General features: G+C 52.2%; 44 protein-coding genes, 1 tRNA gene and 1 riboswitch. Of the genes, 30 read left to right on the top strand and 15 right to left on the bottom strand.

Annotated elements, in window-relative coordinates:
• Nucleotides 1–239 precede the first annotated feature (239 nt).
• The 11 genes from PBA01S_RS13975 (at nucleotide 240) to PBA01S_RS13925 (ending at nucleotide 11035) form a co-directional block, all read left to right on the top strand.
• Complete coding sequence (locus PBA01S_RS13975; RefSeq protein WP_164744161.1) at nucleotides 240–1070, top strand: RNA polymerase sigma factor; 831 nt, start codon at nucleotides 240–242, stop codon at nucleotides 1068–1070.
• A 19-nt stretch (nucleotides 1071–1089) separates the two neighbouring features.
• Nucleotides 1090–1686, top strand: coding sequence for an ATP-dependent Clp endopeptidase proteolytic subunit ClpP (gene clpP / locus PBA01S_RS13970; protein WP_028539076.1), 597 nt, complete (start codon nucleotides 1090–1092; stop codon nucleotides 1684–1686).
• Nucleotides 1687–2174: 488 nt separating this feature from the next.
• Nucleotides 2175–3635, top strand: coding sequence for an IMP dehydrogenase (gene guaB / locus PBA01S_RS13965; RefSeq protein WP_016314648.1), 1461 nt, complete (start codon nucleotides 2175–2177; stop codon nucleotides 3633–3635).
• Nucleotides 3636–3781: 146 nt separating this feature from the next.
• Nucleotides 3782–5194 (top strand): D-alanyl-D-alanine carboxypeptidase family protein, encoded by a 1413-nt coding sequence (locus PBA01S_RS13960; protein ID WP_016314647.1) that lies wholly within the window; start codon nucleotides 3782–3784, stop codon nucleotides 5192–5194.
• An 87-nt stretch (nucleotides 5195–5281) separates the two neighbouring features.
• Nucleotides 5282–6163, top strand: coding sequence for a pyridoxal 5'-phosphate synthase lyase subunit PdxS (pdxS, locus tag PBA01S_RS13955; protein ID WP_009226788.1), 882 nt, complete (start codon nucleotides 5282–5284; stop codon nucleotides 6161–6163).
• A 136-nt stretch (nucleotides 6164–6299) separates the two neighbouring features.
• On the top strand, nucleotides 6300–6878 hold the full coding sequence (pdxT, locus tag PBA01S_RS13950; protein ID WP_016314646.1) for a pyridoxal 5'-phosphate synthase glutaminase subunit PdxT: 579 nt from the start codon (nucleotides 6300–6302) through the stop codon (nucleotides 6876–6878).
• A gap of 142 nt (nucleotides 6879–7020) precedes the next feature.
• Complete coding sequence (gene serS / locus PBA01S_RS13945; protein WP_127576208.1) at nucleotides 7021–8307, top strand: serine--tRNA ligase; 1287 nt, start codon at nucleotides 7021–7023, stop codon at nucleotides 8305–8307.
• Nucleotides 8308–8368: 61 nt separating this feature from the next.
• Nucleotides 8369–8457: transfer RNA gene (locus PBA01S_RS13940), tRNA-Ser, on the top strand.
• A 110-nt stretch (nucleotides 8458–8567) separates the two neighbouring features.
• Nucleotides 8568–8723 carry a hypothetical protein gene (locus PBA01S_RS13935; RefSeq protein WP_016314644.1) on the top strand — a complete coding sequence of 52 codons (156 nt, stop codon included), beginning with the start codon at nucleotides 8568–8570 and terminating at the stop codon, nucleotides 8721–8723.
• Between the two features lie 310 nt (nucleotides 8724–9033).
• Complete coding sequence (locus PBA01S_RS13930) at nucleotides 9034–9849, top strand: YitT family protein (RefSeq protein WP_232228338.1); 816 nt, start codon at nucleotides 9034–9036, stop codon at nucleotides 9847–9849.
• Nucleotides 9850–9958: 109 nt separating this feature from the next.
• Nucleotides 9959–11035 (top strand): hypothetical protein, encoded by a 1077-nt coding sequence (locus PBA01S_RS13925; protein WP_127576207.1) that lies wholly within the window; start codon nucleotides 9959–9961, stop codon nucleotides 11033–11035.
• Between the two features lie 97 nt (nucleotides 11036–11132).
• On the opposite strand, the gene tadA is transcribed toward PBA01S_RS13925, so the two are convergent.
• Nucleotides 11133–11630: a tRNA adenosine(34) deaminase TadA gene (gene tadA, locus PBA01S_RS13920; protein ID WP_009226794.1), complete on the bottom strand. Its 498-nt coding sequence runs from the start codon at nucleotides 11628–11630 to the stop codon at nucleotides 11133–11135.
• A 352-nt stretch (nucleotides 11631–11982) separates the two neighbouring features.
• Between tadA and PBA01S_RS13915 the strand changes: the two genes are divergently transcribed.
• On the top strand, nucleotides 11983–13881 hold the full coding sequence (locus tag PBA01S_RS13915; RefSeq protein ID WP_028539081.1) for an ATP-binding protein: 1899 nt from the start codon (nucleotides 11983–11985) through the stop codon (nucleotides 13879–13881).
• A 41-nt stretch (nucleotides 13882–13922) separates the two neighbouring features.
• Complete coding sequence (gene rluF / locus PBA01S_RS13910; protein WP_085170396.1) at nucleotides 13923–14627, top strand: 23S rRNA pseudouridine(2604) synthase RluF; 705 nt, start codon at nucleotides 13923–13925, stop codon at nucleotides 14625–14627.
• A gap of 64 nt (nucleotides 14628–14691) precedes the next feature.
• Here the strand turns inward: rluF and motB are convergent, their stop codons facing one another.
• Together motB and motA are read right to left on the bottom strand one after the other, a co-directional pair.
• Entirely contained in the window at nucleotides 14692–15504 is an 813-nt protein-coding gene (gene motB / locus PBA01S_RS13905; protein ID WP_371859532.1) for a flagellar motor protein MotB, read from the bottom strand.
• A complete protein-coding gene (motA, locus tag PBA01S_RS13900) occupies nucleotides 15485–16288 on the bottom strand; it encodes a flagellar motor stator protein MotA (RefSeq protein ID WP_016314637.1) in 804 nt (267 codons plus the stop codon). Before motA ends, motB begins: the two co-directional genes overlap by 20 nt.
• Before the next feature lie 187 nt (nucleotides 16289–16475).
• Here motA and PBA01S_RS13895 point away from each other — a divergent pair, with 187 nt between their 5' ends.
• Nucleotides 16476–16769, top strand: coding sequence for a hypothetical protein (locus PBA01S_RS13895; RefSeq protein WP_028539084.1), 294 nt, complete (start codon nucleotides 16476–16478; stop codon nucleotides 16767–16769).
• A gap of 169 nt (nucleotides 16770–16938) precedes the next feature.
• Nucleotides 16939–17238, top strand: coding sequence for a 4a-hydroxytetrahydrobiopterin dehydratase (locus tag PBA01S_RS13890; protein WP_016314635.1), 300 nt, complete (start codon nucleotides 16939–16941; stop codon nucleotides 17236–17238).
• 87 nt (nucleotides 17239–17325) lie between these two features.
• Here the strand turns inward: PBA01S_RS13890 and PBA01S_RS13885 are convergent, their stop codons facing one another.
• The 6 genes from PBA01S_RS13885 to PBA01S_RS13860 all read right to left on the bottom strand — a co-directional run bounded on the left by PBA01S_RS13885 (nucleotide 17326) and on the right by PBA01S_RS13860 (nucleotide 23487).
• Nucleotides 17326–17685: a c-type cytochrome gene (locus PBA01S_RS13885; protein ID WP_016314634.1), complete on the bottom strand. Its 360-nt coding sequence runs from the start codon at nucleotides 17683–17685 to the stop codon at nucleotides 17326–17328.
• 164 nt (nucleotides 17686–17849) lie between these two features.
• Nucleotides 17850–18347, bottom strand: coding sequence for a GNAT family N-acetyltransferase (locus tag PBA01S_RS13880; protein ID WP_028539085.1), 498 nt, complete (start codon nucleotides 18345–18347; stop codon nucleotides 17850–17852).
• A gap of 280 nt (nucleotides 18348–18627) precedes the next feature.
• A complete protein-coding gene (locus tag PBA01S_RS13875) occupies nucleotides 18628–19119 on the bottom strand; it encodes a C40 family peptidase (RefSeq protein ID WP_028539086.1) in 492 nt (163 codons plus the stop codon).
• A 649-nt stretch (nucleotides 19120–19768) separates the two neighbouring features.
• Complete coding sequence (locus PBA01S_RS13870; protein ID WP_085279348.1) at nucleotides 19769–20260, bottom strand: C40 family peptidase; 492 nt, start codon at nucleotides 20258–20260, stop codon at nucleotides 19769–19771.
• 4 nt (nucleotides 20261–20264) lie between these two features.
• Nucleotides 20265–20401: riboswitch (cyclic di-AMP (ydaO/yuaA leader) on the bottom strand.
• A 220-nt stretch (nucleotides 20402–20621) separates the two neighbouring features.
• Nucleotides 20622–21452: a hypothetical protein gene (locus PBA01S_RS13865; RefSeq protein WP_127576205.1), complete on the bottom strand. Its 831-nt coding sequence runs from the start codon at nucleotides 21450–21452 to the stop codon at nucleotides 20622–20624.
• A 34-nt stretch (nucleotides 21453–21486) separates the two neighbouring features.
• Complete coding sequence (locus tag PBA01S_RS13860) at nucleotides 21487–23487, bottom strand: M1 family metallopeptidase (protein WP_085170391.1); 2001 nt, start codon at nucleotides 23485–23487, stop codon at nucleotides 21487–21489.
• A gap of 187 nt (nucleotides 23488–23674) precedes the next feature.
• On the opposite strand from PBA01S_RS13860, the gene PBA01S_RS13855 reads away from it, so the two are divergent.
• Nucleotides 23675–24187, top strand: a complete 513-nt coding sequence (locus tag PBA01S_RS13855) for a YwhD family protein (RefSeq protein ID WP_085170403.1) — start codon at nucleotides 23675–23677, stop codon at nucleotides 24185–24187.
• Between the two features lie 77 nt (nucleotides 24188–24264).
• On the opposite strand, the gene PBA01S_RS13850 is transcribed toward PBA01S_RS13855, so the two are convergent.
• From PBA01S_RS13850 to PBA01S_RS13835, 4 genes are all read right to left on the bottom strand, one after another.
• Nucleotides 24265–26610, bottom strand: a complete 2346-nt coding sequence (locus PBA01S_RS13850) for a heavy metal translocating P-type ATPase (protein ID WP_255315362.1) — start codon at nucleotides 26608–26610, stop codon at nucleotides 24265–24267.
• Nucleotides 26607–26981: an ArsR/SmtB family transcription factor gene (locus PBA01S_RS13845; RefSeq protein ID WP_085170389.1), complete on the bottom strand. Its 375-nt coding sequence runs from the start codon at nucleotides 26979–26981 to the stop codon at nucleotides 26607–26609. The genes PBA01S_RS13850 and PBA01S_RS13845 overlap by 4 nt, the downstream gene beginning before the upstream one ends.
• Before the next feature lie 473 nt (nucleotides 26982–27454).
• Complete coding sequence (locus PBA01S_RS13840; RefSeq protein WP_127576204.1) at nucleotides 27455–28153, bottom strand: DNA-3-methyladenine glycosylase; 699 nt, start codon at nucleotides 28151–28153, stop codon at nucleotides 27455–27457.
• A 117-nt stretch (nucleotides 28154–28270) separates the two neighbouring features.
• The gene (locus tag PBA01S_RS13835; protein ID WP_127576203.1) at nucleotides 28271–30346 is read right to left on the bottom strand and encodes a transglycosylase domain-containing protein; all 2076 of its coding nucleotides are present in this window, start codon (nucleotides 30344–30346) and stop codon (nucleotides 28271–28273) included.
• Between the two features lie 214 nt (nucleotides 30347–30560).
• On the opposite strand from PBA01S_RS13835, the gene speE reads away from it, so the two are divergent.
• The 4 genes from speE to argS all read left to right on the top strand — a co-directional run bounded on the left by speE (nucleotide 30561) and on the right by argS (nucleotide 34721).
• Nucleotides 30561–31388, top strand: a complete 828-nt coding sequence (speE, locus tag PBA01S_RS13830; RefSeq protein ID WP_028539094.1) for a polyamine aminopropyltransferase — start codon at nucleotides 30561–30563, stop codon at nucleotides 31386–31388.
• A 134-nt stretch (nucleotides 31389–31522) separates the two neighbouring features.
• Nucleotides 31523–32467, top strand: coding sequence for a hypothetical protein (locus tag PBA01S_RS13825; protein ID WP_255315360.1), 945 nt, complete (start codon nucleotides 31523–31525; stop codon nucleotides 32465–32467).
• Between the two features lie 154 nt (nucleotides 32468–32621).
• Nucleotides 32622–33041, top strand: coding sequence for a YwiB family protein (locus tag PBA01S_RS13820; RefSeq protein WP_085170385.1), 420 nt, complete (start codon nucleotides 32622–32624; stop codon nucleotides 33039–33041).
• The gene (gene argS, locus PBA01S_RS13815; protein WP_028539097.1) at nucleotides 33042–34721 is read left to right on the top strand and encodes an arginine--tRNA ligase; all 1680 of its coding nucleotides are present in this window, start codon (nucleotides 33042–33044) and stop codon (nucleotides 34719–34721) included.
• A 272-nt stretch (nucleotides 34722–34993) separates the two neighbouring features.
• Here argS and PBA01S_RS13810 read toward each other — a convergent pair whose 3' ends face one another.
• The gene (locus PBA01S_RS13810) at nucleotides 34994–36145 is read right to left on the bottom strand and encodes a S8 family peptidase (protein ID WP_085170384.1); all 1152 of its coding nucleotides are present in this window, start codon (nucleotides 36143–36145) and stop codon (nucleotides 34994–34996) included.
• A 426-nt stretch (nucleotides 36146–36571) separates the two neighbouring features.
• Between PBA01S_RS13810 and rpoE the strand changes: the two genes are divergently transcribed.
• The 3 genes from rpoE (at nucleotide 36572) to PBA01S_RS13795 (ending at nucleotide 39617) form a co-directional block, all read left to right on the top strand.
• Nucleotides 36572–37138, top strand: a complete 567-nt coding sequence (gene rpoE / locus PBA01S_RS13805; protein WP_127576201.1) for a DNA-directed RNA polymerase subunit delta — start codon at nucleotides 36572–36574, stop codon at nucleotides 37136–37138.
• A gap of 341 nt (nucleotides 37139–37479) precedes the next feature.
• Nucleotides 37480–39081, top strand: a complete 1602-nt coding sequence (gene pyrG, locus PBA01S_RS13800; RefSeq protein WP_028539099.1) for a CTP synthase — start codon at nucleotides 37480–37482, stop codon at nucleotides 39079–39081.
• Between the two features lie 131 nt (nucleotides 39082–39212).
• Nucleotides 39213–39617 carry a response regulator gene (locus PBA01S_RS13795; protein WP_036626312.1) on the top strand — a complete coding sequence of 135 codons (405 nt, stop codon included), beginning with the start codon at nucleotides 39213–39215 and terminating at the stop codon, nucleotides 39615–39617.
• Nucleotides 39618–39722: 105 nt separating this feature from the next.
• Here the strand turns inward: PBA01S_RS13795 and PBA01S_RS13790 are convergent, their stop codons facing one another.
• Nucleotides 39723–40349 carry a TetR/AcrR family transcriptional regulator gene (locus tag PBA01S_RS13790; protein ID WP_028539101.1) on the bottom strand — a complete coding sequence of 209 codons (627 nt, stop codon included), beginning with the start codon at nucleotides 40347–40349 and terminating at the stop codon, nucleotides 39723–39725.
• 234 nt (nucleotides 40350–40583) lie between these two features.
• Between PBA01S_RS13790 and PBA01S_RS13785 the strand changes: the two genes are divergently transcribed.
• The 7 genes from PBA01S_RS13785 (at nucleotide 40584) to PBA01S_RS13755 (ending at nucleotide 51416) form a co-directional block, all read left to right on the top strand.
• On the top strand, nucleotides 40584–44978 hold the full coding sequence (locus PBA01S_RS13785; RefSeq protein ID WP_127576200.1) for an immunoglobulin-like domain-containing protein: 4395 nt from the start codon (nucleotides 40584–40586) through the stop codon (nucleotides 44976–44978).
• Between the two features lie 237 nt (nucleotides 44979–45215).
• The gene (gene fba / locus PBA01S_RS13780) at nucleotides 45216–46070 is read left to right on the top strand and encodes a class II fructose-1,6-bisphosphate aldolase (RefSeq protein WP_009226822.1); all 855 of its coding nucleotides are present in this window, start codon (nucleotides 45216–45218) and stop codon (nucleotides 46068–46070) included.
• A gap of 199 nt (nucleotides 46071–46269) precedes the next feature.
• Nucleotides 46270–47526 (top strand): UDP-N-acetylglucosamine 1-carboxyvinyltransferase, encoded by a 1257-nt coding sequence (gene murA, locus PBA01S_RS13775; RefSeq protein WP_028539102.1) that lies wholly within the window; start codon nucleotides 46270–46272, stop codon nucleotides 47524–47526.
• 113 nt (nucleotides 47527–47639) lie between these two features.
• On the top strand, nucleotides 47640–49001 hold the full coding sequence (gene rho / locus PBA01S_RS13770; protein WP_085170381.1) for a transcription termination factor Rho: 1362 nt from the start codon (nucleotides 47640–47642) through the stop codon (nucleotides 48999–49001).
• 59 nt (nucleotides 49002–49060) lie between these two features.
• A complete protein-coding gene (locus PBA01S_RS13765) occupies nucleotides 49061–50329 on the top strand; it encodes a radical SAM family protein (RefSeq protein ID WP_127576199.1) in 1269 nt (422 codons plus the stop codon).
• Between the two features lie 101 nt (nucleotides 50330–50430).
• Entirely contained in the window at nucleotides 50431–50628 is a 198-nt protein-coding gene (gene rpmE, locus PBA01S_RS13760) for a 50S ribosomal protein L31 (RefSeq protein ID WP_016314610.1), read from the top strand.
• A 113-nt stretch (nucleotides 50629–50741) separates the two neighbouring features.
• Nucleotides 50742–51416 carry a PDDEXK family nuclease gene (locus PBA01S_RS13755; protein WP_127576198.1) on the top strand — a complete coding sequence of 225 codons (675 nt, stop codon included), beginning with the start codon at nucleotides 50742–50744 and terminating at the stop codon, nucleotides 51414–51416.
• Nucleotides 51417–51494 lie beyond the last annotated feature (78 nt).

Raw genomic sequence — 51494 nt, 5'->3', positions numbered from 1 at the left:
TTCCCAAATAACATTTTTGCAGGAATCGTATCAAAGGGCACACGCGTTGGATCCGAAAATGCTATGATATATAAAAATTCTGATCCTACCGCGTATCGTTCCTTCCGAAAAATACGTTTATACCGTTGAGTAAGCATTCAGCTTATTCCGGGTTGGTCGAAGGCTGGTTTGTAGGACATAACACAAGATGGCTCTTCGAAGAGAGTGCGATCTTACATTACAGAGGGAGGTGGGTTCCGGTGCCAATAGCAGCTAGAGAGCGAAATCCGCGGAGACCTGTGTCTGCACCGTCCCGTTCTGGAGAGGGCAACTTTCATTCATGGGTCCAATTGTATGGTAGCGAACTGCGTAACTACTGCCGTTCTATCACCGGTTCCGTGTGGGAAGGGGACGATTTGGCGCAGGATACGTGGCTCAAGATATGGTCGGCGACGCAAGGGAAAGGGGAAAACGTACAACTCACACGAACCTATCTCTACCGTGCAGCCCAACATGCTTGGATCGACTGCAATCGCAAAAGGAAGCTTCCGGCCGAATCGCTCCCCCTGGACGAATATCTGCAAGCGCCGGAACCAACCGATCCCGCTGCAGTGTGGGCTGCGATGGAGACGTTGGTCACCGAGCTTTCGCCTCTTCAGCGCACCACGCTGTTGATGATTGATATTTTAAAATATACAGCTGGCGAAACAGCGCAGTTGATCGGGTCGACTGAAGGGGCCGTCAAAGCATCTTTGCACAGAGCGCGGGTCCGACTGCGGAATGCAGTGGAGGGTTCCAGCCGAGCAGTTACAGCGCCCCGGCAGGATAAGGTTCAGTTCATGGAGGAGGACTTCTTACCAGGATCGTTAAGCGACGACGTACTGGTTCTTGCCTACATGGATGCGATTCGCCGAGAAGACGCCGCTGCGCTGGCGATGCTGTATAACGACGCGCGGCCTCAGGATGTGGTTCCGGTAGTCACGCTTCAATCGTACCGTCGCAGCTCTTTACGGAGCAAGGCAGTAGACACTTCTGCGGCCGTTCCGGTGCACAACCATCTGATGTTGATGTCTTACGGTCTTGCCGCCTGATTTTGAAGGAGGGTAAGCCATGAGTTCAGTTATTCCTTACGTCATTGAGCAAACTGCTCGGGGAGAGCGGTCATATGACATTTATTCACGTTTGCTGAAGGATCGGATTGTGTTCCTTGGTTCGGCGATTGATGATCAGGTAGCGAATAGTATAATGGCGCAAATGCTGTTTCTGGCAGCGGAAGATCCAGAGAAAGATATTTACTTCTACATCAACAGTCCAGGCGGTTCGACATCAGCGGGCTTCGCGATCTACGATACGATGCAGTATGTAAAACCTGATGTGCAGACGATCTGCTCCGGGATGGCAGCCTCTTTTGCTGCGATTCTGTTAATGGCCGGGGCCAAAGGCAAACGCTTCGCACTTCCGAACAGCGAAATTATGATTCACCAACCGCATGGTGGTGCCCAAGGGCAGGCCAGCGACATTGCGATCAGTGCCAATCGGATATTGCGAACCCGGTCTGTGCTGAATACCATTGCTGCGGATTGCACTGGTCAACCCTTGGAGCGGATTGAAAAAGACATGGACCGCGATTATTTCATGAGTGCAGACGAAGCGCGCGAGTACGGGATCATCGATCAGGTGATTACGCACAATAAGCGCGTTAGCTGATTGAAGTGCATACCAAGGAAAATCCAAGGACGGCAGAAGGCGCACAGCCCTCTCCGTCCTCTTTCTTTTTGCAGAATCAAACGAAGGGGATTGGGGCAGGATTAGCATCAGGATCCCTGCAAATTCTTAGTCAATGTACGCGTAATAAAGACACTCGTATCCGCTGGGAAGCCGCCTGTTTTTTTGCTTAAGCTTGTCCTTGACAGCCTAGAGGGGCTTTGCTAAGATGGGAACAATATATTTTCGTAAGCGGCTATACGGTCTTGATATATAGGGTTGTGTCTTCATAGGAATGACAGCGGTAGTCGTTTTTTTTAAGATATCAGAAAGTATAAACTGCGGGGGATTGGCATCCTGATATCGCAAGAAAAACATCCGCTAAACGCGGTCTGTCTACTTTGAATGTACGTCGATAGACGTTTTTCTTATACCCGGATTTCAGGAATGAAGCCCAACAAATCAACAAATTCGAAGGAGGATTCATCACGGTGTGGGAAAGTAAATTTGACAAGGAAGGCTTAACGTTTGACGATGTGCTTCTGATTCCCCGTAAATCGGAGGTATTGCCTAAAGAGGTGGATGTGTCCACTCGGCTTAGCGACAAGGTGAAGCTGAACATCCCATTGATCAGTGCGGGCATGGACACAGTCACAGAAGCGGCGTTGGCGATTGCCATCGCACGGGAAGGCGGCATTGGGATCATCCACAAAAATATGCCGGTCGAACAACAAGCTGAAGAGGTCGATCGGGTGAAACGCTCCGAGAGCGGCGTAATCACCAATCCTTTCTCGCTGACTCCAGATCATCTCGTATCCGACGCAGAGCAGGTTATGGCCAAGTTCCGTATTTCCGGCGTACCGATTGTAAATGAGGAGCAGAAGCTGGTGGGGATTTTGACCAACCGCGACCTGCGTTTTGTTCATGATTACAATATCAAAATCAGCGACGTCATGACGAGAGACAACCTGATTACCGCTCCGGTAGGAACCTCGTTGCAAGAAGCTGAAATTATTTTGCAGAAGCATAAAATCGAGAAGCTTCCGCTCGTTGACGAGAATAATATCCTGAAAGGCCTTATCACAATCAAAGATATTGAAAAAGCAATCCAATTCCCGAACGCCGCCAAGGATGCCCAAGGGCGCTTGCTTGTAGGCGCAGCGGTGGGGATCTCCAAGGATACGTTTGAACGGACGGAGGCTTTGGTGAAAGCCGGCGTTGACGTCATTACGGTGGATTCGGCGCATGGACACCACATTAACATTATTGATGCAGTGGCCGAGCTTCGCAGACGGTATCCGGATTTGACGATTATCGCAGGTAACGTAGCGACAGGTGAAGGAACGAGAGCTTTGATTGAAGCGGGAGCTTCCGTCGTGAAAGTAGGGATTGGACCGGGTTCGATCTGTACCACCCGCGTCGTTGCCGGGATCGGTGTACCGCAAATTACAGCGGTTTATGATTGTGCGACAGTTGCCCGTGAATACGGGATTCCGATCATCGCGGACGGCGGTATCAAATATTCTGGCGAAATCACCAAAGCAATCGCGGCTGGTGCGCATGCGGTCATGTTGGGCAGCTTGTTTGCCGGAACGGAAGAAAGCCCTGGGGACTCGGAAATCTATCAAGGGCGTCGGTATAAGGTATACAGAGGCATGGGCTCGATGGGGGCCATGAAGCAAGGTAGTAAGGACCGCTACTTCCAGGACGATGACAAGAAGCTCGTGCCGGAAGGGATTGAAGGTCGCGTAGCGTATAAGGGACCGCTCTCGGATACGATCCACCAACTTATTGGTGGTCTGCGTTCCGGGATGGGATATTGCGGCACGAAGACGCTCGACGAGCTGCGCAACGATACGCAATTTGTCCGCATTACGGGTGCCGGCCTGCGCGAAAGCCATCCGCATGACGTGCAAATCACCAAAGAAGCGCCTAACTACTCGATTCAATAAACTGATAAATTTTGATAGAAATGGGCTGACCATTTTATTCCATCACTGGCAGGGCGTTTTCCGCCCTGCTTGTCTTTTTTTACAGATACCCCTGTGATAGAATAGATAAAGCAAAATGAAAGAATATGAGGGGAGCTTTAAGGGCATTGAAACTCAAACAACCACAACGCAAATCGACAACTAAACGGCATGTCTTGCGCAAAAGCGTTGCTTCTGTGCTGCTGGTGAATGCGCTAGTATTCTCTCTTGCGCCGGCGATGGCGCTGGCAGAAGGGGAACAGACGGAATCTACTAATGCCGGAACAACATCAACCGAAACGACGACAGTGCAAACAACGGCTACCTCAATTCCTTCCGTGGAGTCTTTAGATTTGGAAGTCAGCGCTGCGATCTTGCTCGAGCCTGTCTCTGGCCAAATCTTATTGAACGTTAATGGGGAACAACCGCTGCCTCCGGCCAGCATGACCAAGATGATGACCGAATATATCGTAGCGGAACTTGTGAAACAAGGAAAGTTTAGCTGGGATGACGTAGTGACAGTACAGAAAAATGCAGCCCAAACAATCGGTTCACGGATTTTTCTGGCCGAAGGGGATCAACATACTGTAGAAGAACTCTATACGGCGATGGCGATTGCCTCCGCCAATGATGCGACGGTGGCTCTGGCGGAATACGTAGCCGGCTCCGAACAGGCTTTCGTGAAAATGATGAACGATGAAGCGAAGCGAATGGGGATGAAGACCGCTCACTTTGCCAACTCAACTGGTTTGGATATTGCAGATATGCCAGCGGAATTCCGGCCAACCGATGGGAAAGAGACCGTAATGTCCGCGCTGGATGCTGCGATTTTGGCCAAATATATTGTTACGGATCATCCGGACTTTGCTCGCTTTACCACAATTCAAAGCAAGAAGTTCCGTGAACGCGATGCCGCGCCGATGGTGAACTTGAACTGGATGCTGGAAGCGAATAAGAACGTCACGAATTTTAAACAATTTGCTTACGAGGGTCTGGACGGTTTGAAGACGGGACACACCTCCAATGCCGGAAACTGCTTCACAGGTACCGCGGTGCGTAACGGCATGCGTCTCATCAGCGTCGTTATGGGGACCGCCTCGGACAAAGCTCGCTTTGTGGAAACGCGGAAAGTCTTAGACTACGGGTTCAACAACTTTGAAACGAAGCAAATTGTACCGCCGAAGACGACAGTGACTGGAACCGAAACCGTGACGGTGAAGAAAGCGAAACATACGGAAGTTCCGGTGGTAACCGATCAAGCGGTTAGCTTCGTTGTGCCGAAAGGTGCAGATACCAACGCGGTTCAAGCTAAAGTGACACTGGCTGATGAAGGCACTCTGACAGCGCCGCTGAAGCAAGGAACGAAGGTTGGGACGGTAACTTATACATTTAAAGCGCCGGGTATGGACCAAACGCTGGAGAAGACGGTCAATCTGATCACAGCCGAGGATGCGGAGAAAGCCGGCTGGTTTACCTTGGTGATGCGTGCAATTGGCGATTTCTTCAGCGATCTGTTTAACGGGATCAAAAATCTTTTCTAAGGTCCATTCAAATCCGAGTAAACGGGTTGTGTATTTAAGTCGTATCTTGTAAAATATTTAGTTAGATTATTATCGGGAGGATTGGACATGGAAACAGGAACATCGCGTGTTAAAAGAGGTATGGCTGAGATGCAAAAAGGTGGCGTCATTATGGACGTCATGAATGCGGAACAAGCCAAAATTGCCGAAGCGGCCGGGGCTACCGCCGTTATGGCGCTGGAGCGTGTGCCTTCCGATATCCGGGCGGCTGGCGGCGTTGCCCGCATGGCGGATCCAACGATTATTGAGGAAGTCATGAAGGTTGTCTCCATCCCGGTTATGGCCAAAGCACGTATTGGTCATTACGTGGAAGCGAAAGTTCTGGAATCGCTTGGGGTAGACTATTTGGACGAGAGTGAAGTACTGACCCCGGCGGATGAAGTGTTCCATATCGATAAACGGGATTTCACGGTGCCGTTCGTGTGCGGCGCGAAGGATCTGGGTGAAGCGTTGCGCCGGATCAGCGAAGGTGCATCGATGATTCGGACGAAAGGCGAACCAGGAACGGGGAACATCGTTGAAGCGGTCCGCCATATGCGTCTGATCAACAGCCAAATCCGTAAAGTACAAAACATGTCGAAGGATGAACTGTACGCAGAAGCGAAGAACCTCGGCGTTTCTTACGATCTGCTGCTCGAAGTTCATGAGAAGGGTAAATTGCCAGTCGTTAACTTCGCGGCAGGCGGGGTAGCGACGCCGGCGGATGCTGCCCTGATGATGCATTTGGGTGCAGACGGGGTGTTCGTGGGATCCGGTATTTTCAAATCGGATAATCCAGAGAAATTTGCCCGGGCGATCGTTGAAGCGACGACGCACTACACGGATTACAAACTGATTGCTGAAGTATCCAAGAACTTGGGTACACCGATGAAAGGCATTGAAATTTCCAAATTGGCCGCTGCCGAGCGGATGTCGGATCGCGGCTGGTAATCCAGATCGCGGAATAACCGCTGGAATCAAAGGCAAGTCTTTCACCCCGGCTGTCCCTTGGGATGGTCGGGGTACATCTTAGTAAACTGGGGTTTTGCCTGAATGTTCGAAGCCCTCTAGAGAAAGAAGGTTTGTCATGAGAGTAGGGGTGTTGGCGCTGCAAGGCGCAGTTGCGGAGCATATCCGCAGCCTGGAGAAGACCGGAGTTGAAGGCGTAACCGTAAAGCATGTCGAGCAGCTTGCTGACTTGGATGGATTGATTATCCCTGGCGGCGAGAGCACGACGATCGGCAAGCTCATGCGGAAATACGGCTTTATTGAAGCTATTCGCGATTTTTCTGGACAAGGGAAACCGATCTTTGGGACCTGTGCAGGATTGATCGTCATGGCGAAGGAGATCGAGGGCGGCGAGGAGCCTCATCTCGCTCTGATGGATATTAAAGTATCGCGTAATGCGTTTGGACGTCAGCGTGAAAGCTTCGAGACCGACCTTGACGTGAAGGGACTTGAGGCACCGTTGCGGGCCGTATTTATTCGTGCTCCGCTGATTACGGCAGTTGGAGACGGAGTCGAGGTGTTGTCGACCTACAAGGACGAGATCGTGACCGCACGACAAGGGCACTTGCTCGTATCGTCGTTTCACCCGGAACTGACCGACGACTTCTCGCTACATACGTATTTTGTGGAGATGATCAAGCAAGCCAAGCAGCCGTAAGCAGGCCTTGACTCCTTTGCGGGTTGAGGTTTTGTCTGTTTTACCGGCGTTTTGAAATTCCGTTATACAGCCTTTCCGTCCGCGGGTCTCCCCAGATGAAGGTCGGCAGGTCTGTGCGGGATCATTCTAGGAGGGACTACTCATGTTAGATGTGAAAATCTTACGTAATGACTATGCGCGTGTTGAGGAAGCGCTGAAAAATCGGGGAAAATCGTTGGAGCTGATCTCCGGTTTTGCCCCGCTGGATGAGAAACGCCGGGAGCTGCTTCAAGAGAGCGAAGCGCTTAAGAACCGTCGGAACACGGTGTCAGCAGAAGTGGCCAAGCGTAAGAAAAATAAAGAGGACGCCGACGAGCTGATCGTGGAGATGCGCGAGGTCGGGGATCGCATCAAGGAACTGGACGAAGAGGTACGGACACTGGAAGCCCAAATTGACCAGCTGATGCTCTCGATTCCCAACATTCCGCACGAAAGTGTACCGGTGGGGGCTTCTGAAGAAGATAACGTTGAAGTCCGCCGCTGGAGCGAACCGCGTAAATTTGATTTTACACCGAAGGCGCATTGGGATATTGCCGCTGACCTCGGCATCCTTGACTTCGAGGCTGCCGCTAAGGTAACCGGCTCGCGGTTTACGTTTTACAAAGGGCTGGGAGCCCGTCTTGAGCGTGCGCTCATCAACTTTATGATGGATCTGCACAGCAACGAGCACGGCTATGAGGAAATGCTTCCACCATACATCGTGAACCAAGACAGCTTGTACGGTACAGGACAACTTCCGAAGTTCGAAGAGGATTTGTTCAAGCTCACCGGCGGCAACGACTACTATCTGATCCCAACCGCTGAGGTGCCGGTAACCAACTATCATCGTGACGAAATTTTAAATGCGGAAGATTTGCCGCGTTATTATGTGGCATATAGCTCCTGCTTCCGTTCGGAAGCCGGTGCAGCGGGCCGCGATACCCGTGGTTTGATTCGTCAGCACCAGTTCAATAAGGTGGAAATGATCAAGATTGTGCATCCGGACACTTCCTATGACGAACTGGAGAAAATGACGGAGAACGCGGAACGCGTGCTGCAGCTGTTGGGCCTGCCTTACCGTGTACTTGCCTTGTGTACGGGGGATATGGGCTTTACGGCGGCCAAAACCTATGACCTAGAGGTATGGCTCCCGGAAAGCGGCGTCTATCGCGAAATCTCCTCTTGCTCGAACGTGGAGGACTTCCAAGCTCGCCGGGCCAACATTCGCTTCCGTCCGGAGCCGAAGGCGAAGCCGGAGTTCGTGCATACGCTGAATGGTTCAGGGCTGGCTGTCGGTCGGACCGTCGCGGCCATTCTTGAGAATTACCAACAAGAGGACGGCAGTGTAGTTATTCCAGAAGTTCTGCGTCCGTATATGGGCAATTTACAGAAGATTACCAAGCGGAATTAACTTGCACGCTTGCGGACGATATGGTAGAATCTGATTTGTTACGCGAATCGGATTTTTCCTTGGAGAGGTACCGAAGCGGTCATAACGGGGCGGTCTTGAAAACCGTTAGGGTGCAAGCCCACGTGGGTTCGAATCCCACCCTCTCCGCCATACATATTGCACATTTAGAGAGCAGAGATGCTCTCTTTTTTCGTGTATAAGGCCAGCCGTTTTTTCGCAAATTAACCTTGTTGATTAAATCAAGGGAGGCTTTATCTGTTATGACGAAACCGCAGACCTATCAAACCTCTGGATCTGACAACATCCAAGACCAGGATCATCGGCGTGATAAGGGGAAAAGAGGCCCAGAACCGTTATCCGGGTCCAAAAAGGTGAAAATGCGTAAACAAGATGGTCATTACAATCCGGAAGGGTAAGCCTAATCCATTGAAAACATTCGCTGTTCCGCAGCCCCAGCTTCTGCTGGGGCTTTTGTATTGAAGGGACTTATGAATTAGAACAAGACAACAAGACAAGAAAATGTCATAATAAAGGTAAGGGTATGTCCTTTAAAGGGGAGCATGAATACTAGAGAAAGCCTGGTGAGAGGGAAGAATTGAGCAAACCAACTTGAAAGGATCGTGATGCCATTTGAACGCAGTTAATCCAAACCATCTGATTCCACCGAATGCAACCCAAGTACGCCAACATAAACAGCGGACGCTGAAAAGTACTTTATTCAGATCGATGTTTATTGTCATTGGAGCGGTGATCGTCTCTGTTGCACTGGAGCTGTTCTTGGTACCAAATAAAATTACGGACGGCGGGATAACCGGTATTTCCGTAATGACCTCTTATTTATCGGGACTCCCGCTTGGGGTATTCCTCTTCCTTTTCAACCTCCCGTTTCTAATTGTCGGTTATAAACAAATCGGCAAGACTTTTGCAATATCCACCCTTTTGGGCATTACTGTTATGTCGGCCGGTACAACACTGCTGCACCATGCTGAACCGTTTGTAACGGATACCTTGCTGGCTTTCGTGTTTGGCGGTATTTTGTTAGGGTTAGGTACCGGTTTAGTCATCCGCTTTGGAGGCTCCTTGGATGGTACCGAAATTGTAGCCATTCTGATTTCGCGCAGAACTCCGTTTTCGGTTGGCGAGATCATTATGTTTTTTAACTTCTTTATTTTGCTTAGCGCAGGCTTTGTGTTTGGCTGGGAGCGCGCCTTATTTTCGTTGTTAGCTTATTATATTGCCTACAAATCGATTGATATCGTGGTAGATGGCTTAAACGAGTCGAAATCGGTATGGATCATCAGCGATCAAATCGATGAGATCGGAGATGCTATTCTAAGCCGTTTGGGCCGCGGCGTTACGTACTTAACTGGAGAAGGCGGTTTTTCCGGGGATCCGAAGAAAGTTATCTTCTGTGTAATTACCCGCTTGGAAGAAGCTAAGCTGAAGGAAATCGTTAATCATTACGATGAAAATGCATTTTTGGCAGTCGGAAACATTCATGACGTCAAAGGCGGACGTTTCAAGAAAAAGGCGATCCATTAATTTGGAGAAATGAATTCCGTCCTATTGGCGTATGGTTTATGATATGTGAGAAGTGTTCAGAAAAAGGAATGCTTTAGAATGAGGTTAGGGCAGGAGAGAGGAGACTGTAATGTCTAGGAAATGGTTCACGTCGATGATGCTGGTGATGCTGTCTGTCGTGCTGGTATTGTCCGGCTGCAGCAGTAAGAAAGAACCGAAGGAAGCCTTGAGCAGCGCAGCGATGAAGGCGCTGGAGATGGATTCCTACGTGGTGGAGAATCAAATTAAGATCTTGGATTTCTCCGTAGAAGGGACAGAAGAGGCAGAGTCTGCAGAAGTAGGCGCGGTGTTTTCCATGCTCAAGAACGCAGAGATCAACATCAAGCAAATTTACCAGAAGGAACCGATGCAAACGGAGGCAACGCTGGAAGTCAAACTGACAGGGGATATGACAACCACCATTACTATCCCGTTGGTGATGACAGCCGAGAAGCTGTATGTGAAAATCCCAAGCATTCCGTTCTTGCCATTGCCGGAGTCAGTGACAGGGAAATTCCTGGTACTGGACTTGAAAGAGCTGGCAGAGCAAGCGGGCGAGGAATTTAATCCGGATCTATTCAACCCGGAGAAGAGTCAGAAGCTGAGTATGGAATTGATGGGGGCATTATTTGCCGAATATGAGTCGGGGGCTTACTTCAGCAACATCGATCCTAAGGAGGCATCGCTACCGGAGGGCCTCAAGGCGAAGCAAGTTGTGCAGTTTGCCATTACGAATGACAATGTAAAAGAAGCGGTGACCATTCTGGTAAACCAGGCATTGCCGAAGATGCTGGATATCCTGGCGAAAGAAGAATACCGTTCGATGCTGCAGCTGACGCCGGAGGAAATCGAGCAGGCGAAGCAGGAGCTGCAGGAAGGCAACCAGGATGAATTGGGCGAGGCGCTGGATGAGATGAAGAATCATCTGCAAATCAACAAGTTCACTGTGGATACCGCCATCGACGAGAACAATTACCCAGCGTACTACAATGTTCAGGTGGACGTCGCCGTGAACGATCCGGATATGCAGACGAACGTTAAGGCAGCGGTGCAAATGACCAGCCACTTTACCCAAATCAACGAGAAGCCAGCCTTTGAAATTGGCATCCCGACAGACACGTTGACTTTGGAACAGCTGCAAGAGGAAATGAGCCAGTTTGGCTATTAGGCGTTAGGACTTATCCAACAGTTTATACTTACACTCGAAAAAAACCTCCAGTCCCATGTTTCTTAAGGGGCTGGAGGTTTTAATGTTTTATGAGAAGTTATTTCTTGCGAAGCCGGCGGAAGAACTCGGTTAACAGCGAGGCGCATTCCTCTTGAAGTATGCCAGAGGTAATATCGGTGCGGTGGTTAAACCGCGGCTCCTGCAGCAGGTTCATCAGCGTGCCGGCACATCCTGCCTTTGGGTCCGGTGCTCCGTAGATCACATGGGGGACACGACACTGTACGATCGCTCCGGCGCACATGGGGCAAGGCTCTAGCGTGACATAGAGTCGACAGTGGAGAAGCCGCCAGGCACCCAGCCGCTCGCTCGCTTCGCGGATGGCAATCATCTCGGCATGGGCGGTTCCATCGAGCGAGCTTTCCCGCAGGTTGTGGCCGCGTCCAACGATTTCGTCGCCTCGGACGATCACCGCACCGATGGGGACTTCGCCGATGGCTTCTGCTTTTCGAGCTTCCCGAATTGCCTCGGCCATCCAATATTCATGGGGATAAGTTGAGGCAGGAGGTTCGGGGATCAAAGGGGATGAAGAAGGCATAGATCAAATCAACTCCTTAATGAACGTAACCATTCGTTTTGTCCAACGAACAGGCATTCGTTGTTAACATGTTGTGAATAACATTGTGTATAACTGCAAGAATATCCCCATTTTTATACACATATTATCCAGAACATTGTGAGTATGTTGATAATTTGTGGATAACTCAACAGAACATCACGTCTCATAGATAAGACTCAAGAACTGGCTTTGTAGGCATTTCTACATATTGTAAGGATACGATCTGGGAAATTCAACGTCTTTGCAAAACATGTCGTAAAAGGTATGATGTATGTAGAAATTGTGAATCCCATAAATATCCATAAATTAGTTCCAGAGGTGGGATAAACACTTGACTATAAAAACCAAGCTCGCTTTGATTATATCTTGTTTTGCGCTGATTATCCTCTCTCTGAATATCGTTTTAAGTTATTTTACGGTACGGGACAATCTGCGCAGGGACAGCGAAGCGAACATGATGCTGACCGCGAATCAAATTGCTATTGCTGTCGAACAAAGTCGTTCGTTGTATAATTATGTCAAGCTCACGTTGGGCGGAAAAATGAGCAGCGACATGACGGATGCGATCCTGATCATGACCAGCCCGGATCGTATTGCGCAAAAATCGATGAGTACGAACCGCAGTCTGTTGGAGATTACAGGAATTGACCCGAATCATTTTGATGAGAACCATCGGCTGTTCGGTACCTATAACTATAAAAATGATGAAGGCTTGAGACAATCGGTCGCAGAGGCCATTTCGCAAAATCGCAGCCTGGTAGTGGATACTCGGATTAACGGCGAACGTGTGCTGGAGTGCTATGTTCCCATTTCGAATTACAGGGAGAATCCTTACGTCATTCGTGTTGTGTCTAGTTATTCCCCGATTGCCGATGCGATCAACAAGCAGATGATCGGTCAGCTTATCGTTTCCGTTAGTCTGTTGGCATTAATGGTGACGGGGAGCTATTGGATGGCTGGCGGGCTGATCCGACCGATTCGCCATATTTTAGACCAGGTGAATGTGTTGGCTTCAGGCCGGCTGGATACTCGTTTAAAAGTCAGCAGCTTTGACGAGCTTGGACTCCTTGCCCACAAAATTAACATCATGGCGGACAACTTGGGCCGGTATACGACCGAGCTGAGGCAAAAAAGCGAAGAGAACCGGTCCATGAAGGAGTATCTGGAATCGATCATAAGCCAGACGGCGGATGCGATCCATATTACGGATGTCAAAGGGCGGGTGTTGCAAGTCAATGCCGCCTTCGAAAGGCTGTACGGCTGGAGCAGCGAAGAAATTGTCGGGAAGTATCTCGAGTATCTTCCGGAGTTCGAGTTAGATGGGCGGACCATTTGGCGTCCGGAGGCGGAAGTGATTGAAACCGCTGAATCGGTATTGGCGGAGACGGTTCGATTGCGCAAGGACGGCAGCCAAGTTGAGGTGAGTATCAGCGTATCACCGATCTTCGACCAAGCGGGCAAAATTACCGCATTGATCAGCATTTCCCGCGACATGACGGAGCACAATAAAATGGAAGACCTGTTGCGTCGGTCTGAGAAGCTCACCACGGTAGGGCAGCTCGCCGCCGGGGTTGCACATGAAATCCGCAATCCGTTGACGACGCTTCGCGGGTTTCTGCAAATGCAGCAGCGCACCCGGACGGTGAACGTGATGCATACCGATGTGATGCTGGCGGAGCTGGACCGAATTAATCTGATCGTCAGCGAATTTCTGATTTTAGCCAAGCCTCAGGCAGTGCAGTTTCAGATCAAGGACGTCCGCTTCACGATGGGGGACGTCGTCTCTTTGTTGGATAGCGAAGCCCATTTACATAATATTGAATTTGAAGTGCATTTCTCGCCAAGCCCGGTTCTGGTACACTGTGAAGAGAACCAATTGAAGCAGGTATTCATCAACTTGTTGAAAAATGCCATGGAGGCCATGCCCAAAGGAGGTAAGATCCTGCTTCAAGTGGAAGAGGACGACAGTGGCTTTGCTGTGCTCCGCGTCATCGACGAAGGCGAAGGGATTGCTAAAGATCGGCTTCAGAAGTTGGGCGAGCCTTTTTACACGAACAAGGAGAAAGGAACCGGTCTCGGTCTCATGATCAGCCAGCGGATCATTGAGGGACACCGCGGGACGCTGAAGATCGAAAGCGAGCTTGGCAAAGGAACGGCTGTAACTATTACCCTCCCGCTTGTACAGGAGGAAGAAGAACATAACAAAGGGCAAGCGGATCTCGCGAATTAAAGCGAACTGCTAGGCTATGCGGAGGGACCAAAGACAGCACCATGAGAATCAATAAATTCATTAGTGAAACGGGATTTTGCTCCCGACGAGAGGCGGACAAGCTGGTCGAGTCGGGCCAAGTGACCATTAACGGCGTCAAGGCGGTTCTAGGCAGCCAGGCGGAGCCTGGAGACGATGTACGGGTCAACGGGAGGGCGATTGCGGCCAAACGCTCTAAACACGTGTACATCGCTTTAAATAAGCCGGTGGGGATCACCTGCACAACGGAAACGCATGTGAAAGGCAATATTGTGGATTTCGTTGGGCATTCGGAGCGAATTTTTCCGATTGGGCGCTTGGATAAAGATTCCGAGGGATTGATCCTGCTTACCAGCGATGGCGATATCGTCAATAAAATTTTGCGGGCGGAAGGCAAGCACGAGAAGGAATATGTCGTGACCGTGGATCGGCCGATTACCCCTAGCTTTGTGAAAGCGATGAGCGAAGGCGTTAAAATTCTCGGGGAGATGACGTTGCCGTGCAAGGTGACGCGGGTTTCGGATCGGGTGTTCCGAATTATTCTGACCGAGGGGAAGAATCGGCAAATTCGCCGAATGTGCAGCGCTCTCGGGTATGAGGTGCGCAGGCTGCAGCGCATTCGGATTATGAACATCCATCTCGGCCAACAGAAAGTGGGCACCTGGCGCGACTTAACCGAACAAGAGAAGCGGGAGTTGGGCTTGGCCCTGAATTACGAGCTTTCCTAACGTAACATGGACAAAAAATAAAGGACAGGTTGCCTTACACTTAAGGCGCCTGTCCTTTGCTTCTTTATTCGTGGGCAGCTGTTACACCAAGCTGCTCGGTGCTATCTGTGTACTTGCGGATGATTGATACTTCGACCCGGCGGTTCTGTGCGCGGCCCACAGCCGTATCGTTGCTGGCAACGGGGTGATATTCCCCGTATCCGATGGCGCTGAACTTCTTCGGATCCAAGTTCGTGTTCAACAGGAGAATCTTCATGAAGTTGAGCGCCCGTACCGAGCTTAAATCCCAGTTCGACGGGAATTCATAGGTTGAGATCGGCACGTTGTCGGTATGGCCGGATACGATCACCTCATAATCCGGGAATTGCTGCAGCATGTTGGAGATCGCCTTCGCTAACTGCCGAGCTTCCGGCTTCACTACGGCTTCTCCTGAAGCGAATAGCGCTTTGTCGCTAATCGTGATCATCAGCTGGGATTGATTCAGTTTCGTTTCCAAGTCATCCGTTAATCCGTTTTCCTTGATATAGGTGTCCAGTTGCTTCTTTAGAGATTCCAGATTCTGCTGTTCTTGACGCTTCAGCTCGTTCTTCTTGGTCATCAGACCGTTCTCGTTGGTCTTTGGCGTCTCCATTTCGCTGAGCGAAGTCCGGTTGTTGCTGATCATAGCGTTCTGATCGAGGACACTGGTGCCCCCGGTCAGCACGCTCTTAAATGCTTCGCTCATCTCTTGGAACTTCATCGCATCCACTGTGCTCATCCCATAGAGGACGATAAACAGCGCCAGCATCAGCGTCATCAGGTCAGAATAAGGGAGCAGCCAGCTCTCGTCGGCATGTTCCTCGTGATCTTGGTGTTTCTTATTCTTTTTGCTCACCATCACCGGCCCCCTTTTCAAAGATTTCCGCACGTTCCGCAGGGGTTAAGAACACGGCAAGTTTCTGTTGAATTGCAATCGTAGACACACCCGATTGAATGGACAGCAGGCCTTCCACCATCATCAACCGGATCTCCATCTCTTTCTTCGAGAGACGTTTCAGTTTATTGGCGATCGGGTGCCACAGCACATAACCGGTGAAAATACCGAATACCGTCGCAATAAATGCACCTGAAATGGCATGAGCCAGAATCTCCATATCGCTCATGTCGGACAGTGCGGCGATCAGACCGACAACCGCACCAAGCACCCCGAGTGTCGGAGCGTACATCCCCGCCTGAGAGAACATCAGAGCACCTGCTTTGTGGCGCTCCTCGGTGGCCGCAATATCCTCAGTCAGGACATCCTGCACGAATTCTTGATCGTTGCCGTCGATGATCATCCGCATCCCACCGCGCAGGAAGTCATCGTTGATCTCTTCAACCTTCGCTTCCAGCGCCAGCAAGCCTTCGCGGCGGGTAATGGTCGCCCATTCCGTAAACAGGGTGATCAACTCCGCTTTGCTGATCATTTTCGGTTTGACGATCGTCATTTTGATCAAGGTCGGAAACTTCTTCAACTCCGATAACGGGAAGCCCATAAACAGCGTTGCCGCCGTTCCGACAAAGATGATGACGAAGGCCGCAGGGTTCTGGACCAAGCTTTCTACGGGTGCGCCTTTTAGGAACATACCTAAAATCAGGGCAATCAATCCGAGAATCAAACCAATAATTGTTGAAAATTCCATTGTACACCTCGTCCTTGAGAGAAATTGATACCAACTTGCCCTTCCGCGTCCTTGCGGAAGAGGCTGACACACCAGTCTGAAACGATTAACTATTTTATCGACAGATTTCCCTTTTTTTTTAAGTGGTTTTTTCCGGTATAATAAGATTACGGTCAGAATGGAGAAGACCGAAAGGGAGGATATCGCAGTGGGCGTAAAACACGGCAGGGATTATGAATTTATTTTGGCTGATTTGACGAACGCGGTTGGCCGGATTCAAGATAGCTATCTTTTCTTCGAAATGGAGCCCTCGGAATGGGAAGGGTTATCGGATACGGATCGAGGCGAGGTGCTTGAAGCTCTGGCGGAGGATTTATTCTTTGGGTTGGGCTCGGAGCCGATGATTGAGGTAGGCAGTGCGATCGTGATCTATGATCCCGAAGGACATCGCATCAATATCCTGATCGGGGATTCCGAATTAACCTCCGTATCCTTGATATAACCGCATCTGTTGCTGCCGCTGTACCGTCCAATGGCGATAAGCATGAAGGCAGGGGTTCGAGAATACAATAGTTGGAGACGAGGCTAGGACAAATCAAACTTCAGATCCTGGTGCGTGACGAGGAAACTTACATATACAGGAGTTCTTGAAGAGAACGGGAGGAAGAATAATGCCGTTTACACCGCAAGAAGTAGAAGCGCATTTGGAAAAACTGGAAGGATGGGAACTAGAGGAAGGACGATGGATTTTTCGTAAATATACGTTTTCCAACTTTATGAAGGGGATCGCATTTGTAGATGAGGTAGCTGCGATCTCGGAAGCATTTAACCACCATCCCTTTATCACAATCGACTATAAAACGGTAACGCTCCGTTTGACCTCTTGGGAGGAAGGCGGCATTACAGCCGTTGACATCAAGGAGGCGCAGCAATATAACGAGGCCTACGAAAAGATGCGGTCAGGGGATTAGCCAAGTCAGCTCATGATCGGATTTATAGAGGTATCAAAACAACCGCCGGGAATGTAAATTCCCGGCGGTTGTGCTTTTTTCGCGTGTTTATTTTTTCTCCGCAAGCCATAAGGCGACGTTCGCAATTTCCTCTTCCTTTAAGCGATCCTTAAAAGAAGGCATCATGCCGCCCTTCCCTTTGGTGATAATGGAGAACAGTTGGTCTGCCGTCAATTCCGATCCAATCTTCTGCAGATTTGGGCCCGCGCCGCCTTGCAATGTATCACCGTGGCAGGAGATGCAATTTGCTTTGACGATGGCTTCGGCTTGTTCTGCGTTCATGGTGATTTCAGGCATTTGCGGCTTGGCTTCTTGCGCAGCCTCTTCCCGGCTTGGCAAGGTGAACATCAATACAAGGGCTAAAGCGCCTGCGATGACGAACAAACCGCTCATGATCCACTTTTGCATTTCAATCGCCCCTCCTATGTATGCTACCTATCCATTATAACGGAACACACGGGTTGATCATAGTCTTTGTGTCCAAATTAGGAACAAAAATTATCCGTTTCCATTAAATTGTGTGCCATAAGTCATAGTCTTAATCAAAACAAGACATAAAAAAGAGCGTGCCCTTATTCAGGCAGCCCTTTATGAACCATACAATAGAACGGTTTGGACACCCCGCCAGGTGTCATCTTCTCATACAGATCGGTAATGACAAACCCCGCCTTCTGGTAAGCCCGGATCGCTCGGGTGTTCCAGGTCAGCACTTCCAGGTCAATCTGATGATCCGGCTTACGACGCCAGGCTTCCTCCACGATGGTCCTCACAAACAGCTTGCCCAGCCCGTGGCCGCATAGCTCGGGCTTCATACCGATGCCAAGCCGGGTGACTCCTTCCATCGGGAAGTACTGAGCGAAGCCGGCAAGCTCCCCCTTCTCATCCAACACGGAGACATACTGTTCGGCGCGGATCGCCGGGTTCCCAAACTCCACGTCGAGCGCTTTCATTTGCTCCCATGGCAGCCAACTGTAGATGTCATAAGGAGAATCGTAACGCCAGGTGCAAATTTCCGCGCCATGGGCTTCTTCCATCGGTACGATACGAAACGGAGACATCGTTTGGTCCATATTGCCCCCTCCTTAATTAAAGGAAAGTCCGTCGTAATTGTTCCATTATCCTCACAATAGCCGGAATTACGCAGCTTGTAAAGGTTTTTGCCTACCCTTCGGGAAATTAAAATTGTGGGATTTCTCCTGGATATTTAGCTTTGCGGCAACCTTTTTCCCGGTTGTTTCGTTATATAGATAAGAGTACAGATAAAAAAAGACCGCAAGGCGGTTCCAACGAGAACCCGGCCCAGCGGCGAATTAGTGATGATGAACAGGATGAAACCGATAGATCAATGGATTACGATTCCGCAGCGTAGACGGAATAACCGTACTTACTGAGAACACGCTTCGCGCCAACGTAGCGGTTCTGGTAATAACTGTTGCTTAGCTTGTCGATCCGGATGCCCTTGGATGAGGATGCATGGGCGAATTCACCGTCGCCGACGTAAACACCAACATGGGATACTTTGCCCGTCCCCGTCGTCTTGAAGAAGACGAGATCCCCAGCTTGAAGCTCGCTCTTCGGTACCGGTGTGCCTTGCTTATACTGAGCGGCAGACACACGTGCTAACTTGATACCCATCTTGCTGAAGACGTACCGGGTAAATCCAGAGCAATCAAATCCCGCTGTCGTGGTGCCGCCAAATTTATAAGGCGTCCCGTACACGGAATCGACGATACTAGATAGCGTCGTTGTCTCGGCTTTTGCGGAGTCGGCAAAGGCGCTACCTGCCCCCAAGGTGAATAGGAGGGCTAAACTCGTTACCGCTGCTGTCAAAGTCTTTCTCAAGATGTCTTACTCCTTCCAAGGCCTACGAGGTTAGCTTATGGATTCGGTTGAAGGTTCCCTATGATCTGCTATAGCGGTAAGTTAAAAAGTCATCTTCGGATCACGAAGTAACTCAGGATGGAGATTCGGCGTCGAATCTTGAACTCAGCCGGGCCTTCCGCTGCTCACGTAGCTTCCAGCTACGCTGCGCTGCTCAGTCCCTAAGCTTCATTCAACCTTCTCGGTGCTCCAAACCTAACTTTTTAACCTTGATTGAAATGGTAAGTTAAAAAGTCATCTTCGGATCATGAAGGATGTGACTGTTACCTTTTATAGCGAAATCAATTCACCCTTTGGTGGGTCCCCCGCTTCCCGGGTGCGTGGGAATTCGGCAGTTTCATTGTAGATGGCACCCAAGATCTTACATAGAAATAGTTACAACAATAATTACAAAGTTGTTACCATTTACGTTCTTCATTTTACCAAAGCCGTCCAGAGATGACAAGTTTGTCGAAAAAAACGCTTCTATTGGCCCGTGTTCGCGAAGGGATTCGTGGGTAATGGTTCCTAAGAGACTAGGGCTAAAGAAAAGAGTAGGAGAAGGGGAATCCAAGGAAAAAGCCCGCAGAGACGTTGTAATCAACATCCCCACGGGCTTCGTAGCGAGTTCTTATTGAACATCATCATGTTCAGCAATTTCACCGGTCACATCTTCATACTTGTCGTTGCTCATGATTCGTTTCGCGCCAACGTAACGATCGACATAATACTTCTCGCTTAATTTGCTGATGACTACACCTTTGGAGGAGGAGGCATGAGCAAATTTGCCGTCGCCGACATAGATGCCGACATGAGAAACGCCTTTGCCGGAAGTATTAAAGAAGACCAAATCGCCTTCGATCAGTTCGCTCTTGTCAACCGCAGTACCCATTTTGTATTGGGATGCGGACTGATGAGGCAGCTTGATGCCGATCTTCGAGAAGACGTACATCGTAAATCCAGAACAGTCGAATCCGGAGGTTGTGGTTCCGCCTGCAACGTAGCTGCTACCAAGCGCGCCGTCGATGACACTGTCCAGTTTGGAATCGGCGAAAACGCTGCCAGTTCCAATGGTGAAAAGCATGGCAAAACTTACTGCTGCTACCGTCAAACGCTTCTTCAAGAAGTTATGCTCCTTCCAATGCCTACGAGGTTAGCTTAAGGATTCGGTTGAAGGTTCCCTATGATCCCTCTCAAACGAGATCAATTCACCCAAAGTGGTTCCCCCGTTTCCCTGGTGAAGGGAATTCGGCTTTGTTTTTCACACCTGTCATTTCTAATTTGACATCCGGCACGAATCTCCTGCCAAAGATGACAAAAATAATTACAAAACTGTTACTGAAATTGCGTTGCTGTTATTGTAACAAAGGTAGGTATCTTTTGGCAATGCTTAATTCACAAGATTAAGAGGGGAAATAGGACGGAAGGCCTTCGCCGAACGGCGAAGGCCTTGATGTTACAGGGTTTTGAGGAGTTAAAAAATTTTAACTTTTTTGTGCCTTGGACTGCCAAAGATGAAATTGAGAGGCGATCTTCCAGACCTTAAATGTGCAGCGAAAGAGAGGATAAGCCTGCTGCAGGATGAGGGCCAGCATCCCCGTCCAAATCCAAGATGCGGTGCCGAACAGAAGGAAGAGGATCAGGCCAAAAGTCCCGAGAATTAGCGAGATAGAGATGCCCTGCAACAGGGTTCGGAAGCAAGCTAGCAGGGAATTCCAAACTCCGGCTTTAAACAAGTAGCCGAACTGGACAAACAATAGGCATTGCCGGATAAACCAACCGTAAATGAACCAGCCCAGGATCAGCCCAAGCCCAGTGAGCCAGGTTGCCATCGGAAGTTCCATCCCGGTCAACCCCGGCCAAAGCGACAGTAGTCTCGAAACAATCCAGAAGGCGGGCAACAAGGTAAGTACGAGCTCCATCGCGTAGAACAAAATTACCGGTTTACCAAATTCCTTCATTCCTCGGAACAGGGGGAAGCCGGGGTTGCGATTTTCCGCCGGTGTGAAGCCGTAGAAGATTCCAGCTTGGATCAACGGAGTCAAGATCATGCGCAGGACGATCATCCCTGCCAGTAGCCAGCAATACAACCGAACCTCGGGATTGCTCCATAAATTCATCTGTCCCTCAAGCAAGAACAGGAGTTTCGATAGCGCCGTGGGCGGCGGGTCAGGATATCTTTGCAGCAGCGCCGTTACGGCAGTATCGACCAACCGGTACAAGAACAATCCCCACAGCAGCTGGTACAGGAACAAGATGATGACCGAGGGAAATTGGCTTTTCAGGGCAGTCCACCCTAAACGAACGAAACTCATTTCTTTCCCTCCTTATAGAAGTATGGACCTAGGGTTACCACAGAAGTCCTCCAAGGATCGCTTCAAGCAGCTTGGTGACGCTCATATTGGAGCGCGACAATGTGGTTTCAGGGACTTCTGCTTTCAGATAGTTGTTGATGTGAAGGTTCTCCACCGTTAAGGTGTAGTCCGGGTCGATCTGAACCCATGCCAGCGGTGCTTTATATTGCAGCTTGATCTCGAGGCGAGAATCTTCCCCGTTCCATTGCTTGCGTACGGTGTGTCCATCGGTGAAGGTGAACAGCAGCGGAACCTTCGGGTGGGTTGCCCCTTTGCGGGTAAAGACCACTTTCGACTCGTATATCGGACCGCCTTCCTGATTGATCGGAGTGATTTGAATGTTGTCTACTGCAAAATCCGCCATTTTCCCATCATAGACGTATTGTTGAAAATACGCTTTCCAGCTGCGGCTGGTCACTTGCTCAACTACCCGTTGGAAATCAGCGGTCGTTGGGTGCTTAAATCGATATTTCTGGCTGTACGTGCTCAGAATCCGCCTCATCGTCTTGCTGCCGACCTGCCGCTCGATATCCAGCAGGATTAATTTGCCGCGGTAGTACGCATTCTTGGCATAGCCATCCCCGGGGCCGTATTTCCAGGCGTTCTGGGTCAAGGAAGCCGGTGAAGTAATCATAGCCGATTGGATCGGCAAATTCGGGGTGATGCCGAACTCCTGCTCCATGAGCTTATCCTCTGCATAGGAGGCAAAAGCTTCATCCAACCAAGCTTCCTCGAATTCATTGTTGGCGATCATCCCGTAGAAGAACTGATGGGCGATTTCGTGGATGACCGTGCGCTCTAGATCATCGTATCCAGGGGAATCGCTGACGGCCCCAAACGCGGTAACTAGAGTCGGATATTCCATGCCGCCGGCCCCGTTTGCGTTCGCCGGTGGAACGACCACGGACAGCGTGGAATACGGGTACCGGCCATACCACTTACTGTAGTTCGCCAGAGCGACCTTGGCGGCATAGAAGTAGCGTTCCTTCAGATCCTTATGTGCGGGATCGAGATACAGCTTAATACGCACGCCGGGAACTTCTGCTGAAGAGAAGGGCTCTTCCATGTAGATGAAGTTCGGCGAAGCCGCCCAAGCGAAATCGTGGACATCGTCGGCGTAGAATTGCAAGGTTTTCCGTCCGTTCTTCAACACTGCCTTTTTGGTCTGAAAACCGGTGGCTGCCACGGTGTACGCCTCGGGCACATTGATCCTTACACTGTAAATCCCGAAGTCGGAGTAAAATTCCGAGTTCCCGTGATACTGATGGAGGTTCCAGCCTTCGGACGTCCGCCCCCGAGTCCCCACCGGCTCGTACACACTCATCTTAGGAAACCATTGCCCTGCCATGACGAAATCGTCGGCAACGCCCATACGGGCAAAAATCTTCGGCAGCTTGACGGTGAATTTCATCCGCAGCGTCAGGCTTTCACCGCCCTGGACCGGCACCGGCAGCCGAACTTTGGCTAAGGTCTGATCCTTCGTATTGCCGTCGTCAGGCTGAACATACTGAATCCGATGCAGCAAGGAGATGCCGTCGGTCGTTTTCAGTTCGGTGATCTCCATGGATCCCCAGCCGTCCTTGGGCATGACGTCGTTCCGCAGTTTTCCGCCCGACTCTTTCATAAACGTCGTATCCTCGGAAGCAAACGCGTTCGGATATAAGTGCAAGTACACCTCGTTGATCGTCTTCTTGCCGGGATGGGTCCAAGTCAGCGTCTCTGAGCCGGTTAACGTCCCTTCCTGCTCGTTCAGCGTGACGTCGATGTGGTATTCGGCGACCCGATTGCTGAGCACTTCGGCGGTCGGTTGCTGAATGGTTTCAGTTTGCGGCGGCGTGGGGGTTTGTCCGGTTTTTTGGACCGCTTTAGGCCCCGCCTTGGCCGGGACGAACGAAGCCAGCGATTCCCCACCTCCCCGCAGGGTCACCCAGGCGGCTCCGAGGGTGAGGCACAAGGCAAGGATAGAAATGCCGTAGACAATAGTACGTCGGGTCATACAATGGATACCTCCCGTTGACAAGCATCTACAGCATGTATATGTTTGCATTTGGAAGATTATTAGTTAAAATTGAGAGGTAGTTAAAAAGCCATTTTTTGAACTAGGATTGAGATGTAAGGATAACGATAGAAGCTGCCTTGCTTATGAGAACGAGGCGGCAGGTATGCGAAATATGGAGGGAATTATGGATCAGACACCGAAAACGGGTAAAAAGATTTTTGCCCTCAACATTATCAGCAACGATGAGAAGAGCAAACATAAAGGCTTTGGTGCAGGTTCCATCGATTTGAACAGCATGTCTCCGGTCATCATCGACGGGGATGAGGTGTACATTGATGTCGGTGCCATGCATGCGAAGAGCAAGGTGGAGAAAGGCATCAAATTCTCGACCAACCGGGAGGACGTACCCAATGGCCGGCAGGTCTGGATCGTTTGGGTTGCGGTAGATCGCGGGCCGGAAGGCCAATTCTACGGCGGAATGACGGCTTGCGAAATGTTGATTGACACGGAAGCACGCCGCGGCTGGAAAATTCTTGCCGACCATGTTAACAAAATGGATTATGCGTTAAAACGCAGAGTGATTTTGGACGGATTGAGCAAAGAGCAGAAGGCCGGGCTGAAGCAGCTGCTGATCGAGACTAATGCGGAATGGTGGGACCGCTCGCCGGAAGAGCTGAAGGCGGCCCTGGACGCGTGAACTGAATAAATGAGGCATAAAAGAAACGCCCCTATCCGGTTGAACTCCCGGAAGGGGCGTTTTGCTTGGAAGGGAAGTTAGCGCTGGGGGCTGACTTGAATTTTCGGCGAACCCGCCGCCGTTTGCGGGTCCTTACCGAGTAAAATGGTCAGTCCGAGCAGCGTGACGAGAATGGTCGCGCCCATATCGGACATGACGGCTACCCACAGCGTAAGCCAGCCGGGGATCGTCAGCAGCAGGGCGATCAGCTTCAGCGCAAGCGAGAGGCTGATATTCCAGGCGACGATCCGGCCAGCCCGCCGGGCGATACGGATGGCGCGGGGGAGATGGCCGAGATGATCCTGCATCAGCACGATGTCGGCGGTCTCTACGGCGCTGTCCGTGCCTTGGCCCATGGCGATCCCCAGGTCGGCGGCAGCCAAGGCCGGAGCGTCGTTGATCCCGTCGCCGACCATCGCCACGCTCCCGCGGCCGGCCAGTGCTTGGATCTGCGCGACCTTCTGCTCCGGCAGCAGGCCGGCATGCCATTCGCTGACACCGCTGCGGTCAGCGATCGCTTGGGCCGCCGCGGCGTGGTCGCCCGTCAGCATGACGGTGCGGGCGACTCCGGCGCGGTGCAAGGCGCGGACGACGTCCGGGGCTTCCGGACGGAGTTCATCGGCGAGGCCGAACAGGCCCAACACGCGCGCGGATTCCGCGGCGAGCACTACGGTGAGGCCCTCCGCTTTCAGGCGCGCGAGGTCAGCAGTGACGCGCGCCCGCTCCTCGCCGCCGAGGGAGAGCTGCGCGAGCAGCGCTTCGCTGCCGACATAGCAGCGAACGCCGTCGACCTCGGCGCTCACGCCCACGCCGGGCAAGGTCGTAAGCCCGGCGGGATGCGCCCAGCAGTCACCGCGCTGGGCGCCATCGGAGCAAGCGGCATGAGCGTCGCTGCTATGCCCGCTGCTTGGGGAATCGCAGCAGCACGCTACGTCGCTGTGCTCGTCACTGTTGCCGCTGGTGCGGGCGGCAACGTAACGCACCACCGCAGCGGCCAGCGGGTGCAGGGAGCCGCGCTCCAGTGCGGCGGCTACCGTGTAAAACCGCTGCGGCACATACGCGATCTCGCGCTGCACCTCCGGCTGCCCCTTCGTCAGGGTGCCGGTCTTATCGAACGCGATCGCGTCCAGCTTCCCGAGCTGCTCCAGATGCACGCCGCCCTTGACGAGCACGCCGAGCCGCGCGCAGCGGGTCATTCCGCTGACCAGCGCGATTGGCGAGCTCAGCACAAGGGCGCACGGGCAGCCAACGATCAGAATGGCTAGACCTTCGTAGATCCATTTCATCCACGGCTGCCCGAACAGCAGCGGCGGAGCCAGCATCACCAGCGCAGCCAGAATCATGATGGCCGGCGTATACCATTTGGCGAACCGATCGATGAACAGTTCGGTTGGCGTTTTCTTATCCTGCGCCTCCTGGACAAGATGCATGATCTTGGCCAGTGACGAGTCCTCGTACGGTTGATCAATTCGGACGTGAAGAAGTCCTTCCGTATTGATGCTGCCGCCGAATACCGGCATGCCGGGCTGCTTCGTGACCGGAATTGATTCGCCGGTAATGGCTGCTTCGTTGACGGCGCTCGTCCCTTCCAGGACCGTGCCGTCTGAAGGGATCTTCTCCCCGGCTCGGACGAGCACAATATCGTTTGCCTTCAACCGCGCGATCGGGACGATCATTTCCCGTCCATCTTGAATGACAATCGCTTCCTTTGGAGCAGCATCCAATAACGCCGATAGCGAGCGGCGGGCGCGGCTCATGCCATAGCCCTCCAACAGCTCGTTCAGACCAAACAATATCGCGACCAACGTCGCCTCTTTCCATTCCCCGATCAACACCGCACCGGTTAAGGCTACGGTCATCAACGTATCCATATTGAATTTCAAGCGGAGCAAGTTCCGCAAACCGCGCAGGAATGTAGTGTACCCGCTGAGGACCATAGCTGTCAGATAACCTGTTATCCGTACGGCATTGGGCACGTCGAACACAAACGTCCCCGCATAGATCACGGCGGAAATCACCAGCAGCCAGATTCCCAGGCGGCTCTCATGTTCATGCGGTTCACTAGAGCTTCCGAGTTCTGCGGCCTTCTGGGAGACGGCCTCCGAAGCAGCCATAGCAGCCGTATCGTCAGCGAAGCTGGGATTCGGTAAGACTAAGGTGGCGCCATCCCTTTTTAAAATCCGCTCCACCTGCTTCAAATCCACTGCAGGATGGAGGAGCAGGCGTCCGCTATTATATAGAAGAGAGGCATCCTCCCCGTAATCCAGGCGCTGAATTTCCTCCTGCATCTCCCGGGCGCAGTTCGCGCAGGACAATCCCATCACACGATACTCGATGCGATGGTTCTCGCCTGGCGTTTGATTTTTTGCCACTGTTGAGTTCATTCGTTCATCTGCTCCTTCTGATGCTCCAGCGTCATGGCTACCAGCGTCTGAATATGATGGTCGCTTAACGAATAGTAAACGTTCTTGCCTTCCTTGCGCGATTTGGCGATATGCAGTGCCTTCAGCTGGCGCAGATGATGGGAAGCCGTCGCCACGGAGACGTCGAGTAAATCGGCGATATCGCAGACGCACAGCTCCTGATGCTGCAAATAATAAGCAATCTTCACCCGATTCGGATCGGACAAAGCCTTAAAGATCTGGACCATCCCGTTGACGTCACGTTCTGCCAGACTTTCTCGAAGCCTGTTCGTACGTGCAGGTTCCGTGTAGTACTGCTCGCACACATCTGCGGTCTCTACCGTGTCGGCCATGGAACGTCGACCTCCTTTATTCAAATCAACGTTTGAATGATATAGTTCAAGTATAAGCGATCTTATAGCATATTCAAAGGTACTTTTGAATGTGTATGGCAACGATTTAGAGGCTCTGCTGCCCCATCGAGGCGCTTGTCGTGCCTTTTTGTGGGATTATCCCTTTCATTCAGATGGGTGTAGGGGAAGGAATGCTAAGAAGGTCTCCCTAGAAAGTGATCTTGTAAGGAGACCTCATGTTTGAACGGAGTCATATGAAAAATAGACAGGAGCACGGATTTTCACCCCATGCTTCTAAAGTGAGGCGGGCTGCATCGAGAGAGAGGCGGATGATACGGCCGTCATCGCTGACTGCATCGAAGCGAACTGATGCGAACTATTGAAGCGAACAACTGGGCTCGCAAACCGCAGCCAAACCGCTTCGTCTCTTCCTGATGCAACGGGATAATGGTCCAAAAGGATCGAACGGCAGCCTAGATATCGGCAACGCCAGCGTCTCCTGGCCAAACCTCAGCTTGCTTGTCGATGACCGACACATAGGGGTTGCCGCGAAAATAAAACCGCCACGGCTTCGCCGCATATTCCTCCGCATACGCAATGCCGATACGCGGTGCCTGGACGATCACTTCATCCGCTCCAAATCTCTCCGACATCGATCCGCCTTCGATCCAAAGCGGGCCACTGGGCTGGTCGAGCGTCAGGCCATTCAGCGCTTTCGTGATGTCCAGCGCACGGCACAGCTTGCCGGGGCCGCCTGATAAATCCGCCGGCTTGCGAGCAGCCGTCCCACGATAGCGGCGCATCGCAGCTTCGTCTGCCGAGGATAGAGGCTCGACCGCGCGGATTAGCACGGCTTGCGGGTCGCCTTCCGTACCGGTGACGACGTTCAGGCAGTTATACATGCCATAAATCAGATAGATGTAAGCCGTTCCGCCGGGGCCAAACATAATGTCCGTCCGCGCGGTACGGCGTCCTCCGTAGGCGTGGCTGCCTTTGTCCTCTATGCCGCCGTAGCTTTCCGTTTCTACGATGCGGCAGCGGATGTCGCCTTCTTCCGTACGGCGGACCAGCGTCTGTCCAAGCAGACGGGGGGCGGCCTCCAGGGCCGTCAATCGATAAAAAGCCGGGGGCAATGGCGCCCCCGGTTTGATTTGCTTCAAGATCGGGTCCATTGATAAGGAAGTCTCCTTGAACATTTTTGAACTAGGGATTGCTTCCTTTATCGTAAGAACTTTTTCATGTCCTGTCCAACTCCCAACCCAAACTCCAACTCCAGCCACAGCCAGCCTCTAATCCATCCACCAGCGTTTCAGATCTTCCCACCAGGAGTGACTCTCCTTCTTCTCCACCTCGGCTGGAGTCGGTACGGGTTCGACTTCGCCTTCACCATGCGCGGTGCAGTACTCTGTGGGCTCTGTGCCCTCAATGAACACCTCCAGCTTCTTGTCCGGGCAATCCTTCGTGGCGAGCAGCCCCGTATCCGGATCGATGTAGACGCTGACCACCCCGTCAGGGATGGGGAAAATCTTCGGAGGTACTTTTTCCAACGCCTTCTCCGTGTATTTGGCAAAGATCGGTGCGGCTTTGCGCGACTCCGTAGTGCCAAGCGTCTTGCCCTTGTCATAGCCAACCCAAACGGCTGTCGACAGCTCCGGCGTGAAGCCGACGAGCCAGGCGTCGGTGCTGGTCGTTCCAGTTTTGCCGGCGACCGGCCGTTTGATTTCGTTGGAGACGCGGTTGCCCGTCCCGCCAGTTTCAAATACGCTCTCCATCAAATGCGTCAGTACGTAGGCGGCAGAAGCTTCCACCACTTGTTCGCTTTTGGCCGGTTTGGCCTCGTATAACACACGCCCGCTGGCATCGGTAATTTTTAGCACCGCCACGGGTTCCACACTGCGGCCCTGGTTGCTGATCACCGCAAACGCCGTAGCCATTTCGAACGGGCTGACCGGAGACGTCCCCAGCGCCAGCGAGGGGACGGCTTGCAACGGGCTGGTTATGCCCATTTTCCGCCCCATTTCGATGACCTGCTCGGCTCCTACTGTGAGAATCGTATTGACTGCATAGATATTGTCCGAAGCGGCGATCGCTTGCCGCATATCGATGTCGCCCAAGTATTTGTCACCGAAGTTTTTCGGGCTATACGTTTTACGGTTGTCGTCGTAATGGAACAGCGTTGGCTGACTGCTGAACTTGCTGGCACTGGTTAATTTTCTTGAAGACAGCGCGGTGAGATACATGATCGGCTTAAAGCTGGAGCCGGGCTGCCGCGTTGTGGCGAAGACATGGTTATACTGACTCTTCTTGTAATTGACACCGCCAACCATCGCTTTGATGTAGCCGTTACGCGGATCGATGGAAATGAGAGCAGCTTCCAGATCCGGCGAGTTTGCCAGCTCCGCAGCTACCGCTTCTTCCGCTGCTTTCTGCGCATCCGGATCCAGTGTCGTGTAGATGTTCAGCCCGCCGTGCTCAAGCAGCGTCTCGTCAAAGCCAAGCTCGCCGACTACCACATTGCGAATATAATCGCGGAAATAAGGAGCTTTATCGGTGGGACTTGGCTGCTTCGGCGATTGGAAATTCAGGATCGCCTCATATGCCTCATCGGCTTCCTGCTGCGTGATCTCGCCCGTGGCGACCATCGCCGACAGCACGGTACGCTGACGATCTTTGGCGTTCTTCATATGATTAAACGGCGAATAATAGGTGGGGCCTTTCGGAACCCCGGCTAACATCGCACTTTCGGCCAGACTTAACTCCTTTGCGGGTTTTCCGAAATACATCTGAGCGGCGGCTTCAATTCCGTACGCGCCATGCCCGTAATAAATTTCGTTAAGGTACATTCGCAAAATATCATCTTTGGAGTACTTCATCTCCAGCTGGGCGGTGTACATCGCCTCCTTAATTTTGCGAGACCAGGTCCGTTCATGCGACAGATACAAATTCCGCGCCAGCTGCTGGGTTAAGGTGCTCGCTCCTTGGACGGTGCCCATTTCTTTGATATTCACCAGGGTTGCTCGGGCCATCCCTTTCAAATCAAAGCCAAAATGGTTGTAAAACTGCCGGTCTTCGGTCGCCAGCGTCGCCTTGATCAGCCAAGGCGAGATCTCTTGCAGCTCCACGCTTTCCCGGTTCTTCCCGCCATCCGAAAACACCGCGAACGTCTCTCCCCGGCTGTTGATCAGCTGCGAGTTCCGATCTGATCCGGCGAGGGGCAGTTCGGCTTGGGACAAGTAGAGGAGCAGGAGGCCGACAGCGCATAGACCAAGGAGCCCCGTGCCGACCATCAGCTTGAACAGCAAAAGCCACGGACGGCGAGGTTTACGTTTATGATAATGTCGATCACTGCGAACGAGTTTCTGCACGAGAGGACTCTCCTTTCCGATCCTATAGCAAATCCGTGCTGCGAACGTCTAAAGTTCAGTATGGGAAAGTTTGGGAGAGATCATTCACGTCAGAAGCTGTGCTTGCGCCGTTAATTTGGGAGATGTGTTATTATTTTTTCGTTTGGTACAATATAGGAAATGATGTTTTGGGCTGACCTGCACGATTTGATCATAAGGAAAGAAGGTTGATCGCATGGAATTATGGTTTACGGAGAAGCAAACCCCCGTGTTTGGGATTACGGCAAAAATACGCGAAACGCTGGTTACGGAAAAAACGGAGTTCCAGGACTTGGCGATGTTAGATACGGAGGAATTTGGCCGGATGCTCGTCTTGGACGGCATGGTGATGACCACCATCAAAGATGAGTTCGTTTATCACGAAATGGTGGCGCATCCAGCGCTGTTCACCCATCCGAATCCGAAGCGGGTGCTCGTTGTAGGCGGCGGGGACGGCGGGGTTATTCGCGAGGTGATCAAGCATCCCGAAGTGGAGCAGGCAGTGCTGGTCGAGATCGACGGCAAGGTTATTGAATATTCCAAGAAATACTTGCCGGAGATTGCCGGGGAGCTGGACAATCCGCGGGTGGACGTGCAGGTCGCAGACGGCTATATGCATATTATTGAAAGCAAAAATCAATACGACGTCATCATGGTCGATTCTACCGAACCAGTGGGGCCGGCGGCGCCTTTATTTGAGCGCGGATTTTATCAAGGGATTTATGAGGCGTTAAAAGACGATGGCATCTTCGTTGCCCAGACTGATAACCCTTGGTTCAAAGCGGATTTGATTCAAAAGGTGAACAAAGACGTGAAAGAGATCTTCCCCATCGTTCGCGTTTACGGTGCGAACATCCCAACTTATCCAAGCGGGTTGTGGACGTTCACAATGGGCAGCAAAGTTTATGATCCACTGCAGGTGGACGAGACGAACATCCCTGAACTGGACACCAAGTACTACACGCCGCGTCTTCATAAGGCCGCATTTGTGCTGCCCAAGTTCGTGGAAGACCTCGTGAAGTAAAATACGTCGTTCGGACTATAAATGGCCTGTCTAAAGTGTGATAGTATGATTTATATCACCACTTTCACATGGGACAAGGCGGGATTTTTATCAGAAGAAATAACCCAGCCCGAAGCATGCTTGCGGGCCTTACGATGATTGTTGTAGTGATGGTAGTCGGCTGGATCTTTTACGGCCGTCCGGATGCACCACCTTCTGGCGACTCCATTGAAACGCCGGTACAAGCTCCGACGACGGTTACAGGAGAAGCTTCAGACGTTGCGAATAACGATCTTGCTGTCGAGTCGCCGTATTTGCTAGACCATCTTCCTTTCAAGGATGAGGAGGTTCTTGCGATCACGGTTGGCGGAAACGGGAAAAATACCCGCATTCCAGCGCAGCGGCAATTTGTCCTGTTGGAATCGCTGCGTTATACGGATATGAAAAGTGCGCTTGCGGGTTCGGTACCGGCGGCTTCCCGGAAGCCGGTTGTTCTGCAGTTTAAGGTGGCAAACACGCACTATGAGCTAACCTATGATTTAACCAGTAACGCTTTTGAGTACCAAGGGAATTATTACTACGCTGACGACCGGGTGCTGCTGTTGATGCAAGGTCTGTTCCGCGAGCGGGAGGAGCTGGCTTCGTTGGATGCCCTGCAGGAGCAAGCAAGGGTGGAGCAAGAGAAGGAATCCTCCGTGAACCTGGATACGGCTCCTGCAGCTCCGTTGGACGGGGAAGCCGCGCAGGTGGATGGCCTGGACTTCGATGGATGGGAGCAGCGGCTAACCCAATATCCGCCCGAGGAGATCGTTTGGGCCAAGCCATACTATGATGACGGTACCGGTCAGGTGAAGGAAGCCCGTTTATTTAGAGACGGGGTGCTGGAGCTGAATCGGATGATCGTTTTTACGCGGCCGGTTCACCAGTGCGCAGCTGGCGTAAAGACGGGGATCAGCACGGCTGACGTTACGGAGAAATTAGGGACAAAGGCACTGAAGCTGGATAGCCGCTGGAGCTATAAAGTCGGGGATTATTTCCGGTTTCATGTGTATTTCCAGGATGACAAAGTGAAATACCTCGCATTAAGTCAACCCTTGTAGGCCGTATCTGGTCATGAAGGGAGGGAAGGAGCCGCTGAAGCAACGGCTCCTTTTTTTGCCTATGGGGGGCGTTGTACCGTATATGTATTGAATTGCCGGGGCGAACTGGCTATAGTAGTACAGTAAGGATCGATGTCGGAAGGAGTTTTGACCTATGCCGGAAACCAAGCCGGTAAGCCTTGTGCTGACAAGCCGACAGGGAACGGAAGAAACGGTGCAGCACCTGCGGGGAGATCTCATCCGCCGGAGCGACACCTTATATATCCGCTACGAAGAACCAGACCCGGGACCGGATGGTGCGAAGACGCGCACGATGATCAAACTATCTAGCAACGAGCTGAAAATCATCCGCCACGGAGGCGTAGAAGCCGAGCAAACCTTCCGCAGCGGCAGTCGAACACCAGGGTTTTACCGCTCACCCTTTACTCGGTTTAATCTTTCTACCGACACGGTGAAGCTGGAATCCCGATGGGACGGGGCGGTTGGTCAGGTGATCTGGGAGTATGATTTGTACGTATTTGAAGAACTATCAGGACGTTTTGAACTCAGTCTACATATACAGGAGGACGTTTAAATGCCACACAATCCGTTGGAACAAATGAACCAGGCGCTGAAGGAAGCGATCCTGGATGCGATCGTATCCGCTGGTCTTGCGCAGCGTGAGGAAATCCCGGCGATCGTCTTAGAAGTGCCGAAGGACAAGGCACACGGGGATTTTGCGACCAATGCGGCAATGCAACTGACGCGAATCGCCAAGAAGAATCCGCGCCAAATCGCGGAAGAAATTCTCGGGCAACTGGACTATGGAAAGGCTGGGATCGAGAAGGCAGAGGTTGCCGGTCCCGGGTTTATCAATTTTACGTTAAGCAAGAGTTATTTGTATCCGATTCTGCTGCAGGTCTACCGTGAAGGTGAGAACTATGGCCGCACTTCATTAGGTAATGGGAAAAAGGTGCAAGTCGAATTCGTCAGCGCTAACCCGACAGGCAGCTTGCACCTCGGTCATGCCCGGGGCGCAGCTGTAGGTGATGCGCTGTGCAACGTGCTGGATTTCGCCGGTTACGACGTGACGCGCGAATACTATATCAATGACGCCGGGAACCAGATCGTCAATCTGATCAAATCCATTGAGGCTCGCTATCGCCAAGAGCTTGGACAAGACGTAGAGATGCCGGAAGACGGATATCATGGCGAAGACATCAAGGGATTCGCCAAAGAGCTTGTTGCCGAACAGGGGGACAAGCTGCTGGGAATGCCAGAAGAAGAACGGACCGCGTTCCTGCGTAAATTCGGACTGGAGAAAGAGCTGTCCAAAATCCAGCGCGACCTGGAACGGTTCCGGGTTCGCTTTGACGTCTGGTTTAGCGAAACGTCCCTGTATCAGGATGGCCAAGTTGAAGCATCGCTGTCCGAGCTGCGTGAAAAGGGGCAGACGTATGAGCAAGACGGAGCAACCTGGTTGAAAACGACGGCTTACGGAGATGACAAGGACCGTGTATTGGTGAAAAATGACGGGACCTACACCTATTTGACGCCGGACATCGCATACCATCGCAATAAATATGATCGCGGCTTCGATCGGATCATCAATATTTGGGGCGCTGATCACCACGGTTATATTCCTCGGGTGAAGGCCGCCATGCAGGCGATCGGGAAAGATCCGGAGAAACTGACCGTATTGATTGCACAAATGGTCAGCCTGTTCCAAGACGGCGAGAAGGTGAAAATGTCCAAACGGACCGGTAAAGCGGTCACTATGGTGGATTTGATGGATGAGGTTGGGGTAGACCCGATCCGTTACTTCTTTACAATGCGCAGCATGGATTCACATCTGGATTTCGATATGGATCTGGCAATTTCCACCTCCAATGAAAACCCGGTGTACTACGTGCAATATGCCCATGCCCGGATTTGCAGCATCTTCCGCCAGGCGGAAGAACAAGGTATCCAGATTCCGGCGGCAGAGAACGTGAATCTCAGCAAGCTGACCGCTGAGCATGAATACGATCTGTTGCGGAAGCTCGGCGAGCTGCCGGAGGAAATTAACGTAGCTGCTGAGAACTACGCACCGCACCGATTGGTCCGCTATGTCTATGAACTGGCAGCGCTGTTCCACAGCTATTACCGGGCGGAGCGCGTCATTACAGAAGACGCGGAACAAACGGCAGCACGGCTGGTGCTGCTCGGCGGGGTACGCACGGTGCTCGCCAACGTACTTCGTCTGATCGGTGTATCCGCGCCAGAAAAAATGTAATTCGCGGAAGCTGTTACGCGAGTTGCTTTAGTTGAGTGTCTCTTTGCATGATTATCCCGCTTAATCAGATGAAGGCTTGATTTGAATATCCACCTTAGACGAGGGCTTACCAAAAGGGATAATCGTGCAAAATGAGCCGCAAAGAGACCTGTACCACCTATATCAAGATTCAGTGTGCCTGCTTCGTGTTGAACTGCTGTATCCCAGCAAAGCACGGAGCAGGCACATTGTGATTAGATCAGTCCGCAAAGGGAAGCAGCGGGCGGCGGGCATTAACTTCTGCTACGCCCCAATTTGGTGCGCAGCAGGCGCACTGCGCTCAGCTCGCCAGCGCCTCCGCCTTTGGCTCTGGCCGCTGTGCTGGCTAGCGGCTTAGCGGTACGGCGCAGCCGGCGCTTGACCTCGCTTGGCTTCATGTCCGGCTTCATGGCCAGCAGCAAGGCCACGGCACCGCTCACATGGGAAGTTGCCATGGAGGTGCCGCTCATTTCGCGATAACCTCCGCCCAGCCAGGCGGAGCTGATTTTTTCACCGGGGGCATAAATATCGATATTCGGACCGTAGTTGCTGAAGGAGGCGATTTTGCCGTCCTTGCCGGTTGCACCTACAGAGATCGTTTGCGGGTAACGGGCCGGGTAATCGCAGCCGTGTCCCTTTTTGTCGTTCCCCGAGGACGCGACCACCACGATGCCTGCGTTATAGGCTTTGCGAATAATATTTTGCAAAGAGGCGCTGTTGCTCTTCATACCAAAGCTCATATTTACGATGTGCATCCGGTTGCGTACGCACCAGTCGATGCCCAAAATGATGTCAGAAACGAAGGCGGAGCCATTATGATCAAACGCCTTCACCGGAAATATCAAAGAACGCGGGGCTACGCCCATCATCCCTTGAGATCCGCCGGAGGCCGCGATGGTTCCGGCGATATGCGTGCCGTGTCCGTTATCATCGTATGGTAAGCTGAGTCGATTCAAGAGATTAATCCCGCGAGCCAAGGAATGGCGAAGATCCGGATGGTTGAAATCGGCACCCGTATCAATCACGCCGATACGAACCCTGTAGCCTGTGGACACGGACCAGGTTTCCGGGGCGCCGATTCGCCGTACCCCCCAAGGGATGGATGGAGCTTGCCCCTTGCCTGTCGGGGCCGGGCTATGGACGCTGACAAGGCTGTCGTCTTCGACCCACAGGCCGAAACGGGAGCGGGCCACTTCCCCACGTAAACCGAGGGGACAGATCAGCGCCTGCAGCAGCGAGGATGTGCGGATGTGCCGCAGTGCGGGATGCTGGCGCTTGTGCTTAAGCAATTGGCGGACGCATTCTGCAAATTCTGCCGGGTGTGCAAAGCGGATAATGATGCGACCGCTTTTTCCGGAGGCGTCGACATGATCGTTCAAAAACCTGAGGAATCCGGAGTAGTCCATGTATGAGTAGCCCCTCCTACGAAGCGTGTTGCAGTATAGTATGACGTTCCTTTTTTCATTGAATGGGGAAGCGGCCCTGTTTTAATGGAAATGGGCCCGGATTGCTGGATTTCGCGCGAATCCGGCGTGTCAAAGTGCAAATCTGGACATAGGATGAAGGGAAGGCCTTGCGGCTTTCGCCAACCCAAGAGAGGGCAAGGCCTTCTTTTGGGGAAGGATACAGTCAAGGAGCGGGGGACTAGGGGGTTCTCCGCTCCTTCCCTTTTGGCGGCGGGGCTTTGGTGTGTTTTTAAAACTTGCAATTTGATGCCAAATAGGTTTTACTAATGTGTGATATGGATATGTTAGTGAAAGAAACCGGCTCTAACGATAAGGTTTCATCATTGCTTTATAGTGAACTTTTGCGTGAGAGGAAGTGTCCGTAACGTGAGTACCCCGCTGAATTTGAAAATCGACCCGGAGAAAGTCCAAGAAATTCCTATGGTCGATTTGGCCTTTATGATTTTGAAGGCGGCAAACACGCCATATTACTACCGTGATTTGATGAATGAGGTCGCTAAGCTTCGCGGTATGAACGAGGAGCAAATTAACGAGGCGATTGCACAGCTTTATACGGAGATCAACATCGACGGCCGGTTTGCCTGCGTTGGCACCAACCTGTGGGGCCTGAAACGCTGGTATCCGATCGAGCGGTCGGAAGATCCGGTCGGCAGCTCCAAGCGTCCGCGCATCATTAACGACGACGACGATCTGGAAGATGACGATTTTGTGGAAGAGGATGATACATACGTATCCGATGACGAAGAGGATTACGATGTACTCGACGAGGATTCCGAAGACGAGTTGTTCCCAGATGATGACGATGACGACGTGGAAGATGTGGACGACGAAGAGTTGCTTCCAGATGAGGAACTTGAAGACGAGGAAGACCTTAGCGAAGAGGACGACGATCTGGACACCGATGAGGATTTCGACGATAGCGACGAGGATTAATTAGCCTTGAGGCAGGGGCCTCGCGATATCTGAAGGGCTTATGAAGGACGGCGATGGCCGTCCTTTTTCATTCCTTATTTTGTTCATAAGATGCGCTCTGACTTGACTTGACACGAACTAGGGTAACGGGTAAACTATTGCATGGGCTTATGATTCAAACCTATATAACATGTGAATTTTATTAAAAAGTGCCCCGACCATTTCGGGTGTCACTTTTTATTTTTTTATGCCTTTTTGGCTATGTTTTACCGGATAATAGGTTACGCTAATGATCTAAGTTACCTGAATTTCTGGAATCTGATGGGTTTGTGAACACGTACTACTTTAGGAGGTTTTTGGCTGTGGCAAAATACATTTTCGTGACAGGCGGGGTCGTTTCCTCATTGGGGAAGGGGATTACGGCGGCTTCGTTGGGAAGGCTGTTGAAGAACAGGGGATTAAAGGTAACGATCCAGAAATTCGATCCTTATATTAATGTCGATCCGGGCACGATGAGCCCGTATCAGCACGGAGAAGTGTTCGTCACGGACGATGGCGCCGAGACCGACTTGGATCTGGGCCATTATGAACGTTTTATCGATATCAATCTTTCTAAGAACAGCAATGTGACGACTGGGAAAATCTATTCCTCCGTTATTGGCAAAGAACGTCGCGGCGAGTATCTGGGCGGCACGGTTCAGGTCATTCCGCATATTACCAACGAAATTAAAGAGCGTGTCTTCCGCGCTGGGCGTGAAGCAGGATCGGATGTGGTCATCACCGAGATCGGGGGAACCGTCGGTGACATTGAGAGCTTGCCGTTCCTGGAAGCGATTCGTCAAATCAAGAGCGACATCGGACGCGAGAATGTGATGTATATTCACGTCACGCTCATTCCATATATCAAAGCGGCTGGCGAAGTGAAAACCAAGCCGACCCAGCACAGCGTCAAAGAACTGCGCAGCATCGGGATTCAACCGAACGTGATCGTCTGCCGTACGGAGCATGAGCTGTCGGACGATATCAAAGCGAAAATCGCACAGTTCTGCGATGTGGATCCAAGCGCGGTTGTGGAGTGCCGGGATGCCAATACGCTGTACGAAGTGCCGCTGAACCTGCGTGATGAAGGGCTGGACGAGATCGTTGTCAACCATCTGAAGCTGACGACGCCGGCTCCGGATATGCGTGAATGGGAAGGCCTCGTGGATCGCATTAACAAGCTGGAGAAGACGGTGGAAATCGCCATCGTCGGGAAATATGTGGCGTTGCATGACGCTTACCTCAGTGTGGTAGAATCGTTATCCCACGCCGGCTTTGATGCGAATGCCGATGTGAAGATCCGCTGGGTGAACGCAGAGGAAGTTACGGAAGAGAATGTGGATGAGCTGCTGCAAGGCGTCGGCGGGATTTTGGTTCCAGGCGGCTTCGGCGATCGCGGTATTGAAGGCAAAATTACAACGATCAAATATGCTCGCGAGAAGCGGATTCCGTTCTTCGGCATTTGCTTGGGGATGCAGGTTGCGGTGATCGAATACGCTCGTTCGCTGGCCGGACTTCAAGGCGCGAACAGCTCGGAGATCAACCCTTCCACCGAGTATCCGGTAATCGACCTGTTGCCGGAGCAGAAGGATATCGAAGATTTGGGCGGTACGATGCGACTCGGGTTATACCCTTGTAAGCTGGTACCGGGATCGCTTGCAATGCAATGTTATAACGATGAACTGATTTACGAGCGTCATCGCCATCGGTATGAGTTCAACAATGCGTACCGTGAGACATTGGAGCGCGTGGGCCTGCGCATTTCCGGGACTTCGCCGGACGGCCGATTGGTGGAAATCGTTGAGCTTCCGGATCATCCTTGGTTCCTGGCGGTGCAGTTCCATCCGGAATTCACCTCCCGTCCGAACCGTCCGCAGCCGTTGTTCCGCGAGTTCGTGAAAGCTTCGATCGCGCACCTGTCCTAAACGGATTCATCGAAAATTCCAATCTCAAGGCACCTGTAATTTTGGGGCAACTGATTTTTTAAGGCTCTTTTTTCCAGTGGAGAAGGGTTTTGCAAATCGGGAGCGAAGTATTTACTTATGACCAGGATTACATGGTGGACTTGTGGGAGGGCTTTTCGGTGGAAGAGAAGAAAGTATTAATTGTCGATGATCAGAACGGTATCCGCATTTTATTGATGGAAGTGTTTAGCAGCGAAGGGTATAAAACGTTTCAGGCAGCCAACGGTAAGATGGCTTTGGAAATCGTCCGCAGCGACTCGCCGGATTTAGTGCTTCTCGACATGAAAATCCCGGGCATGGACGGTTTGGAAATCCTTAAGCATATCAAGGAGGTCAATCCTGAGATCAAGGTGATCATGATGACCGCTTACGGCGAGCTTGACATGATCAAGGAAGCGACGGACCTTGGGGCGCTGATGCATTTTACGAAACCCTTTGACATTGATGAAATGCGCGCAGCAGTTAATTTACAGCTGAAAAGTGGAAATGTACTTTAAACCAAGAGATGTTCTAAATAATAAACCTCCTGAGGATTATGGCGTGTTTTCCACGCGGATCCTTGGGAGGTCCTTTTTTTATTTTTTTATTGGCCTTCTGCACCATTAAGTAACCGATTCTACGTATATCCGGCACAGTTGCTTCAGTTCTTCCTCGGGCATAGGCTCCGGCGCGGAGGCTCCACAGATCAGACCATTGAAGAAGGCGTGGCCAATAAGCGGCCCGATGAACATTCTCATCGACATTTCCTCATCTCCGTCCTCCAGCTTCACCACCCCCGTTTCCCTGCACTTCTTCAGCAGATTCGTCAATACTTCGGTACTTTTAGGAAAGGATTCGAGAAGCAGCTCCCCGAGCTCAGGAAAGCGGACTGATTCCGCAAAAACGATGCGAAGAATGGATAGATAAAGCGGGTCGCTTAGCTTTACGGCGATGACTCGGGCCATCATCAGTATAGTATCGTAGAACTGTTCCCGGTTTTCGGGCAGGGGCATGCTCGCTAGTGACGGATGCTTCTCCTCCGTAAGCTCGTGGATCACTTGGCACAGCAGGTCGGAGAACAGCGCTTCCTTAGTGGAGTAATAGCGATACAGCGTCTGTTTGGATATGCCGGCTTCCGAGGTGACGAGATCCATGCTCGTTCCAGCGTACCCTCGGGTTAGGAAGAGGCTGCGGGCAGCCGTCAAAATTTGCTTACGCTTTGCCGCTTCCCGCGGCGACAGGTTTGTCATAGGTCCAGATCGCTCCTCCATGCTCTGTATTACTTGTTCAAATTATTTCATATCGTACAAGATGAGTCAATGAGCGCAAAAGCTTCACCTTGACAGATGGTGCGAGCCATTTTATATTTTTATCAAACTGTACAGTACAGTATGATTTTAAATTCTGTTGTAGCAGGCGATGGACCAGAAAAATCCGGAAGTACGATACATGCTAACCGGAGTACAGAATGCGGGGTATCTATTATGTTCTATTTTAAAAGTCGAAAGCTCATTTCCATTACTCTGACTTTCGTGTTGTTGCTGATTGTGGCGGTTCCATACGGTTCCGGGTCGGCGCATGCGGCGCAAGCGGGCAAGGGAAGCAGGTATGTGAAAGTCTCGGGGGGAGTGGATCATTCGCTGGCGCTTAGAGCGAACGGCACTGTCGTCGTCTGGGGATCGAATGCCCTTGGTCAATTGAATGTGCCGGCCGGGCTTGATGGGGTTGTGGCCATCGCGGCGGGTGGATATCATTCACTGGCTTTAAAGTCGGACGGATCCATCGTCACTTGGGGACGCAATAACTATGGTCAATTGAATGTGCCGGCTGGGCTTGACGGGGTTGTAGCCATCTCAGCTGGGATAGATCATTCGCTGGCGCTTAGAGCGGACGGCACCGTCGTCGCCTGGGGTCTGAATGGCCATGGTCAGACGAACGTGCCGACCGGTCTTGACGGGGTTGTGGCCATCGCGGCGGGTGGATATCATTCACTGGCTTTAAAATCGGACGGATCCATCGTCGCCTGGGGAATCAATAACTATGGTCAGACGAGCGTGCCGGCCGGTCTTGACGGGGTTATAGCCATCGCGGCCGGAATGAATCATTCGCTGGCGCTGAAATCGGATGGCACTGTCGTCGCCTGGGGAGATAATAGTGAAGGTAAAACAAGCGTGCCGGCCGGTCTTAACGGGGTAGTGGCCATCGCGGCGGACGGGTATCATTCGCTGGCTTTAAAGTCGGACGGAACCGTCGTTGCCTGGGGAGAGAATCGGTATGGTCAATCGAACGTGCCGGCCGGACTCGACGGGGTGGCGGCGATCGCCGCAGGATATCGGTATTCATTGGCTGTAAAGTCAGATGGATCCATCGTCACTTGGGGAATCAATAACTATGGTCAGACGAACGTGCCTGCAGGGACTGCGATGCCTGTCAAGGGAATCGAGATCGCGGCGGGAGTGGTTCACTCGCTGGCGCTGAAGTCAGACGGCACCGTGGTTGCCTGGGGAGGCAACCCGGGAGATTTCTTTGAGGACGACGACCCGGATCTTGGTGAATTGACCCCGCCTGACGGGCTTACCGGAGTGAAGGCAATTGCCGCGGGATTGCATCATTCGCTGGCGCTGAAATCGGATGGTACCGTGGTTGCCTGGGGAAGAAAAGACACCGGCCAATCGACCGTACCTGCCGGACTGACCGAGGTGGTAGCGATCGCAGGGGGAGATCTTCACTCGCTGGCGCTGAAGTCAGACGGCACTGTCGTTACCTGGGGAGATTGGTTAAATGATGGAAGTGATGATCAAACGGAGGTTCCACCTGGGCTGACCGGGGTCGTGGCAATCGCAGCGGGAGTTATGCATTCGCTGGCGCTGAAGTCAGACGGCACTGTCGTTGCCTGGGGAAGTAATGGAGCTGGTCAAAGAGAGGTGCCGGACGATCTTAAGGCGCCGGGGGCCGTGGTGGCGATCTCGGCGGGATCCTTGCATTCGCTGGCGCTGAAGTCAGACGGTACCGTCAAAGCCTGGGGGGATAATTCTTTCGGTCAATCGGACGTGCCGCCGGGTCTCTCTGATGTGGTGGCGATCTCCGCAGGCGCAATGCATTCGCTGGCGTTGAAGTCAGACGGCACTGTCGTTGCCTGGGGAAGTGATATTTATAATCAAACGAACGTGCCGGCCGGACTCTCTGATGTGGTGGCAATCTCGGCGGGCGGAACCGTTTCGCTGGCGCTGAAGTCAGACGGCACCGTCATCGCCTGGGGGATCGACTCGGGAGATGACAAAGATTATGGTCAAACGGACGTGCCGGGCAATGACCTTCTGAGCGACCTGACGGTGCAGGAAGGCGATATCGACCCCGCGTTCTCTCCTTCGGTCACCGATTATACCTTCGACGACCTGTTGGTATCGAGCGTGCATATCAAGGCAACGCTCGCCGACTCGACTTACGCCCAGCTATATGTCGACAACCAGCCAATAGCGAGCGGCAGCACGGCGACCGTAAGCCTCTCGGGAGCGACGACGGTCATCCCTGTTCGGGTGGAACCGTATTTGAAACCGCCTCGGACATATACGATCACCGTGCAGAGGGACGCTGTGCCTCCCAACGTTCAATTTGATCCGAACGGCAAAAAGACGCCTGCGAAAACGGCGGAAAGCATCGTGACCGTGAATGATTCGGGGAGTGGTGTTGACGCCGACTCCCTGCAATACGCCTGGACGCAAAGCACGGCTGTTCCCGCGAGCGGCTGGACTGCTTTTGCGAGCGGCGATATGTTGCAGAAGACAAGCGGAGACGGCGACTGGTACTTGCATGTCCGCGCGCAAGATCTAGCTGGGAATGTCGCTGACGCCGTATCGAACGTGTTTGTACTAGACAACACAGAGCCAGAGCTTGTGCTCAATGGCAGCAATCCGATGAACATCCCGCAAGGGGGGGCGTATGTGGAACCGGGGGCGGTGGCAACCGATGCGATTGACGGGGAGATTCCCGATTCGTCCATCGCAATTACGGGCGTCGTGGACACGACGCAACTCGGTCATTATCCGGTCCAATATACGGTCACGGACCATGCAGGGAATACCGCGACAGTCACTCGCGATGTGTACGTGTACGACGGAGGTGAGCCGACGATTGATTTGAACGGACCGAATCCGATGACGGTGGAAGCGAACAGCCTGTTTATCGATCCCGGAGCAACGGCGCAGGATCTGCAGGACGGTGACCTCACCGCATCGATCGTGGTAACGGGAACAGTGGATACCTCGACACTTGGCACTTATACGCTTGCCTATGACGTTTCCGATACCGAAGGCAATGCGGCTGTGACTGTGACGCGTACGGTCTATGTGAAGGATACGCAGCCTCCAGTTCTCACATTGGTCGGCGATCCCGTGATGAGTGTGCCGTTTGGCGCAGTGTTTACCGATCCCGGAGCGCAAGCGACCGATGCCTATTACGGCGACGTCACCCATCTTATTGTCGTGACCGGAGCCGTAGATACAAACAGGGCGGGCGAGTATACGCTCCGTTACAATGTGGCGGATCCGTCCGGCAACGCCGCCTCGGAAGTGACACGCACGGTGACGGTCACCGCTCCTGCTGGATCCGGCGGCTCTAGTGGCTCTGGTGGTTCTGGGGGTTCCGGAAATTCGGGGTACTCGGGAACGGGAGGCGGGTCTGCGGCGTTCCATCAGGTGATCATCAAAATCAACGGCGAGGTCAAACGGGTCGACGCATCGTACGAATCGTCCGACGGGCAACGTATAACTCGGATTTTCCCGACGGGGGGGCAATTGTCCGAAGCGTTGACAGTTCAGCCGGACTATATTCGGATCGAAGCACAAGACATTGGAGAGGCGGTCAAAATGGACCTTCCGGCCGCCCCGCTGCTGCATGCGGTAGAGCTTCATCAGGACGCCTGGTTGGAATGGAGCGTCAATGGAAATAGGCTGCGCCTTCCGCTCCACGTCCTGCAGGGCGTTCCAAAGGAGGCAACCGTAACCTTTGGGATCGCTGCGGCAGTCGGTTCCCTCAGTGATACCGCGAACGGAGCAATTGCTAGTGTCGGTGGGGAGCAGCTGCTCCCTCAACCGGTCGTTTATTCGCTGGAGGACCATGACGGTAGCAGCGTGGATTGGGGCCGAACATACGCAACCTTGACGGCCGTTCTGCCCGAACCTGCCAATCCGGATCAAGCGACAGCTGTACGCATCGACAATCACGGGCACCTTCGGTTCGCCCCTTCCGTTTTCAGCAACGACGGTCTAGTGACGATCCGTTCGCCTTACGACGGTGCGTATACGGTGATCGCATCGGATCAATCGTTTGCGGATGTGAATGGGCATTGGGCGAAAGAGGATATCGTCCTGATGGCGAACAAGCTGCTGGTTGAAGGAAGAGGTCGGGACCGGTTTGTACCGGACGATAACATCAGCCGTGCTGAATTTGCCGCCATGCTCGTGCGGGCCCTAGGGCTGGACGATGAACCGAACGGAGCGACGCCTTTCCGGGACGTGACGCCGGGTACATGGTATGAAGGAGCTGTCCGGGCGGCAAATGAGGCGCAGCTGATTGACGGCTTCGAGGACGGGACGTTCCGTCCGGCGCAACTCATAACCCGTGAACAGATGGCGGTCATGCTCGTCAGGGCGATGGAGTACGCGGGATCTGCGCCTACTGCCAACGGGACGTCGAAAACGTTCGACGACGCAGCAGACATCGCGCCATGGGCGGACGCAGCGGTGGATGGACTGACGGGAGCCTCCATCATCCACGGTTTGAGTGAGACGACGTTTGGTCCCCGGGAACATGCGACCCGCGCACAAAGCGCTGCCCTGCTGAAGCGGATGTTGCAGGCGATGCAATTCATCAATCCGTAAGATCGTACGATGATTCAGGATTACAGGAGCTTCTCCAACTGGGTTAGCCAGGGGAGAAGCTCTTTTTTCTTTATATGGGAATTTTGCAAAAACGGGGTTTTCGTCAGTACAACACAAGGCGTTCACAAATGAAAGGAAAGCATGAATAGTATTTTTGCAAGGTTGTGGTATAATAAAAAAGTGTGTGAATGTCGGCTAAAAAGATAATATCCCACATCCTTAGGAGGATTGAAACCCATGCCATTAGTATCGATGACAGATATGTTGAACAAAGCCCTTGCCGGCAAATATGCCGTAGGCCAGTACAACATCAATAACCTGGAATGGACCCAAGCCATTCTTGCTGCAGCAGAAGAAGAGAAATCCCCGGTCATTCTGGGCGTTTCCGAAGGTGCTGCACGTCACATGGGCGGTTTCTACACCGTTGTTAAAATGGTGGAAGGCTTGCTGCATGACATGAAAATCACTGTACCTGTTGCGATTCACCTCGACCACGGTTCGAGCTTTGATAAATGTAAAGAGGCGATTGACGCTGGCTTTACTTCCGTTATGATCGACGGCTCCCATCATCCAATTGATGAGAACATTGCCATGACGAAGAAAGTGGTTGAATACGCACATGCCAAAGGCGTTTCGGTTGAAGCCGAAGTAGGTACTGTCGGCGGTCAAGAAGATGACGTTGTTGGCGGTATTCAATACGCTAAACTGGACGAGTGCGTCCGTATCGTTAACGAAACTGGCATCGATACGCTGGCTCCTGCGTTGGGTTCCGTTCATGGTCCTTACAAAGGTGAACCTAACCTGGGCTTTAAAGAAATGGAAGAAATCCGCGATGCTGTTAAAATCCCGCTCGTTCTTCACGGTGGGACAGGCATTCCAACGCATGATATCGCTAAAGCGATCTCGCTCGGTACTTCCAAAATCAACGTAAACACGGAGAACCAAATCGCGTTTACGAAGGCTGTTCGCGAAGTATTGGCTGCGAAACCGGATGTATACGATCCTCGTAAATACATCGTTCCTGGCCGTGACGCGATCAAAGCCACGGTTGTTGGAAAAATCCGTGAATTCGGCTCCAACAACAAAGCTTAAGAATCAACATCAAGCGTGTGCGCCGTACTCCTGTCTTAGGCGGGTTGCGGCGCAAACTTTAGGACGGACAAGGGATTGGACCGTTCAGCTGAATAAGGTGACTTGGAGAGCACACCGCCTAGACGGTGTCTTTCCATTTCTGCCGCTAAAAATCATGGGCTTGTGTACCGACGCAAATACGTAGGGGGATCCTGGACTTATGGAGAAATTAATGATTCGTGGCGGACGTCCGCTGCGCGGAAGCGTTTCGATCAGCGGCGCCAAAAACAGCGCGATAGCGTTGATTCCAGCTGCGATCTTGGCAGAATCCGAGGTGGTTCTGGATAACTTGCCGATATTAAGTGACGTGGCGGTATACTCGGAGATTTTGGAGGAACTGGGTGCCCGCGTCCTGTGGGATGGCAATCAGATGCGTATCGATCCCACCCATATTCGTTCCATTCCGATGCCCAACGGGCCGGTAAAGAAGCTGCGAGCTTCCTATTATATGATGGGGGCTTTGCTAGGACGCTTCAAAGAAGCGACCATCGGTTTGCCGGGGGGTTGCAACTTTGAACCTCGTCCAATTGATCAACATATCAAAGGATTTGAAGCTTTAGGGGCGACCGTGACGAATGAACACGGCGCGATTCATTTGCATGCGAAAGAGCTGCGCGGGGCGAAAGTATACCTGGATGTCAGCAGCGTTGGAGCAACCATTAACATTATGCTGGCGGCCACAAGAGCCAAAGGCGCTACAATTATCGAAAATGCGGCGAAAGAGCCTGAAATTATAGATGTGGCCACTTTGTTAAACTCCATGGGTGCAGTAATTAAAGGGGCTGGTACGGAGACGATCCGAATCGAAGGCGTTACGGAGCTGAAAGGCTGCCGTCATTCTATCATTCCTGACCGGATCCAAGCCGGGACTTACATGATTGCTGCTGCAGCAACCCGCGGCGATGTCTTGATCGACGGCGTGATTCCGAAACATCTGGAGGCGTTGACGGCCAAGCTGCTGGAAATGGGTGCTCATGTGGAAGAGCTCGATGAAAGCATTCGAGTGATTGGACAACCAGAATACCAACATGTTGATGTCAAGGCATTAGTCTACCCGGGGTTTCCGACGGATATTCAATCGCCGATGACCAGTTTGTTGACGCAGGCGAAAGGGGTCAGCGTGCTGAGCGATTTTGTCTACAGCAATCGATTTAAGCACGTGCCGGAGCTGGTACGGATGGGCGCGAAAATCCGCGTCGAAGGCCGTTCTGCTATCATCGAAGGCGGACCGCTGAATGCGGCGAAAGTGAAGGCGGCGGATTTGCGCGCCGGGGCCGCGCTGGTTGTAGCTGGACTTACGGTGCCGGAAGGTACGACAGAAGTCTTTGGCGTGGAGTTAATTGACCGAGGATATGACCATCTGGTGCCCAACTTACGGGCATTGGGTGCAGATGTATGGCGGGAGATGGAAGAATAACTTTCCGTTTTTGCGCATAAGTTGCCAAGGATAGGGCATAATAGGCGAGTAAGTCTATCATTACGCCATACTTCATAGTTTTCAATAAAAATTGAATAGGTGGTTATTTTAATATGGATCTTCAAATCGCCGATTTGGAAGGGATGAAGCTTACCGAGCTGTACAAGCTGGCAAAGCAATATCAGATCCCTTATTACGGCCAATTAAAGAAGAAAGAATTGATTTTTGCTATTTTAAGGGCACAGGCTGAACAAAGCGGTCTGATGTTTATGGAAGGCGTGCTCGAGATTTTGCCGGAAGGGTACGGTTTCCTCAGACCGATCAATTATCTGCCCAGCACGGAGGATATTTACATTTCCGCATCGCAAATCCGCAAGTTTGATCTGCGCACCGGAGACCTGGTCTCCGGGAAGTGCCGTACACCGAAGGAAAATGAGAGATATTTCGGCCTCCTGCAAGTCAACGCCGTCAACGGTGAGAACCCGGCCATTGCGGCGGAACGTCTGCATTTTCCAGCGCTGACTCCACTCTATCCGCAGACCAAATTGGTGCTTGAAACTTCCCCAAATCATTTATCCACCCGCATTATGGATTTGCTTGCCCCGGTCGGACTCGGCCAACGCGGTTTGATCGTGGCACCGCCTAAAGCAGGGAAGACTTTGCTGCTGAAGGAAATTGCCAACAGCATCTCCACCAACAATCCCGACATTGAGTTATTCGTACTGTTGATCGACGAACGTCCGGAAGAGGTTACCGATATGCAGCGTTCGGTCAAAGGCGAAGTGATCGCTTCTACGTTTGACGAGCTGCCGGAGAACCATATCAAGGTGGCGGAGCTTGTGCTGCAGCGCGCTTTACGGCTGGTGGAGCACAAGAAGGACGTTGTGATTTTGCTTGATAGCATTACGCGTCTTGCACGTGCCTATAACTTGGTGGTTCCGCCGTCAGGGCGTACGCTCAGCGGGGGGATTGATCCGGCTGCGTTCCATCGTCCGAAGCGGTTCTTTGGCTCAGCCCGGAATGTGGAAGAGGGCGGCAGCTTGACGATTTTGGCAACGGCTTTGGTGGATACCGGTTCGCGGATGGACGATATTATTTATGAAGAATTTAAAGGTACGGGGAATATGGAGCTGCACCTGGACCGGAAATTGGCGGAACGCCGGATCTTCCCGGCAATCGATATTCGCCGCTCCGGTACACGGCGTGAGGAAGTGCTCCTGAGCAAAGAAGAGCTGGATACGATCTGGTCGATCCGGAAGAACATGAACGACTCTTACGACTTTGTGGAAGGCTTCCTCAAAAAGCTGCGCGAATGCAAGACGAATGCCGAATTCCTGGCTTCTTTTGATGTTTCCGGGAACAATTCGGGCGGCAGCAATGGCGGTGCACGTCGTCCGGTGCGGTCGGGCTCTACTTCCTCGCGGTCGAGTTCGGCTTCTACGGGCGCTGGCACTACGCAAAATACTACGGTTTAAAGAGATCTCTCGGGGGGGCTTGCTTGGCTTCCCGCGATGAATACAAAGAGGAGAACAACATGTACTTAGTGTATGCAGATGAACAAGGACAGGTCTATGATCATCCGTCGCTGTACGGCTTAGCTCGCAGTGCGGATATGATCGTAGAGATTATGGAGGATGAGCTGATTCCGCTTCCTGAAGGGGCGACGTTGGTGGGCTTGCCGTCCACCCGGCCAATCGGAATGGACCTGGAAACGGGCGAAATGAAGCCGCTCCCTGGGAATGTTCAGGCGGTCGGCGCTCTGCTCCCGCAAGGCTATACCCGTCTTTGTTTGCCGGGGTATGTGAAGACGGACAAAGATTATAAGCTGCCTTTGTTCGGGTATTCTGCGGTGGTTTGGAAGGACGGTCAGTTTTACGTGACCGCGCGCCTGTCGGATGATCCCGAGAAGTGGAATCCGCTCAATTGTGATCCTCTTGAACTCAAAAGTCAGGTGAAAGCCTACACCTCCCGTTATCCAGAGAATCGGCTGTACGAACATTTATCGAATTGTGCGTTAGGTTATGAGTGCCTGACCGCATCCAATACGTTTTTGAATCGCTGGGAAGGGGCCGTTCCCGTTTCCTATTCTTGTAATGCGGGCTGCTTCGGCTGCATTTCTGAACAACCGGATGACAGCGGATTTGTCTCCCCGCAGACGCGGATGAACTTCCGCCCGCGTGTCGAAGAGCTGGTGGAAGTGATGCTGGAGCATCTGAAGACGCCGGAGTCGATTATCAGCTTCGGCCAGGGTTGTGAAGGAGAACCGTCTACCCAGGCCAAGCTGATTATTGAGGCGATACGTGAAGTGCGGCGCCAGACGGATATGGGGTATATTAATATCAACACTAACGCGGGGCTCACGGATCATATCCGCGGGATTGTGGATGCCGGTTTGGATCTGATGCGGGTCAGCACGATCAGCGCGCTGGACGATCATTACAACGCTTATTACAGACCGCGTGGCTATACGCTTGCGAATGTGGAGAAATCGTTGAAGTATGCGGCGGATCAAGGGGTGTATACTTCGATCAACTATTTGATTTTCCCTGGTGTTACGGACCGGGAGGAAGAAATCGAAGCGATGATCGACTTCTGCCGCCGTACCAAGCTGAAGTTGATTCAATTGCGCAACCTGAATATTGACCCGGAAAGCTACCTGGAATTGATTCCGAAGGCCAAAGGGGAGATACTTGGGATGAAGCAGGCAATTGAGATTTTTCAGGAGGAGCTGCCAGACGTGGTCATCGGATCGTATACGCATGTGCCGCCGGCGGAATTGGCTCGGGTTAAGGTACGAGGATAAAACAGGCAATTGCGCGAAAGGTTGCCCCGTGCTATAATGCGTTTGTGTGTCATATAACTCTGGGCACGACTGAGGCTCAGGGCGGAAAGAGGTGAAAGAAGATGAAAGAAGCAGTTCAACCGAAATATTACGTGACTACTGTAACTTGCGCTTGCGGTAACACGTTTGAGACGGGTTCCGTGAAACAAGACCTGCGCGTTGAAATTTGCTCCAACTGCCATCCATTCTTCACCGGGAAGCAGAAATTCCTGGATGCTGGTGGACGTGTGGATAGATTCAAAAAGAAATACGGTATCTAAGATACCCTTGCACAACAAGCGAAATGACGAAGAACGTCTCTGCCGATCTGATGATGGGCGGGGGCGTTTTTTATTTTTTTAAAGTTAAGTTTCAAGAGCGGGAGGGGACGGCAGTGGACTTTGATCAGGCGCATCGCTTGTGGTTGGACACGCATCGTAAACGCCGTACGGGTGAGCGAAAAGACCGCTTAGAACGAGGGCATGGGCATGGCGAGCAGTTGTTTTTGCGTAATGTATGGTGGCCTTTGCGGGGGAATTTGGATCATCTTCATCCGGAGTATGAGATTGCGGATTGGCGGGGGCGCCCGTATTTTGCGGATTTCGCTTGGTTAACAGAGGCTGTGAAGCTCATTATCGAGGTGAAGGGCTTTGGACCGCATGTTCGCGATATGGATCGTACAATGTATAGCCGGGAGCTGAACAGGGAGGTTTTTCTGCAAGCTATGGGGTACCGGGTGGTTTCCCTGGCCTATGACGATGTGGAACGGCAGCCGGAAATTTGCATCATGCTGCTTCGCATGCTATTGAGCCGATTTGAGGTGTCTGGGCAACAGGCGGATCTTCCCAAGCTGGCGCTGAAATCAACATTATTGCAGGCCGTTCAGTTAGGCAGACCCATTCGTCCGAAGGATGTTGAGGCGCAACTTGGTGTAAATCATCGAACGGCGGTGCGATATTTACAGCAGTTGTGTGAGCTGGGGTGGCTGAAGGCACGTTCCAGCGGTGAATCAGGTCGGGTTCGGATGTACGAGGTGATTCGGCGGGATTGGGATGCGTTCGATTGGTGAGTGGGAGTGGATCCGCCGTTGCCAAATGCAAAAGTGCAGTTGAGCAAGCGCGAGAATGAGGGAATTGGCATGATGGAA

It is taken from the genome of Paenibacillus barengoltzii NBRC 101215, from assembly GCF_004000745.1.
Taxonomy (GTDB): domain Bacteria; phylum Bacillota; class Bacilli; order Paenibacillales; family Paenibacillaceae; genus Fontibacillus; species Fontibacillus barengoltzii.
This window is presented reverse-complemented; position numbering and strand designations above follow the sequence as displayed.

What these genes read in the sequence shown, in the direction of transcription:
- PBA01S_RS13810 (WP_085170384.1), bottom strand. Translation starts at nt 36,145, where the DNA reads ATGGACTACTCCGGATTCCTCAGGTTTTTGAACGATCATGTCGACGCC.
- serS (WP_127576208.1), top strand. Translation starts at nt 7,021, where the DNA reads ATGTTAGATGTGAAAATCTTACGTAATGACTATGCGCGTGTTGAGGAA.
- pdxS (WP_009226788.1), top strand. Translation starts at nt 5,282, where the DNA reads ATGGAAACAGGAACATCGCGTGTTAAAAGAGGTATGGCTGAGATGCAA.
- PBA01S_RS13825 (WP_255315360.1), top strand. Translation starts at nt 31,523, where the DNA reads ATGATTGTTGTAGTGATGGTAGTCGGCTGGATCTTTTACGGCCGTCCG.
- PBA01S_RS13860 (WP_085170391.1), bottom strand. Translation starts at nt 23,487, where the DNA reads ATGACCCGACGTACTATTGTCTACGGCATTTCTATCCTTGCCTTGTGC.
- PBA01S_RS13890 (WP_016314635.1), top strand. Translation starts at nt 16,939, where the DNA reads ATGCCGTTTACACCGCAAGAAGTAGAAGCGCATTTGGAAAAACTGGAA.
- PBA01S_RS13925 (WP_127576207.1), top strand. Translation starts at nt 9,959, where the DNA reads ATGTCTAGGAAATGGTTCACGTCGATGATGCTGGTGATGCTGTCTGTC.
- tadA (WP_009226794.1), bottom strand. Translation starts at nt 11,630, where the DNA reads ATGCCTTCTTCATCCCCTTTGATCCCCGAACCTCCTGCCTCAACTTAT.
- argS (WP_028539097.1), top strand. Translation starts at nt 33,042, where the DNA reads ATGCCACACAATCCGTTGGAACAAATGAACCAGGCGCTGAAGGAAGCG.
- PBA01S_RS13785 (WP_127576200.1), top strand. Translation starts at nt 40,584, where the DNA reads ATGTTCTATTTTAAAAGTCGAAAGCTCATTTCCATTACTCTGACTTTC.
- rpmE (WP_016314610.1), top strand. Translation starts at nt 50,431, where the DNA reads ATGAAAGAAGCAGTTCAACCGAAATATTACGTGACTACTGTAACTTGC.
- rho (WP_085170381.1), top strand. Translation starts at nt 47,640, where the DNA reads ATGGATCTTCAAATCGCCGATTTGGAAGGGATGAAGCTTACCGAGCTG.
- PBA01S_RS13845 (WP_085170389.1), bottom strand. Translation starts at nt 26,981, where the DNA reads ATGGCCGACACGGTAGAGACCGCAGATGTGTGCGAGCAGTACTACACG.
- PBA01S_RS13840 (WP_127576204.1), bottom strand. Translation starts at nt 28,153, where the DNA reads ATGGACCCGATCTTGAAGCAAATCAAACCGGGGGCGCCATTGCCCCCG.
- motB (WP_371859532.1), bottom strand. Translation starts at nt 15,504, where the DNA reads ATGGTGAGCAAAAAGAATAAGAAACACCAAGATCACGAGGAACATGCC.
- pdxT (WP_016314646.1), top strand. Translation starts at nt 6,300, where the DNA reads ATGAGAGTAGGGGTGTTGGCGCTGCAAGGCGCAGTTGCGGAGCATATC.
- PBA01S_RS13850 (WP_255315362.1), bottom strand. Translation starts at nt 26,610, where the DNA reads ATGAACTCAACAGTGGCAAAAAATCAAACGCCAGGCGAGAACCATCGC.
- murA (WP_028539102.1), top strand. Translation starts at nt 46,270, where the DNA reads ATGGAGAAATTAATGATTCGTGGCGGACGTCCGCTGCGCGGAAGCGTT.
- PBA01S_RS13795 (WP_036626312.1), top strand. Translation starts at nt 39,213, where the DNA reads ATGGTGGACTTGTGGGAGGGCTTTTCGGTGGAAGAGAAGAAAGTATTA.
- PBA01S_RS13930 (WP_232228338.1), top strand. Translation starts at nt 9,034, where the DNA reads ATGTTTATTGTCATTGGAGCGGTGATCGTCTCTGTTGCACTGGAGCTG.
- PBA01S_RS13820 (WP_085170385.1), top strand. Translation starts at nt 32,622, where the DNA reads ATGCCGGAAACCAAGCCGGTAAGCCTTGTGCTGACAAGCCGACAGGGA.
- PBA01S_RS13880 (WP_028539085.1), bottom strand. Translation starts at nt 18,347, where the DNA reads ATGGACCAAACGATGTCTCCGTTTCGTATCGTACCGATGGAAGAAGCC.
- PBA01S_RS13855 (WP_085170403.1), top strand. Translation starts at nt 23,675, where the DNA reads ATGGATCAGACACCGAAAACGGGTAAAAAGATTTTTGCCCTCAACATT.
- speE (WP_028539094.1), top strand. Translation starts at nt 30,561, where the DNA reads ATGGAATTATGGTTTACGGAGAAGCAAACCCCCGTGTTTGGGATTACG.
- PBA01S_RS13790 (WP_028539101.1), bottom strand. Translation starts at nt 40,349, where the DNA reads ATGACAAACCTGTCGCCGCGGGAAGCGGCAAAGCGTAAGCAAATTTTG.
- rluF (WP_085170396.1), top strand. Translation starts at nt 13,923, where the DNA reads ATGAGAATCAATAAATTCATTAGTGAAACGGGATTTTGCTCCCGACGA.
- motA (WP_016314637.1), bottom strand. Translation starts at nt 16,288, where the DNA reads ATGGAATTTTCAACAATTATTGGTTTGATTCTCGGATTGATTGCCCTG.
- PBA01S_RS13935 (WP_016314644.1), top strand. Translation starts at nt 8,568, where the DNA reads ATGACGAAACCGCAGACCTATCAAACCTCTGGATCTGACAACATCCAA.
- PBA01S_RS13885 (WP_016314634.1), bottom strand. Translation starts at nt 17,685, where the DNA reads ATGCAAAAGTGGATCATGAGCGGTTTGTTCGTCATCGCAGGCGCTTTA.
- fba (WP_009226822.1), top strand. Translation starts at nt 45,216, where the DNA reads ATGCCATTAGTATCGATGACAGATATGTTGAACAAAGCCCTTGCCGGC.
- clpP (WP_028539076.1), top strand. Translation starts at nt 1,090, where the DNA reads ATGAGTTCAGTTATTCCTTACGTCATTGAGCAAACTGCTCGGGGAGAG.
- PBA01S_RS13865 (WP_127576205.1), bottom strand. Translation starts at nt 21,452, where the DNA reads ATGAGTTTCGTTCGTTTAGGGTGGACTGCCCTGAAAAGCCAATTTCCC.
- PBA01S_RS13765 (WP_127576199.1), top strand. Translation starts at nt 49,061, where the DNA reads ATGTACTTAGTGTATGCAGATGAACAAGGACAGGTCTATGATCATCCG.